This is a genomic window from Pseudomonas sp. GD03842 (assembly GCF_029841165.1).
Classification (GTDB): domain Bacteria; phylum Pseudomonadota; class Gammaproteobacteria; order Pseudomonadales; family Pseudomonadaceae; genus Aquipseudomonas.
The window spans coordinates 57,672-102,344 of record NZ_JAOCEA010000019.1 but is presented as its reverse complement, the minus strand read 5'-3'; the positions used below and the strand labels follow the sequence as shown (position 1 = coordinate 102,344).

Sequence of the window (44,673 nt, the reverse complement as noted above, 5' to 3'; positions counted from 1 at the left end):
GGTGAATCGGCGTCACCTCAGCCAATGGATCAGCTCTCGATGTCGGGACCGTTCAACCCTACCATGGGCGCCGCTGAGATCGCGGGCAGATCCGTCTGCCCAGGTACTAGGCGGCCTCAACCCTGCAACGCCTAACCCGGCAATCGCACCGTTTTCTTCGCACTGGTAAACAATCCCCACGTCGACATGAACAGCGCCGCAACCATCGGCCCGATCACAAACCCGTTCAACCCAAACACCGCCATCCCGCCCAGCGTCGAAATCAAAATCAGGTAATCGGGCATCCGCGTGTCCTTGCCCACCAGAATCGGCCGCAGGACATTATCCACCAGCCCGATCACGAACACCCCGAACAACCCCAGCACCACCCCCTGCCAGATCATTCCGCTGACCAGAAAGTACACCGCCACCGGCGCCCAGACGATGCCCGCCCCCACAGCGGGGAGCAGCGACAAAAACGCCATCGCCACCGCCCACAGCAGTGCGCTGGGAATGTCCAGCACCCAAAAAATCACACCACCCAGAGCCCCCTGCGTCACGGCCACGACCACATTGCCTTTCACCGTCGCCCGGACGACACGGGTGAACTTCAGTTGCAGACGACGCTTTTGGGGCTCGGCCAGTGGGATCGCCGTGCGAATCCGGCGCACCAGTTCCGGCCCGTCGCGCAGGAAGAAAAACAGCAAGTACAGCATGATGAAAAAACTCACCACGAAATCGAATGTGCCCTGCCCGAAGCTGAACGCCTGCGTGGCCAGGTATTGGCTGCCTTGCATCGCGGTTTTGGAAATCTTGTCCTGCAAGCTGTTGAAATCCCCCATCCCCAGGCGATCGAGCCAGTGTTGGAGAGAAATGGGCAGAACCGCCTTGAACTCGGCCAGGTATTTGGGAATGTCCAGTTGGCCACTTTCGACACTCTTGTACAGCGCAGCACCCTCCTGGACCATCAGCAGGCTGATGATGATCACCGGCAGGATTGCGATCAGCAGGCACACCGTTAATGTGCACAGCGAAACCACATTGCGCTTCCAGCCAAAGCGCGCCAGGAACCGCCGCTGCAGCGGGGCGAAGATAATGCCCAGGATCACCGCCCAGAACACGGCACCGTAGAACGGTAGGAGGATCCAGATGAACGCCAGGGTGACCAGCACCAAGAGCAGCATCAGGGTTTTGTTTTGAAGCGCGGTTTCGTTCATCTTTCTTCCATGTCGTCGAGGGCTGCTGAGCGCGGCCTGAACGTTAGTCCGCCAATCGCTGCAGGAGTGCCCACGGTGATAGGTCGACGAGGAAGCGGTGGATGGGCAGGCCTTGCGACGCGCCCATCCGAACCTAGATGCGGAACTGCCGCACCAGTTGACCAAGACGTTGATTGAGCTCGGTCAGGTTGCGCGAGGTCGTGGCGCTGTGTCGGGTCTCGTCGGCGACGCTTTCTACGGCGACGGCGATCTGATGAACGCTGCGATTGATTTCCTCGGCGACGGCGGTCTGCTCCTCTGCCGCACTGGCGATCTGTGCGTTCATCGAATTGATGGTGCCGATCAACTGGCCGATGGTGTCCAGCGAAACCCCCGCCTCGTTCGCCCGCGCCGAGGTGCCGTCACCGGCCTCGCTGGAGCGGCGCATCGCTTCTACCGCCCCCTGCGTACCTTGTTGCAACCGATCGATCATGCCCTGGATTTCCTGGGTGCTTTGCTGTGTGCGGCTGGCCAGCGCACGCACTTCATCGGCCACCACCGCGAAGCCCCGCCCGGCCTCACCGGCCCGCGCGGCTTCGATTGCGGCGTTGAGCGCCAACAGGTTGGTCTGCTCGGCAATCGAACGAATCACCCCGAGTACGCCGACGATGGAGGTCACGTCATTTTGCAGGCTGTCCAACGAGGTGCCGCTGTGGCGGATATCGTTCACCAGCGCATGGATCTGCTGAATGCTGCCATTGACCACCCGCTTGGCGGCCTGGCCCTCTTCGTCGGTCTGTTGCGCGGCCACCGACGCCCCTTGCGCACTTTTCGCCACTTCCTGCGCCGCCGCTGACATCTGGTTGATTGCCGTGGCGACCTGATCGGTTTCGTGTCGCTGACGCTCCATGGCCTGTTCGGAACGTTGCGCCTGGTCCGTCACCTCGCCCACCAGCATCGTCAGTTGTGAAGTCATGTCGGCAATCTGCCGGACCAGGCCGTGGATCTTGTCGACGAAGCGGTTGAACGAATTCGCCAGGTCGCCCAGTTCGTCTTGCGAGGTCACCGTCAGACGACGGGTCAGATCGCCCTCTCCCGCAGCGATGTCATCCAGATTGCCTTTCATCAAGCGCAACGGACGCAGAATGCTACTGGCCATCCACACCCCGATCAGGGCGATGATGATCAGTAACAAAGCCGCGATGCCGATGATACTGATCAGCATGTCCTTCATTCGCTCGGCGACGACCTGGCGCACTTCGGCGACCTTGGCGTCGATATTGTCCAGATTCACTGACGAGCCCACCGCCATGTCCCATTTGGCCAGGTATTCGGAGTAGCCCAATTTCGGCACCAGTTCGTTGGAGCCGGGCAACGGCGAGGAATATTCGAGGTAATGGGTACCTGCTTTCGCGACCTCCACCAACCCGGCGTTGACGTAAACGCCGTTGGGGTCGCGAGCGTCCTTGAAGCTTTTGCCGATGCCGTCCGGGCTGTCGCCCTTGAACAGCCGCACCGCTTGAGAGTCGTAGCCGAAAAAATAGCCGTCTTTGGCGTATTTGACTTGCGAGAGCATCTTGATGACTTGCGCGCGGGCCTGCAGGTCCCCCGGCGCCGAGGCGTCATACAGCGGCTTGATCGTACCCATGGCGACCGCAACGTAGCTTTGCAGCGTGGACCGGGCTTCGGCGAGCAAGTGCTGACGGGTTTCATCGACCTCTCGATCGGCCTGCTGACGCAGCATGACCACCGTGCTGACGCTGATGATCAGCGCGAACAGCAACACCGGAAGCACCGCCAGGGACAACACTTTGGCTTTCAGATTGAGCCGCATACGTATCGGGACCTTTTATTATTGTGTGCACTGCCACGAGGGGCGCCTTACCTGCTTAACGGCCCAGCGCGCGAAAAGTTGAGACGGCGACGGCGATCATTCTTGAAGGGTCGGGACATGCGAACCGGCATCGACCGTCGGGACGGCACTGAACAGGCTGGGCAGTCGTACCGGTACATCCAGTGGCCGGGTTCGCGTTGCGCTATACCCTGCTTTCGGCCGCTGGACCAAGGAAGGTCAGTGAACGCTTTGCCTGTCGGGCAGCTCGATGCGTACCTGCAATCCTCCCAATGGACTGTCCAACAAGTGGATATGGCCGCCCCAGGACTCGACGATGTCCTTGACGATGCCCAGTCCAAGACCATGGCCCGTCACCTGCTCATCCAGCCGGTGACCGCGTCCGACCACGTCTTCACGCTGAACCGGAGGAATCCCGGGGCCATCGTCGTCGATCAGCAGGCGATAGCCCTCGGGCGTTTCCGTGATCGACAGGCGCACCGTGCTGTCGGCCCATTTGCAGGCGTTGTCCAACAGGTTGCCGAGCAGTTCGAGCATGTCTTCGCGATCCCACGGGAGTATGAGCTCCGGTGCAACATCGTTGCTCAACGCCAAGTGTTCGCCATGGATCATCTGCAAGGTGGAAAACAACCCTGGCAACTCCGCGTCGCAGTCGAATCGCACGCCAGGCAACGCGTCCCCCGACAACCGGGCCCGGTTCAGCTCACGTTCGAGGCGTTGCTGAATCTGCCGCAACTGATCCTGCAGCGTGGCCTGGATCTGCGGGTGCTGGGCCAACTTTTGCCCCTGAGCCAGGCTCATCAGCACGGCCAAAGGCGTTTTCAGCGCATGGCCAAGGTTGCCCAGTGCATTGCGCGAGCGCTTGAGGCTGTCTTCGGTGTGCGCCAGCAGGTGGTTGATCTGCGCCACCAAAGGCTCGAGCTCCAGGGGGACAGCCTCATCCAAGTGCGTGCGCTGGCCCTGTTGCAACTGCTGGATCTGATCCCGTGCCCGGTCCAACGGCCGTAGCGCACGCCGCACGGTGATCCGTTGCAGAATCAGAATCAACATCAGCCCCCCCAGCCCCAAGGCAAGACCGATGCGCTGCACCAGCGCAAAGCTGGATTTGACCGGAGTGTAATCCTGAGCGACGGTGATGGAAATCGGCTGGCCAAATTTGCGGTATTCGGTGTGCAGCAGCAACAGCGATTGGCTGGCCTTGGCCAATTTCACGTCGGCGTTGAGGCCGGGCGCGTCCGGTTGCGGCAATTCAAGATCCCATAACGAGCGCGAGCGCCAGTGACCGCCGTCGAAGTCGATCCGGAAGTAGTGGCCCGAATAGGGTCGTTGGTAGCCGGGCGATAGACGATGCTCGTCCAGTTGCAGCCCCGACGGCCCACGCACGATGGCAACGAGCAACATCTCGGCGTCGTTGCGCAGCCCGGATTCCAGGTACCGTTGCAATCCGACTTCGAACAGCCACAGGCTGATCTGTGCCAAGGCCAGGCCGATGATCAGCAGGACGCTGATCAGGCCGAGGCTCAGCCGTCGTTGGATCGACCTCACCCCCCGCCCCCGCCAAACCGGTAACCCTGACCACGACGGGTCTCGACGACCGCCCGCCCCAGCTTGCGCCGCAGGTGATTGACGTGCACTTCAATCACGTTGGAATCGCGCTCGTTTTCGCCGTCATACAAATGGTCGGCCAGGTGGCCTTTGGAAAGAATCTGTTCGGGGTGCAGCATGAAATAGCGCAGCAGGCGAAACTCAGCGGCGGTGAGCTGAATCTCTTCGCCCTCCCGGGTAACGCATTGCCGACCTTCGTCCAGATGCAGCCCGGCGGCTTCGAGCTTCGGCTGGTTGGCCAACCCTCGCGCGCGACGCAGCAGCGCCTGAATCCGCAATTGCAGTTCTTCTGGATGAAAAGGCTTGGTGAGGTAATCGTCGGCGCCGGCCTTGAGGCCCTCGATTCGCTCGGCCCACGAGCCGCGCGCGGTCAGCACCAGCACAGGGGTCGACAAACCATCCGCTCGCCATTTCTGCAGGACTTCAAGACCCGGGATGCCGGGCAGCCCGAGGTCCAGCACAATGATGTCGTAAGGCTCGCTCGCCCCCTGATGGATAGCATCACGGCCATCAGTAAGCCAGTCGACGGCGTACCCCTGGCTCAAGGCGCCGACCAGTTCGTCCGCCAGGGGTACGTTGTCTTCAACCAGTAACAGGCGCATGGGGCATTTTCCTAATCGTCTTCCTTGTCTTCGAGCAGGCGACTGTCGCGTGCGTCGAACTTCAGTTCGCGGACCACATGGTCGTGGGTCAGCAATTCGATCTCGTAGACCAACACATCGTGTTTTTCTTCCAGCTCGGCTTCCAGCAACTTCGAACCGGGGTAACGCCCCAGCGCCTGCTCGATGAATTGCTCCAGCGGGAGGATCACCCCCTGCTGGCGCAATTTGAGCGCTTCGTCCTGATCAAGGTCCCGCGCTGCACTGACCGTGCAGAGCAGCGCGGTGGCAACCGCCAGCAGACCATGGACGAAGCGAACGCCGAAACGTTCAGGCCTGGTCATCAGGTGTCCTGATGATCTTTGAGCACTTGGCCGCTGACGGCATCCAGCTCGACGTCCCACTCGACGCCTTTGCCGTCGCGCAATTCGACCTGATAGACGTATTTGCCATATTCCTGTTCCAGCTCGGTTTCGGTGATGGTGGCGTTCGGGTGCTTGGCCAGCGCCGCCGCGTTGAGTTTTTCGAAGGATTGAATAGTACCTGCATCGCGCAGGCGCAGCGCCTCATCCGGGCCCAGATCGCGAGCCTGAACATAGCCGGCGGTGGCGAAGAGGGCAGAAGCGGCAAAGAAGGCAGTGAATGTGTTCATGGCAAGTCTCCGTTTCGTTCATTGGGTTGACGGGACTTACGATAAACAACCGAACTTAATTCAAACTGAATTCTCTGGCTAGGTGCCATCATCACGGACGACCGCCCGCCGTCTGCGTCACGGGTATACTTTGCCACCGTTCAATTCCGGAGCCTCCATGACCGCGATTCACATCAAACGCCCCGCACTGACCCTGAAAGCCGGTCGGCGCGCGCTGACGCGCATTCGTGAGCGCGGACTGGCCCCGGAGGACGTGGGCACGCTCCCGGGTGCGGCGGGTGGCCCCAAAGCCCTCGGGATTCAGGGGCTCGACCTGGCCCTTTTCGGCGACTGGCTGCCGCGCGCCCCACGCGAACGGGCGTTGATCGGGGCCTCGATCGGCTCTTGGCGATTTGCCAGTGCCTGCCTGCCCGATCCCGTCGCAGGGCTGGAGCGGCTGGGCCACTTGTACAACGAGCAGTGCTTCGCCAAAGGCGTGACCATGGCCGAAGTCAGCCAGAGCTGCACCCAGATGCTCGATGACCTGTTGCAAGGCCGCGATGCCAGCGTCCTGAGCCACCCGCTTTACCGCCTTAACATCATGGTCGTCAAAAGCCATGGCCTGCTGGCGCGGGATCATCGTGGCGGGCTGGGGATCGGGCTCGGGTCGGTGATTGCCGATAACCTGCTGGGACGGGCGCGTCTGTCGCGACATTTCGAGCGCGTGATTCTACATGACGCGCGGCAACTTCCGCCGCTGTCGGCCCTCACGGACTTTCCTTCTCGCTGCCTGCCGCTGGACACCGCCAACCTGCGCCAGGCGCTGCTGGCTTCCGGGTCGATCCCCATGGTGATGCAGGGCGTCATGGACATCCCCGGCGCCGGCCCCGGCACCTTTCGCGACGGCGGTCTGCTGGACTATCACTTGGACCTGCCCTACAGCGGCAGCGATATCGTTCTGTATCCCCATTTCACCGACAAAGTCATTCCCGGCTGGTTCGACAAGACCCTGCCCTGGCGGCGCGGCGATCAGGGCCGCTTGCAGGATGTCCTGCTGCTGGCGCCTTCGCGGGAATATCTCGCGGCGCTGCCGTTCGGGAAGCTGCCGGACCGCAGCGATTTCAAACGCTTCATGGGCCAGGACAAAGCGCGCCAGCACTATTGGCGAACGGCGATGGAGCAGAGCCGAAAGCTGGGTGACGAGTTTCTGGAGCTAGCGGACAGCGGGCGCCTGGCAAGCCGCCTCGAACCGCTGGTGTGACCATTCGTTCAACCAAGCGGTCAGGTTCTGGCCGCCCCACGGCCAGGCAATGCTGATAAACTCGCGACCTGCATTTCTTCGCCTCGGCGATCGCCACCTTTCAAGGCCCTGACTACTGTGGAAATCTTCAAAGAATTTACCTTCGAATCGGCCCACCGCCTGCCCCACGTTCCCGAGGGCCACAAGTGTGGCCGCCTGCACGGCCACTCGTTCCGCGTGGCGATCTACCTGCAGGGCGAGCCCGATCCGCACACCGGCTGGATCCGTGACTTTTCCGAGATCAAGACGATCTTCAAGCCGCTTTACGAGCGTCTCGATCACAACTACCTGAACGACATTCCCGGTCTGGAGAACCCGACCAGCGAGGTGCTGGTCAAGTGGATCTGGAAGGAATTGAAACCGCTTCTGCCGGAGCTGTCGGCCATTCGCATCCACGAGACGTGCACCAGCGGCTGCGTCTATCGCGGCGAGTGATCGAGTGAGGCGGCGTTCCACGAAAACCACCTGCCCAGGTGGTTTTTTTTGTCGCTCGGATGAGCGATTCCCTCGCCACTGGCCAGGCCCATGCTGTTGCAAAGCGCAACGATCAAAGCAACGTGCCAACGTGAAACTGTGCCGATCAATGCGTTAGCGGCTGTATTGCAATAAAAGATCACGAGTGCGTATAGGCTTGGCGTTCCCTTTACCGACCGCTCCAAGGATCCCCGCATGACCGACGCCACCCGCGCGCCGTTGCGCCCACTGCGCGACTCCTCCCCTTCGGCCATCGTGGCGGGCTTCATCGCGATGATGACGGGCGTCACCAGCTCGCTGGTGCTGATATTCCAGGCGGGCCAGGCCGCCGGCCTGACGTCGGGGCAGATTTCCTCCTGGATCTGGGCGCTGTTCATGGGGATGGCGGTGTGCAACATCGGTCTGTCATTGCGCTATCGCTCACCGATCACCGTGGCCTGGTCAACACCTGGCGCAGCGTTGCTGATCACCAGCCTTGGGCATGTGGCCTATCCAGAGGCGATCGGCGCCTTCATGACCAGTGCGGCATTGGTGCTCATCTGTGGGATCACCGGCAGCTTCGAAAAGCTCATCAGTCGCTTGCCGACCTCCCTCGCCGCAGCCTTGCTGGCCGGGATCCTGTTCAAGATCGGCAGCGAGATTTTCGTCGCTGCGCAACACCGCACCGGCCTGGTGCTGAGCATGTTTTTCACGTACCTGATCGTCAAGCGCTACTCGCCTCGCTACGCGGTGCTGATGGCATTGCTGGTGGGGGTTGCCCTGTCGGCGATGCTCGGCATGCTGAATTTCAGCGGTTTCACCCTGGAGGTGGCGATTCCCGAATGGACCACCCCTGCGTTTTCGCTGGGCGCGACCATCAGCATTGGCATCCCGCTGTTCGTCGTGGCGATGACCTCACAAAACATGCCGGGTATCGCCGTGCTGCGGGCCGACGACTACCAGACCCCCGCGTCACCGCTGATTTCCGCTACCGGTCTGATCTCGTTGATCACTGCGCCTTTCGGCGGCCACGGCATCACGCTGGCAGCGATTAGCGCCGCCATTTGCACCGGCCCTCACGCCCACGAAGACCGCAACAAGCGTTACACGGCGGCCATTTGGTGCGGGATTTTCTACGCCATCGCGGGGGTCTTCGGCGCGACGCTGGCGGCCTTGTTTGCGGCCTTTCCCAAGGAGCTGGTGCTCTCCATTGCGGCCCTGGCCCTGTTCGGCTCGATCATGAACGGGCTGACAGTGGCCATGAATGAGCCGAAGGAGCGTGAAGCGGCGCTGATCACTTTCATGGTCACCTCGTCGGGGCTGACGCTGTTTTCCATCGGCTCGGCTTTTTGGGGCATCGTGGCGGGCGTGCTGACGCTGATGATCCTGAACCCGCGCAAATGAAAACGGCCCCGCTTCGAGGGGCCGTTTCGCATCGTAAACATCGCCGACGGCAGAGCGTTACGACGAGCCAACGCTGGCACGCGAGGCGCCGGGGGGGCTCAAAGCCTGAAATGCCCCACCATGCCTTTCAGTTCCATGCCCAGCGACGCCAATTCGATGCTCGAGGCAGCGTTGCCCTGCATCGCCAGCGCCGACTGATCGGCGCTGGCGCGGATGCTGGTGACGCTGCGGTTGATCTCTTCAGCCACCGAGCTTTGCTCTTCGGCCGCGGCAGCGATCTGCTGGTTCATCTGCTGGATCAACGACACCGCCGCCGCAATGCTGCCCAACGCGCTCTCCGTCTGCAGGGCATCGCTGACGGCCAGTTTGACCAGCTCACCGCTGCTCTGGATCTGAGCCACCGAGGTCTGGGCACTGGTTCGCAGACGAGTGACCAGCCGCTCGATTTCCTCGGTCGACTGCTGAGTGCGCTTGGCCAGCGCCCGAACTTCGTCGGCCACCACCGCAAAGCCCCTGCCCTGCTCGCCTGCCCGGGCCGCTTCGATGGCCGCATTCAGCGCCAACAGATTGGTCTGCTCAGCCACGCTTTTGATGACGCTCAGTACCTTGCCGATGTCCTGAATTTCGGCGCTGAGGCTTTCGATACTGTCGCTGGCCGAGTTCGCCGAGCTGGCCAGTTGCTCGATGCGCTGCATGCTCTGGCGGACCACCGCCTGGCCGCTGTCCACCTTGTTATCGGCCGTTTGCGCGGCAAGCGCGGCTTCCTCCGCATTACGCGCCACATCGTGCACGGTGGCGGTCATTTGGTTCATGGCCGTGGCGACCTGCTCGGTTTCTTCTTTCTGGGTACTGACTTCCAGATTGGTCTGCTCGGTCACCGCCGACAGTGAATGGGCGGACGTTGCCAATTGCTCGATCCCCGCCTGCAGGCCGCTGACGATACCGCTCAGGCCGGCGCCCATCTGCTGCATGGCCTGCATCAATTGACCGATTTCATCCTTGCGCGTGACTTGCACGGTGCCGCTCAGATCCCCCGCCGCGATGCGTTGGGCTGTGGCGATCACCGAGCGCAGCGGTGCGACGATGATCCGGGTAATGAGAAACGACGCCACGAGCCCCACAAGCAACGCCAGAATCGACGAGCCGATGATCTTCAGCGAGTTGGCGTGCAGTTCGCCCAGCATCGACTGGTCTTCGGCGTCATAAGCCTGGTTGACCTGTTGCACCACCGTTTTTGCGTTGCTGGCCAATTGCTGGGAGACCTTGGCCTCATCCGCCAGCAGACCGGTGTATTCATTGAGCTTGTCGCTGAAGTTGCCGATGTGACCGATGACTTCCGTCAGCACCGTCAGGTAGCCCGCGTCCTTGATCACATCCTTGAGTTGATTGGCCATGTCCTGAGCCTGCACCGCTTGCTCGATCTTGCCCGTCTTGGCCTCTTCGCCAGTGCCGGTCTTGCGGCTCTTGTCCAGTCGCACTCGCGCTTCGTCCAGTGCCTGCATCATCAGCTTGGAAATCTGGCCGATCTGGCCGGACTGCTCGATGAACTCCGAGCCCTGCTGGCCCTGGGAGTCCTTGAGGGTGTAAGCACCGTCATCGGCGAGCCCCGCCTGCAGCACGTCGAGGTTATTGGCCACGCTGGAGACCGACCAACTGGCCATCTCCAGCGCCAGGTCCTTGCTCTGGCTGATGCTGACGAACTCGTCGAAGGATTTGCGATAGGCCGCCAATGCCTGCTGAACCTCGCCCATCACCTGCTGGTTCACCGCCGAACTGGCTTTGAGTTGCTCGGCCTGCGCGTTCAGAGCATCGAGCCCCGCATGCAGTGCCTCGACCACCTTCGGATCGCTGTGCAACGCGTAATCCTGCTCCATCAGGCGAACGCGGTTGAGGCCGGTATTGAGTGCCGTCATCTGCTTGAGGCTGTCGAAATGCACGCTGATCGAACGCAGCGACCAGACGCCAATCGCGGCGACCAGTGCGGTCAGCAGTAAAACGAGGAGAAACCCGATACCCAGTTTTTTTGCCATACCCAGGTTGGCAAAACGCGATTGCACGGCCGACATCATTCGATCATCCCCAATCACAGCGTAAAAGGCGCACACAGCGAAGCCGCATTCAACACGGCCATTCAATTTTCGTGCAGAGTCGCAATGGGTAAGCGGCAAAACAAGCGCTTGACGTCAGTTTAATGGCAAATAGCTACGTCAGCGTCGCTTCCAGAATGGTTATCGGCCGTCCCAGGCGTTTCAACAGGATTGCGGATGCGATAACGGGTTGCCATTAAGCAGAAAACTACGTGAGGGCCCGGTCCTGGCGCCGCAAAACCGGGCACTTTGGTGACAACTGTGCGCCAGTAACGCGCTTTCAGTCAGGCCCGTCAGCGCGCTGCCGGGGAGACGGTCAGCGTACCCGCATCCGCATCGAGGGTGGCCTGGCTGCCCAGGGCAACGGCAAGATTGCGGTCACCGTGGCCAATGGAAAGCCCGCCGAGCAACGGAATACCCAGCGAACCCAGCCGCTCCATCAGCACCTCTGGCGGCCGGATCGGATTGTTGCCGTGGCCGGGCTCACTGAACTGCCCGACGGCGATGCCGGCCACGCGCTTCAGCAGGCCGCAATTGCCCAAATGGGTCAGCAGCCGATCCACCCGATAGGCCAGCTCGCCCACGTCCTCGATCAGCAGGATCGCGCCTTCCAGATCCGGCATGAAGGGTGTACCGACACAGGTGCTGAGGATGCTCAGGTTGCCGCCCAGCAGGGTCCCCCGGGCGACACCGCAGGTGCGGACGCTGTAGGTAGGCTCGTCACGACTGGCCTCCACCACCATTGGCGCGGTACTCATCAGCACGTGGCGCAGGGTGCTGGCGAACAGGCCGCCGCGTTCCAATTGCGCGGCCACCGGGCCGTGCACCGTGACCAGCCCGGTGTGCTGCCACAGTGCCGCATGCAGGGCAGTGATGTCGGAAAAACCCACCACCAGCTTGGGGTCCTGTCGCACGGCGTCGTAGTCCAGATGGTCGAGAATGCGCTGCACGCCATAGCCGCCCCGGTTGCACAACACGGCGCGAATTTCAGGATCCGCCAGCGCATCGTTCAGGTCGGCTGCTCGGCTGGCATCACTGCCGGCCAGGTAGTGGTCGGCGTCCAGCGCATGGGGATAAACCCTGGGCCGCAGCCCCCACGCGCTCAATTCCTGTACGGCCGCCAGAACCCTTGCCTCGGCGACAGGCCCGGCGGGCGACACCAAGGCCACGGCATCGCCTGCGCGCAGGACGGAAGGGTTCAGGACAGGACGGGCAACAGACATCTCGACAACTCGACAGGCATTGGACTGAACCGGCAATTTAGAGCACTCCCTGCATTGAATCCAGTGATGAAAGCCTGGATGGCAATCCGTTGGGCGTCGGGCACCGCGCGCGCCATTCAACTCATTCTGTCGTTCGGGCCAGGCCCGCGACTGACCTGAAACCGAGTGACGCTTTTGCGTAACCAGCCCATGAAGCCCCTTGCATCCACCACCTCAGGCTGGGTTTCCAGCAGTGCGGCTCGCGCTTTGCTGCGGAATTTCGCCAGCCCCGCCAGCGCGCCCAACAATTCGTTGTGGGCTTGCAGCCACGGGTCGAGGTCGGCTTTGTCTATCCGGTAGATCATGCAATCCGTAAAGGCGCAGAACCGACCGACCGTGGGACTGGCGTCGACGAAGCCGGTTTCACCGAACAGCTCGCCAGGCCCCATGCGCCCGACTTCCATCCACCCTTCCGGGCGCTGGATGGACACTGACATTACGCCGGATTCGATGATGTAGAGCGCATCGGGAATCACGCCTTCGGCCAGCACGACGTCCTTGGCCGCATAGGAGCCCAGGTGCATGTGCTGCTCAAGTTGAGCACGGTCGTCATCCCCCAGCATGCGCAGCGCGCCCACGGTGTTGAGCACCGCCGACTGCCGCGTGGCCGGGCGTGTCTGGTCCGCTCGGGTTTCAGTGGCCGCCAGTTGTCGATGGATGAGGTCATAGAGCTGGTTGCGCACCGCCGTGCGTCGGTCCCGGGATTTCACATAGCCGGTGACCTCATACTCGACGCTGCGCAAGCCGGACCTGACCACGACCGCGGACGCCTTGGGCTGAGCCAGCAGTTCCCGACAGCCGAGAATCGCCTTGTCGAGGGAGTCCAGCACCAGGCTGGGACGCAAGCGTGTCGGCAGCTCGATGTTCAGGCTGATGGCATGGAAGTGGTCAGGACGACTGAAATTGACGATGCGTGTCTTGGCCGCCATGGCATTGGGGATCACCGCCATGCTGCCTTCGGACGTCAGCAAGTGCGTAGACCGCCAGTCGATCTCGATCACTTTGCCTTCGATGTCGTCAACGCGGATCCAGTCGTCGACGCGAAACGGCTTGGTGGCATTGAGCACGATGCCGGAAAACACATCGCCCAGGGTGCTCTGCACGGCCAGACCGAGAATGATCGCCACCGCGCCCGAGGTCGCCAGCAGACCCTTGACGGGCAGATCCAGCACATAGCCCGCGGCTGCCACCCCTGCAACCAGGAAGATGATCGCGCCCATCACGTCTTGCAGCAAATGCCCTTTGCCGCCGATGCGCGGCTCCATGACCACCACGATCAGCACCGTCAGGGCACGCGCGCCGAACAGCCACCAGGCAATGGTCAGGAGGGTCGCCAACACGTGCCGGGGCACCGACCAATCGGCGGGGACCGGATACAGCGGGCTCAAGCCACCGTCGAGCAGCGCCATGCTGAAGAGCACGAACAGCACCAGACGGCACGCCAGCTTGCGTCGCAGATAACGGGGGTGCAGCCACTGCCAAAGCAGCAGATCGATGACCAGTAACACGGCTGCGCTGATGAGCGGGTAGGCGAACCACAGGTGATCCATCGACGGTCTCTGGCGGTCAGTAACCCTTGCAGCGTAGCTGAATCCCCAGACCGCAACTGCGGCCGGAACCCTACTGACGGCCCGGCTACCGAGCCGCGATCAAAATGCGGTCACGCCCCCGTCCACCGCCAACGAATGCCCAGTGGTGAAGGCGGCCCCATCGCTGCACAGATACAACACCGCACTGGCGATTTCCTCAACCTTACCGATGCGTCCTACCGGGTGCAGGGTAGCGGCGAACTCGGCCTTGCGCGGATCGGCCTCATGGGCGCGACGGAACATGTCGGTGTCGATCACCGCCGGGCATACCGCGTTGACCCGAATATGCTTTTTCGCATATTCGATGGCAGCCGACTTGGTCAGCCCGATGACGGCGTGCTTGGACGCGGCATAAATGCTCATCTTGGGTGCGGCCGAAAGGCCAGCGATCGACGCGGTGTTGACGATAGCGCCTCCACCCTGTGCCAGCATGACGGGCAACTGGTACTTCATGCACAGCCACACGCCTTTGACATTGACGCCCATGATCGCATCGAATTCGGCTTCGCTGCCTTCGGCCAGGCGCCCCTTCTCGATCTCAATGCCTGCGTTGTTGAAGGCGTAATCCACTCGCCCGAACGCTTCGACGGTTTGGGTCATCATTTGCCGGACGTCGGCTTCCTTCGTCACATCGGAACGCAGGAACAGCGCTTGGCCGCCAGCCTGACGAATCCGCTGGGCGGTGGCTTCACCGCCATCGACGTCCAGATCGACCACGACCACTTTCAATCCTTCCTCGGCGAAGGCCAGCGCGGTGGCCTGGCCAATGCCGGCGGCGGCGCCGGTCACCAGGGCGACTTGCCCGGAAAACGTCATGCTCATGGGTTCAGCCTCTTGTCATGGGTGGGGGCCAGTCTAGCGACGAGCCCGGTGTCTGCATCAGCACTATCAAAGCCCCGGTTGCAGCCCCATGCGTGGCGGTGATGGCGGGGTCCATACGCGGGGCATGCGCATCAATCCGATGGATCGGCGCGCATTCGCTCGACGGGCTTTGCTTGCCGCAAACGCAGACCAAGGCTATGACTGACCTTTCCCTCTCACGCAGGAGACCGCCGATGAGCACCCTGAACAACCGCCAGTTCCTCCTGGCCCGCCGCCCGACAGGGGCTGCCAGCCGCGACGATTTCACGTTTCAGACCGTCCCCTTGGCCGAAATCGCCCCCGGTCAGGTGCAGGTGAAGAACGAGTACCTGTCGCTGGACCCGGCCATGCGCGGCTGGATGAACGAGGGCAAGTCGTACATCGCTCCAGTGGGCTTGGGTGAAGTCATGCGGGCGCTGGGGGTGGGACGGATCATCGAGTCGCAGCACCCGTCTTTCGCGGTAGGCGACTACGTGCAAGGGGTGCTGGGCGTACAGGATTATTTCGTCGGCGATCCCAAAGGGTTGCACAAGGTCGATCCCACGCTGCTGCCCCTGCCCGTTTACCTGGCGGCGCTGGGCATGACCGGAATGTCGGCCTACTTCGCGTTGTTGGAAGTCGGTCAACCGAAGCCAGGCGACACCGTGGTGATTTCCGGGGCGGCCGGTGCGGTGGGCAGCGTCGCCGGGCAGATCGCCAAGATCAAGGGCTGCCGGGTGATCGGCATCGCGGGCGGTCAGGAAAAATGCAAGACGCTGGTGGAAGCGTTCGGTTTCGACGGCGCCATCGATTACAAAAACGAGGATCTACATGCCGCCCTGAAACGCGAATGTCCAAAGGGCGTGGACCTGTTCTTCGACAACGTCGGGGGTGACGTGCTCGACGCAGTGTTGACACGCCTGGCCTTCAAGGCGCGCGTGGTGATCTGTGGCGCGATCAGCCAATACAACAACAAAGAAGCGGTCAAAGGCCCGGCCAATTACTTGTCGTTGCTGGTCAACCGGGCGCGCATGGAAGGGTTTGTCGTGATGGACCATGCCGAGCATTTCGGCAAGGCAGGGAGGGAGATGGCGGGCTGGCTCGCCCAAGGCAAGCTCAAGAGCAAGGAGCACGTGGTCGAGGGCCTGGAAACCTTCCCGGAAACCTTGCAGATGCTGTTCAACGGAGAAAACCACGGCAAGCTGGTGCTGAAGGTCTGATTGTGTCTTGCCGGGGGGGGGGGGCAGCGGCCAAGCGCCGCCGCTGGCCCCCGTGGCGGGTATCGAAGCCGCCACGGGGGCCAGGCAAGGGTCAACAGCAACCGAGGAGGCCGTCGCAGCAGTTGTGAAATTTTCGTAAAAAAATAGAGGCTTAATGATAACAATTTGCAATACGTTTCTGTATTCTACTCCGCCACACCACAGTGCCGCAGGGAAGCGTCTGGCAGCTGGATCGAGACTCGTACAGGAACTTCCTCCATGGCTATTCGCTTCCCCTCCCGCCCTACTCTGCTGGCGCTGTGCTGCTCGGTCAGCGTCAGCACCTGGTCAGCCGAGCCACTCGAGCTCGGCGCCACAGACGTCAGTGCCGATGCTTTCAAACAACCGCAGAGTGCCCTGCCCGAAGCGTTTGCGGGTGGACAGGTCGCGCGCGGCGGACAGATGGGGTTGCTGGGCAACCAGGACACTATGGATGTCCCCTTCACCCTGACCAGTTACACCGCCAAGTTGATCGAGGACCAAGGCGCGGAGAACGTCGGCGACGTGCTGCTCAACGACCCTTCCGTGCGCATGTCCGGGGGCTTCGGCAACCAGTCGCAAGCCTTTGTGATTCGCGGGCTGCCACTCAACGGCGATGACATCTCGTTCAACGGGCTCTACGGCGTGCTACCCCGCCAGATCATCTCGGTGGATTCGGTCGAACGCGTCGAGGTGTTCAAGGGCCCCAACGCTTTCCTCAATGGTGCCAGCCCCACGGGTACCGGCCTAGGCGGCAACGTCAACCTGCAACCCAAGCGCGCCGAAGACGTTCCGACGCGCCGCTACACCCAGGACATCAGCACCGACGGCCGCGTTGGCGAGCACCTTGACCTGGGCCAGCGCTTCGGTGAAGACAACCGCTTTGGCGCACGCCTGAACCTCAGCCAGCGCGAGGGCGAGACCGCCATCGACGACATGGACCAACGCTCGAAGCTGTTCATCGCCGGGCTCGACTACCGGGGTGACCGTTTCAGGCTTTCGACCGATTTCGGCTACCAGAAAGAGCGCATCAACCATTTGCGCAACAACGTACGGCTCGGTGCCGGGCTGACGCGCATCCCTCACGCGCCCGATGCCGATCACAATTACGGGCAGGACTGGAGCCACCAGGAAACCGAAGACACCTTCGGCATGTTCCGCGCCGAATACGACTTGAGCGACAGCTGGACGGCCTACCTGGCTGGCGGCGGCAAGCACACCCGGGAAACCGGCGCCTATGGCACGCCCACCCTGACCAATGCCGCGAATGGCAACGGCACCATCAGCTCATCCGACACCATCCACAACGAAGACAACGGCACGTTCATGACCGGCCTCAACGGCAAGTTTCAGACCGGCCCCATCAGCCATCAGGTGGCGTTGGGCGCCGCGAGCATCTGGACCCGGCAAGAGAACGGCTACGTCTTCTACAACAGTGTGCCGACCAATATCTACAACACCCCGTCGATCCCGCGGCCAAGCACCGTGACATTGGTGGGCGGCGATCTGGGCGACCCCGACCTGGCTGGCAAAACCCGCAACCGCAGCATCGCCCTGTCGGACACTGTCGGTCTGTTCGACGATTCGCTCCTGCTGACCTATGGCGTGCGCCGCCAGCAACTGCGGGTGGAGAACTACAACGTCAACTCCGGGGCGCGGACCTCCCTGTACGACGACGGCATCACCACGCCGGTGTATGGCATCGTCTACAAACCCACCGAGACCCTGTCGCTGTATGCCAACCGCATTGAAGGGCTTGCCCAGGGGCCGACCGCCAGCGGCAATGTCCTGAACATCGGACAGACGTTCCCACCAGGCCGGACCAAGCAGTACGAGGCAGGGCTGAAGCTGGACATGGGCACCTTCGGTGCCAACCTCGCGGCCTTCAGGATCGAAAAACCCACCGAAGGCTTCGTCGATTCGGCGACCAACCTGTATCTGCGCGAAGGCAAGCAGGTCAACCGCGGTATCGAGTTCAGTGTCTTCGGTGAACCGCTGGACGGCCTTCGCCTGTTGGCGGGCGCCACGCGCATGGAGTCGAAACTGGAGGACACCGCGGGCGGTGCCAACGACGGCAACCATGCCGTGGGCGTACCGACCTTCCTGATGAATGCCAGCGTCGACTGGGAAGTGCCGGGGCTACAGGGTGTCGCGCTCAATGCACGCTTCCTGCGCACCGGCGGCCAATATGCCAACCCCACCAACACCCTCAGCCTGCCGACCTGGAACCGCTTCGACGCAGGCGCCCGGTATGGCTTCAAGGTGGCGCAGAAGGACGTGACGTTGCGGGTGAATGTGGAGAACATCGCCAACAAGGATTACTGGGCTTCAGCCAACGGCGGCTACCTGAGCCAGGGCGACCCTCGCCTGGTGAAGTTCTCCGGAACCATCGATTTCTGATTCGCCTTCAGCCCACCCGTCGGTGGAAGGCGTGAGCGGCCTGCAACGGCCCCTCACGCCCGACAGGCCTGCCAGGACGGCAGCCGTTTTCAACCGTTGCCGTGCAGCTTGCTCATCAGTTGCGCTTCAGCCTGGGTCAGGCCGCAGGATTGGGTCAGCTCGTCGACGCTGGCGCCCATGCTGACCAGCCGTGCCGCTTGGGCGAAGGACAAGGTCGAGGGGTCACGCTGTTCCAGGGCAGTGATCTTGTCTGGCAGCGGCGCGACGATAGCCTGCAGTTCGTGCAGGTCCTCGCCCATTTTTACCGTACCGCTCTGGTAGTTTTCCAGGCGCCGAGCCAGTTCACGAATGCGCTGGTCGCGCAGCGAGTCGGCTTCGACCTGCTGCGTGGCCAGGGTGCGCTGGCGTTTGCTGTGGGCGATGAACAGCGCGATGGTCACCACCCACAGGACCGCCAGAAAAAGAACAGCCACCTCAAGAATCAATCAGATGTTCTCCAGCTCGGACCACTCTTCCTCGGACATCATCTTGTCCAGCTCGACGAGGATCAGCAGTTCGCCGTTTTTGTTGCACACGCCCTGGATGAATTTGGCGGATTCGTCGTTGCCCACGTTTGGCGCGGTTTCGACTTCCGACTGGCGCAGATAAACCACTTCCGCGACGCTGTCCACCAGGATCCCGACCACTTGCTTGTCGGCCTCGATGATCACGATACGCGTGTTGTCGCTGACTTCAACCGGCGGCAGACCAAAGCGCTGGCGGGTGTCGATCACTGTCACCACGTTGCCGCGCAGGTTGATGATGCCCAGGACGTAGCTCGGGGCTCCCGGCACTGGCGCGATCTCGGTGTAGCGCAGCACTTCCTGAACCTGCATCACGTTGATGCCATACGTTTCGTTGTCCAGGCGGAAGGTGACCCATTGCAGGATCGGATCTTCGGAACCCTGTGCTGACGACTTCTTCATACCCCTAACCCCTTGCGTGTTGTGCTTGCTCTGCGGACGACGCGCTTACGCCGTCCTGTGTTTATTAGATGATGCGTGTTGATTCAGCTATTTGCGCGGTTGCATTTGCTTGACCGCGCCGCTGGCGATCAGCTCTGCGAGTTCGGACACGTCCAGCAGCGCACACATGTGCTCGATGACCGTCCCGGCGAGCCACGGACGCTGGCCGCGCTGGGTCCGCCATTTGATTTCATCCGGCTCCAGGCGCAGGGAACGGCTGACCTGATGCACCGCCAGCCCCCACTCGTAGCCCTGCACCGAAATCACGTATTGCAGGCCCTGCCGGAAATCGTCGCGATAGCGGTCCGGCATGATCCAGCGCGCGGTGTCCAACACTTTCAGGTTGCCCGCCTGGCTGGGCAGGATGCCCAGAAACCAGTCCGGCTGGCCGAACAGCGGTGTCAGTTCCTGGCCTGCCAGCGGGTAAATCGACCCCAGGCACACCAAAGGCACGGCCAGCGTCAGCCCTGCCACGTCGAACAACAGGCATTCGAAAGGCTCGGCGGCCCAGGCTGGGCGCTCGTCCGAGTTCGGCGGTGGCGTCGGGGTGCGCTGCGACGGCAGATGCACCTCGACGACCGGCTCGATCAGGGTGGATACCTGCCCCGGAACGACCCGCTCGGCAGCGACCGGTTCGACAATCACCGGCGCAACCACTGGCGGTGCGATCACCGGCGGCAAGATGACCGGCTTTTCCAGCACCGGGGCCACGGCCGGCTCGGCGACCGGCCTCGGCGCAACGGGCCGCACGTCACGAGGCATCGCCCGATGCGGCTCGGGGGTGAAAGCCAGCGAAACCGGTGCTGGCAGAACGACCGGCACTGCTGCCGCCACCGCTTCGGCGACCGCCGAGCGCATGCGCGCGTCATGGGCCTGCTCTTCGAGCACGGCCGCTTGAAACTCATCCAGCTCGGTGGCCGCTTCCAGCTCTTCGGTAGCGTCCTGCAGCAGCGCGTCCAGATAGTTCTGCAGCGCCGTTTGTGGCCGTGATGCAATGTCCAGAGGGCGGTTGTTCATACAGGAGCCCGAAATAAAGTGATGCGATGACCGCCTGCCTCAGGTATCGGCCGGATAACGGGCCGACTTGAGTACGCCGACACGCGGCGCACGAATAAACGATCGACGGCCATGTCAGGCCACCTGCCCGACGAGCTGTTCAGTGAGCAGGTGCTTGAGCAAGGCGCGGTACGCCAGCACCCCGCGGCTCTTGCCGTCGAATTGCGACGGGGTCACCCCGGCGCGGCTGGCGTCACGCAGCCGCGTGTCGACCGGAACGTACGCCTTCCAGACATGCTCGGGAAAGCTGTCGCGCAACAGCTTCAGGGTGCCCATCGAGGCCTGGGTACGGCGATCGAACAGAGTCGGCACGATGGTGTAAGGCAAGGGCACTTTGCGTGAACGATTGATCATCGTCAGGGTGTTGACCATGCGTTCCAGCCCCTTGACCGCCAAGAACTCGGTCTGCACCGGAATCGCCAGCTGCTGGCTGGCGGCCAGCGCGTTGACCATCAACACGCCCAGAAGCGGCGGACTGTCGATGATCGCGTAATCGAAATCCTGCCACAGTTGCGCGAGGCTTTTGGCGATCACCAGGCCCAGACCGCTCTGGCCCGGCGTCTGGCGCTCCAGCGTCGCCAGTGCGGTGCTCGACGGTAGCAGGGATATGCGCTGATCGCTGGTCGGAAGCAGCAGTTGACCGGGCAAACCCTCGGGCACCACGCCCTTGTGCAGGAACAGGTCGAAACAGCTGTGCTCCAGGGCGTCCGGGTCGTGTCCGAAATAACTGGTCATCGAGCCGTGAGGGTCCAGATCGACGACGACCACGCGCTTGCCCGCCTCGGCCAGCAACCCGGCTAAAGCGATCGAGGTGGTGGTCTTGCCGACCCCACCTTTCTGATTGGCGACTGCCCAGACTCTCATGTATTCGTTTCCAACCGATCAGCCCACGGACATGATCGGAACCGTTATGGGGCAGATGACGAAGATTTGACGCCTTGCGGCGGTTTGGCTGGAGCCGGTGCAGTTTGTGTGCCAGCCCGACGCAAAGCCGCATCGGGTTTCGCATTGGCTGCGGTGCCGGAACCGGTCAGGCTGCGGCGCACGTCCAGGTTACGGGAAATCACCAGCACCACCCTTCGGTTGCGAGCCCGGCCATCCGCCGTGGCATTGGAGGTCAGGGGCTGGAACTGACCATACCCCACCGACGCCATGCGCGCGGGATTGATCCCATCCATGGCCAGCATGCGTACGATGCTCGAAGCACGGGCCGATGACAGTTCCCAGTTGCTGGGGTACTGCGCCGAGCTGATGGGCTGATCGTCGGTGAAGCCTTCGACGTGAATCGGGTTGTCGAACGGTTTGATGATCTTCGCCACTTTGTCGATCAGATCGAACGCCTGGTTACTGGGCATCGCATCGCCACTGCCGAACAACAGGCTGGAGTTCAACTCGATTTCGATCCACAGCTCGTTGCCGCGCACCGTCATTTGGTTGGAGGCGATGAGGTCGCCAAAAGCGGCATTGACGTCGTCGGCAATGGATTTGAGCGGGTCGTCGGCGCCCTGCCCCAACGCCGCATCGGTCTGTTCGCTGTCCTGGACCAGTGGGTCGGCAGGGCGCACGGTCTGGGGTTTCTGCTCACCGATGGGAATCGGCCGAACGCTACGCTCGGCCTCATTGAAGACACCCACCAGCGCCTCGGAGAGGACCTTGTACTTGCCTTCGTTGAGCGACGAAATGGAATACATCACCACGAAGAACGCGAACAGCAAGGTGATGAAATCCGCGTAGGACACCAGCCAGCGTTCGTGGTTTTCGTGCTCTTCGTGGTGACGACGTCGACGGGCCATCAGTCCATCACTCCATGAAGCCTTGCAGCTTCAGCTCGATCGAGCGCGGGTTTTCACCCTCGGCAATCGACAACAGCCCTTCCAGCAGCATCTCGCGATAGCGAGATTGGCGCAGGGCCACGGCTTTGAGTTTGTTGGCCACTGGCAACAGGATCAGGTTTGCCGATGCCACGCCATAGATCGTGGCGACGAAGGCCACTGCGATGCCGCTGCCCAACTGGTTGGGATCGGCCAGGTTGCCCATGACGTGAATCAGGCCCATGACCGCACCGATGATGCCGATGGTCGGGGCATAGCCGCCCATGCTTTCGAACACTTTGGCGGCCTGGATGTCGCGGCTTTCCTGGGTCAGGAAATCCACTTCCAGAATGCTGCGGATGGCCTCCGGCTCGACACCGTCGACCAGTAATTGGAGGCCCTTGCGCGAATACGCGTCGGGTTCGGAGTCGGCCACCGTTTCAAGCCCCAGCAGGCCCTCCTTGCGGGCGGTCAGGCTCCAGGACACCACGCGGTCGATCCCACCGGCCAGGTCGACCCGCGGCGGAAAGAGAATCCAGATGAAGATCTGGATCGCCCGCTTGAACGCACTCATCGGCGTTTGCAGCAGGCAGGCGGCGATGGTGCCGCCTATCACGATCAGCGCGGCCGGCCCGTTGATCAGCGCGCCCAGATGGCCGCCTTCGAGGAAGTTGCCGCCAATGATGGCGACGAACGCAAGAATGATCCCGATGAGCGTCAAGACATCCATTACAGGCACGCCTCGACCAAATGACGCCCGATGTCGTCCAGGCTGTAAACCGCATCAGCCAGGTTGGCTTTGACGATGGCCATCGGCATGCCGTAGATCACACAGCTGGCTTCGTCCTGCGCCCACACGTGGCTGCCGCCCTGTTTGAGCATGCGAGCCCCCTCACGTCCGTCGGCTCCCATGCCGGTCAGCACCACCGCCAACACCTTGTCGGCATAGGCCTTGGCCGCCGAGCCAAAGGTGATGTCCACACAGGGCTTGTAATTCAGGCGCTCATCACCGGGAAGGATTTTCACCGCACCACGGCCGTCGACCATCATCTGCTTGCCCCCCGGAGCCAGCAGCGCCAGGCCTGGGCGCAGAATATCGCCATCTTCGGCCTCCTTGACGCTGATGCGGCACAGCTTGTCCAGACGCTCGGCGAACGCCTTGGTGAACGCCGCGGGCATGTGTTGAATCAACACGATGGGGGCCGGGAAGTTGGCCGGCAGTTGAGTCAGCACCCGCTGCAGCGCCACGGGGCCACCCGTGGAGGTGCCGATGGCGACCAGCTTGTAGGCCTTACGCTTGGGCGCGGCAGACGGAGCGACGTGGGGCGCGGGCGCAGCGGCTGCACGCGCCGGTGCAGGCGCAGGGCGTGCAGGGCTCGGCGCCGGGGCAGAACTGCGCGGCGAGCTGGCAGCCGGTGCCGCGGATGGTGCGACCGGTGCGCTGCCAAAGCTGCTGAAACGGCGGTTGCTGCGGGAAATGGTGTGCACCTTTTCGCACAGCATCTGCTTGACCTTTTCCGGGTTGCGCGAGATGTCTTCGAAGTTTTTGGGCAGGTAATCGACGGCACCGGCGTCCAGGGCATCCAGGGTGACCCGGGCGCCTTCGTGGGTCAGCGAAGAGAACATCAGAACCGGTGTCGGACAGCGCTGCATGATGTGGCGGACCGCGGTAATGCCATCCATCATCGGCATTTCGTAGTCCATGGTGATCACGTCAGGCTTGAGGGCCAGCGCCTGTTCGATCGCTTCTTTGCCGTTGGTGGCGGTACCGACCACTTGAATCGTTGTGTCAGAGGAAAGAATTTCCGAGACGCGCCGGCGAAAGAACCCGGAATCGTCTACCACCAGAACCTTGACTGCCATAAACACTCCATTCGGAAAACCGGCCAGAACGGCTCGCCGCTTTCCATTAATCACTCGACAAGTTCACGCCTCGAGGTGCGTGGAACTTACGCGGGAGTGAGCTCGGCTTCACCGCCACCCTGGGTCGGTGACGAGCAGCGCTTGGGTGAGCGCACATTCCCACAACGGGCAAAACCAGCGTCAGTAACCCCGCCCCCCTGTTCACGAGCAAGCTCAGGAACAGGGAGGATGGAGCCTCCGTCAGATACGCCGTGCAGCGTAGCGCTTGAGCATGCTCGGTACGTCAAGGATCAGTGCAATGCGCCCGTCCCCCGTGATAGTGGCGCCCGACATGCCAGGCGTGCCTTGCAGCATCTTGCCCAGCGGTTTGATGACCACTTCTTCCTGACCCACCAACTGATCGACGACGAAGCCGATGCGCTGCGTGCCGACCGACAGGATCACGACGTGCCCTTCGCGCTGCTCTTCATGGGCGGCGTCGCTGACCAGCCACCGTTTGAGGTAGAACAGGGGCAGCGCCTTGTCGCGTACGATCACCACTTCCTGACCGTCGACCACGTTGGTGGTGGACAGGTCCAGGTGGAAGATTTCGTTGACGTTGACCAGCGGGAAGGCAAACGCCTGGTTGCCCAGCATGACCATCAGCGTCGGCATGATCGCCAGCGTCAGCGGCACCTTGATGACGATCTTCGAGCCTTGGCCCTTGGTGGAGTAGATGTTGATCGTGCCGTTGAGCTGGGCAATCTTGGTCTTCACCACGTCCATGCCCACACCTCGGCCGGACACGTCGGAGATCTCGGTCTTGGTCGAGAAGCCCGGCGCGAAGATCAGGTTGTAGCAATCGGTATCGCTCAGGCGGTCCGCCGCATCCTTGTCCATGACGCCCCGCTTGACCGCGATCGCACGCAGCACGGCGGGGTCCATGCCCTTGCCATCGTCGGAGATCGACAAGAGGATGTGGTCGCCCTCCTGTTCCGCCGACAGCACCACTCGACCGCCGCGTGCCTTGCCGGCGGCCTCGCGCTCTTCCGGCGATTCGATACCGTGGTCCACCGCGTTACGCACCAAGTGGACCAGCGGATCGGCCAGCGCCTCGACCAGGTTTTTGTCGAGATCGGTTTCTTCGCCGACCAGCTCAAGGTTGATTTCTTTCTTCAACTGACGCGCCAGATCGCGAACCAACCGCGGGAAGCGCCCGAAAACCTTCTTGATCGGCTGCATGCGGGTCTTCATGACCGCGGTCTGCAAGTCGGCAGTCACCACGTCCAAGTTGGACACGGCCTTTGACATGGCTTCGTCGCCGCTGTTGAGACCCAGGCGGACCAAGCGGTTACGCACCAGTACCAGTTCGCCGACCATGTTCATGATTTCGTCCAGCCGTGCCGTATCGACACGCACGGTGGTTTCCGCTTCGGTCGGCGCCTTGTCGGCTGCGGGGGCAGCCGCTCGGGCTGGCGCAGCAGCGGCCGGAGCCGCCGCTTTGGCAGGCGCAGGCGCTGCCTTGGCCGGTGCGGCAGCCGGTTTCGCCGCTTCGGCTTTGGGCGGCTCCGCTTTAGGAGGCTCGGCTTTCACCGGCTCGGCTTTTTTGGCGGGCGCGGCGACGGAAGCACTGGCGGCCACGTCTGGCGAGAAGGTGCCTTTGCCGTGCAACTGATCGAGCAAGGCTTCGAATTCGTGATCGGTGATTTCGTCCGAGGGGGCTGCGCTCCCCTCTGTCGCGGCAGGTGCAGCGGTCACCGCAGCTCCCGCAGCATCCGGCGAGAACGCACCCTTGCCATGCAACTGGTCCAGCAGGGCTTCGAATTCGTCGTCGGTGATTTCGTCGCTGGCGGGTTCGCTCGCGACCGCGGATGCCGCGGGGGGAACGACAGCATCGACCGCGAACTGACCCTTGCCGTGCAACTGGTCGAGCAACGATTCGAATTCGGCGTCGGTGATTTCATCACTGGCCGCTGCGTCGCTCGGCGCGGAGGCCGCCGCCGGTGCGGGCGCCTGAACGCCAGCGGCTTCGGCTTTGACGGCATTCAGCGAGTCCAGCAACTGCTCGAACTCTTGATCGGTGATGTCGTCCGAGGCGGCTGGGGCCTCTTCTTCCACGACCGGCTCGGGCTCCGGCTCAGGCGCTGCGGCGACCTCGTCAGCCGAGGCAGGCTCCGCCAGGCGGGAAAGCGCGGCAAGCAGTTCAGGGGTGGCCGGGGTGATGTCGGAACGCTCGCGCACTTGGCCGAACATACTGTTGACGGTGTCCAGGGCTTCGAGCACGACATCCATGAGTTCCGAATCGACCCGACGCTCACCTTTGCGCAGGATGTCGAACACGTTCTCGGCGATGTGACAGCATTCAACCAGCTCGTTGAGCTGGAGGAAGCCGGCGCCCCCTTTTACAGTGTGAAAACCGCGAAAAATTGCATTGAGCAGGTCCGCATCGTCGGGTCGGCTTTCCAGCTCGACCAGTTGTTCGGACAACTGCTCCAGAATCTCGCCGGCCTCTACCAGAAAATCCTGAAGGATTTCTTCATCGGCGCCGAAGCTCATTGGTGGGTGCTCCTAAAATTAACCGTCAAACCGATCCAGAGGCTTCATCGTCGGTCAACGCGCGTGGCTTTCGTCGAAACCTTCGCGCGCCACACCCACAACCACTTTCACATAGAACCTGAGTGCTCGAACATCAGAACCCGAGGCTGGATAGCAGATCGTCTACATCATCCTGGCCGGATACGACGTCTTCACGTTTATCGGCATGAATCTGCGGACCTTCACCCTTGGAATGAAGTTTTTCCTGTTCTTTTTGCTGGCGGAACGCTTCCTGGTCGTGCTGGATGCCAGCGAAGCGATCGACCTGGCTGGCCATGAGCACCAGCTTGAGCAAGTTGCTCTCCACTTCGGTGACCAACTTGGTCACGCGTTTGATGACCTGACCGGTCAGGTCCTGGAAATCCTGCGCCAACAAAATGTCGTTCAGATGCGTTGCGACGTCATGGGTTTCCTTCTCGCTGCGCACCAGGAAACCTTCGACGCGGCGGGCCAGATCCCTGAACTCCTCGGCGCCGATCTCACGACGCATGAAGCGTCCCCAATCCTCGCTCAGCGTTTTGGCATCGGCGCTCAGGCCATTCATCAGGGGCGTGCTCTGCTCCACCAGATCCATGGTTTTATTGGCCGCGTTCTCCGTCAGCCTGACAACGTACGACAGGCGTTCGGTGGCGTCCGTGATCTGGGACACCTCTTCGGCTTGCGGCATGTGCGGGTCAATCTGGAAATTGACGATCGCACTGTGCAGCTCACGGGTCAGCTTGCCCACTTCCTGATACAGGCCCCGATCACGGGTCTGGTTAAGCTCATGGATAAGTTGCACGGCTTCGCCGAACTGGCCTTTTTCAAGGCTGGTCACCAGCTCTTGTGCATGTTTCTTCAGGGTCGACTCGAAGTCACCCATTGATGAATCTTTAGGATCCATAGCGCCCTCGCAGCGAACATCAGCTATTGACGCGCTCGAATATCTTGTCGATTTTTTCTTTGAGCACCTGGGCCGTGAACGGCTTGACGACATAGCCGTTCACGCCGGCCTGCGCGGCCTCGATGATCTGTTCGCGCTTGGCTTCGGCGGTCACCATCAGCACAGGCAGGTGACGCAGACGCTCGTCGGCACGCACCTGACGCAGCAGCTCGATACCGGTCATGCCCGGCATGTTCCAGTCCGTCACCAGAAAATCGAAAGCCCCGCTCTGCAGCATGGGCAATGCGGTGGTACCGTCATCTGCTTCGGCCGTGTTGGTGAACCCAAGGTCACGCAACAGGTTTTTTATGATCCGCCGCATCGTTGAGAAGTCATCAACGATGAGGATTTTCATGTTCTTGTCCAATTCGACCTCCAAGCAGTCTTTAACGCACCCAGCTCCCGGGTGCGCGTTCAATCAATACCGGTACGACAAACCACCGGCGACACGACAACGAGAGGGCTTTGGAATCGAAAGGTACGAGCGCAGCGGATAAGAGTCCCGAAGACCTGATCCGACCGGCTCCTGCCTTGTCTCTTTTGCTTCCCACATCACATCTTGCACAGCCGGTCTTACAAGCAACACACAACGCCCTCGAACAGGCGTTGCGTCAATCCATCAGCGTGCCCGCCATTCACCCAGCCGCCCGCGCAGACGCGCGGCGCACTGGCTGTGCAACTGGCTGACACGGGATTCGCTGACCCCCAGGACCTCACCGATTTCCTTGAGGTTCAGCTCTTCATCGTAATACAGCGCCAGCACCAGCCGTTCACGCTCGGGCAGGTTGGCAATGGCATCGGCCAGCGCGCTCTGGAAACGCTCGTCTTCCAGATCCCGCGAGGGCTCCAGCGACTGGCTCGCGCCATCCTCATGCAGCCCCTCATGTTCGCCGTCCTGCAACAGATCGTCAAAGCTGAACAGGCGACTGCCCAAGGTATCGTTCAAAATCCCGTAATAATCATCGAGACTCAATTGAAGTTCGGCAGCAACCTCATGATCTTTAGCGTCGCGGCCGGTTTTCGCTTCAATCGCGCGGATCGCATCACTGACCATGCGCGTGTTGCGGTGAACCGAACGCGGCGCCCAGTCCCCTTTGCGGACTTCGTCCAGCATGGCCCCGCGGATACGAATACCCGCGTAGGTCTCGAAGCTGGCCCCTTTCGAGGAGTCGTATTTGGTCGAGACTTCGAGCAACCCGATCATGCCCGCCTGAATCAGGTCCTCGACCTGGACGCTCGCTGGCAACCGCGCCAGCAGGTGGTAGGCGATGCGCTTGACCAGAGGGGCATAGCGCTCGATCAGCTCGTATTGGGAGTCCTTGGATGATTTGCTGTACATGCGATAGCCACTTGCGGTCATGACACAGGCCCTGCACTGGTCTGATGAACCAGGCGCTCAACGAAAAATTCAAGGTGACCCCGCGGGTTCGCCGGCAGCGGCCAGGTATCGACCTTCTGCGCGATGGCCTTGAACGCCAGCGCACATTTGGAACGCGGGAAGGCTTCGTACACCGCGCGCTGCTTCTGCACCGCCTTGCGCACGCACTCGTCGTACGGCACCGCACCCACGTATTGCAGGGCGACGTCCAGGAAGCGATCGGTGACCTTGGTCAACTTGGCGAACAGGTTGCGCCCTTCCTGCGGGCTCTGTGCCATGTTGGCCAGGACACGGAAGCGGTTCATGCCGTAGTCACGGTTAAGCAATTTGATCAGCGCGTAGGCGTCGGTGATCGAGGTCGGTTCGTCGCACACCACCAGCAGCACTTCCTGTGCCGCGCGTACGAAACTCACCACCGACTCGCCGATCCCGGCGGCGGTGTCGATCACCAGCACGTCCAGGTTGTCACCGATTTCGCTGAAGGCCTGGATCAGGCCGGCATGCTGCGCCGGGCTCAACTGCACCATCGTCTGAGTGCCGGAGGCTGCGGGCACGATGCGCACGCCCCCCGGCCCCTGCAGCAGGACATCGCGCAGTTCGCAGCGCCCTTCGATGACGTCGGCCAGGGTACGTTTGGGGGTCAGACCCAGCAAGACGTCGACATTGGCCAGACCCAGATCGGCGTCCAGCAACATGACGCGACGTCCCAGCTCGGCCAGGGCCAGCGAGAGGTTCACTGACACATTGGTCTTGCCTACGCCACCTTTGCCACCGGTCACCGCGATAACCTGAACGGGATGCATGCTGCCCATAGTTAATTCTTTACCTTGTCTTGCTTAGACCCAAGCCACATTTCGGGCTGCACGTCCACTGAGTGAACAATGCCTGGCAGACCATCGATGCAGGTATTTTCCAATGTCATTTTCCTTAACCTAGCCCGCGCGCTTGCCGGTGCTGTGATAAAGATCCGCAAACATATCCGCCATCGCTTCCTCGCTAGGCTCCTCCTGCATCTGCACGCTGACGGCACGGCTTACCAACTGGTGTCGACGCGGCAAATGCAGATCATCGGGGATCCGTGGGCCATCGGTCAGATAGGCCACGGGCAATTCGTGTGTCACCGCCAGGCTCAGCACTTCGCCCAGGCTGGCGCTCTCGTCCAGCTTGGTCAGGATGCACCCGGCCAGGCCGCAACGCTTGTAACTGTGATAGGCCGCCGTCAGCACTTGCTTCTGGCTGGTCGTCGCCAGCACCAGGTAATTGCGTGCCCTGATGCCACGCCCGGCCAGGCTCTCCAATTGCAGGCGCAGTGCCGGGTCGCTGGCTTGCAGGCCGGCGGTGTCAATCAGCACCACGCGCTTGCGCAGCAGCGGTTCCAGTGCCTGAGCCAGCGATTGCCCCGGGTCGACGTGGGTCACCGGCACATTGAGGATGCGGCCCAGCGTCTTGAGCTGTTCCTGAGCCCCGATGCGGAAGCTGTCCATGCTCACCAGCGCGATATTTTGCGCGCCGTATTTCAACACATAACGGGCGGCGAGTTTGGCTAAAGTGGTGGTCTTGCCCATTCCGGCCGGACCGACCATGGCAATCACCCCACCCTCTTCCAGCGGCTCGACATCCGGCGTGACGATCATCCGCGCCAGGTGCGCCAACAGCATGCGCCAGGCGTGGGGTTGATCGTCGAGGTCCGGCACCATGTTCAGCAGGTCCCGGGACAGCGGACCGGACAGCCCTACCCGTTGCAGACGGCGCCACAGATTGGCCTGCTGCGGACGGCTGCCCTGCAACTGGTTCCAGGCCAGCGAGCCAAGCTGCACTTCCAGCAACTCGCGCAGCCCGTTCAATTCGGAACGCATCGACTCGTAGGCCCGCTGGCTGATGCCTGGCTCGGCGGCGGACTGACGCTCGGTGCGCTCGGCTCGATCCGCCGCGATGGCGGCGTGGATGGAGGGGCGGAACGGTTCGTCCAGGGTCGGTTCGATCTGTTTGCTGTCGTCCATGGCAAGCCCGGTGAACAACTGCCGGTTGGCCACGGCGTCCAGGTCGCTGCGGCTGGTCAATTCGGCCTGGGCGGTGACGATGCGCGACTGAGTCTTGCGCAGTTCGTCCTCGAGCTCGACGTTGGGCACGCGCGGCGCCAGCGCCGACAGTTTGTAGTCCAGCGCGGCTGTCAGTTCCACACCGCCGGCGATCCGCCGGTTGCCGATGATGGCGGCTTCAGCGCCCAGCTCATCGCGAACCAGTTTCATGGCTTGTCGCATATCGGCGGCGAAAAAACGCTTAACTTGCATGACTCACTACCTCAGCCGTTAGGCCCGACAGTCGCTACGATGGTAACTTGCTTGTTGTCAGGAATTTCCTGATAAGCCAACACATGCATGTTCGGTACGGCCAGGCGTCCAAAGCGGGACAACATGGCGCGAACCGGACCTGCGACCAACAAAATAACCGGCTGACCCTGCATCTCCTGACGCTGCGCTGCTTCGATCAACGAGCGCTGAAGCTTCTCAGCCATGCTCGGTTCGAGCAGAACGCCTTCTTCCTGACCCTGTCCAGCCTTCTGCAGACTATTGAGCAATATCTGTTCCAACCTTGGCTCAAGCGTGATAACAGGCAGCTCCGGCTCAATGCCGACAATGCTTTGGACGATGGCGCGGGACAATCCGACCCGTACAGCGGCCACCAATGCGGCGGTATCTTGACTCCGGGCCGCATTGTTGGCGATGGCCTCGGCGATACTGCGAATGTCGCGTACCGGCACCTGTTCGGCCAACAGCGCTTGCAACACCTTGAGCAGGGCCGACAATGACAGCACGCCTGGCACCAGCTCTTCAGCCAGTTTGGGCGAACTCTTGGCCAGCAACGTCATCAGTTGCTGGACTTCCTCATGGCCGATCAGCTCATGAGAGTGTTTGTAGAGAATCTGGTTCAAGTGCGTTGCCACTACGGTACTGGCATCGACCACGGTGTACCCGAGCGATTGAGCCTGGGCACGTTGGCTGATTTCGATCCAGACCGCTTCCAGACCGAACGCCGGGTCTTTGGCAGTGATGCCGTTGAGGCTGCCAAAGACTTGGCCGGGGTTGATCGCCAGTTCACGGTCGGGGTAGATCTCGGCTTCGGCGAGGGTCACGCCCATCAACGTCAAACGGTAGGCGCTGGGCGCCAGGTCCAGGTTGTCGCGGATGTGCACGGTGGGCATGAGGAAGCCCAATTCCTGCGAGAGCTTCTTGCGCACGCCTTTGATCCGCGCCAGCAGTTGACCACCCTGGTTGCGATCCACCAATGGAATCAGTCGGTAGCCCACTTCCAGACCGATCATGTCGATCGGGGTGACGTCGTCCCAGCCCAGTTCCTTGGATTCCTGCGCGCGGGTCGGCGATGGGAGCAAGTCCTGTTGACGCTTGAGCTCTTGAATCGCTGCCAGCTTCGTCTGGTTCTGTTTCTTCCACAGCAGATAGGCGCCGCCAGCTGCCAACAGACCGAGGCTGATGAAAGAGAAGTGCGGCATGCCCGGCACCAGGCCCATGATCACCATGATGGCCGCCGACACCGCCAGCGCTTTGTGCGAGGTGAACATCTGGCGACTGACCAGCTTGCCCATCTCCTCGGAGCCGGATGCCCGAGTGACCATGATGGCTGCCGCGGTGGAGAGCAACAGCGAAGGCAACTGCGCCACCAAACCGTCACCGATGGTCAGCAGGGCGTAGACCTTGCCGGCGTCGGCAAAGGTCATGTTGTGTTGCAGGATCCCCACCAGCATGCCGCCGATGAGGTTGATGAACAGGATCAGGAGGCCAGCGATGGCGTCACCGCGTACGAACTTGCTGGCACCGTCCATGGAACCGTAGAACTCAGCTTCCTGCGCCACTTCCAGACGACGGCGCTTGGCTTCGGGCTGGTCGATCAGGCCCGCGTTGAGGTCCGCGTCGATCGCCATCTGCTTGCCGGGCATCGCATCGAGGGTGAAACGCGCGCTCACCTCGGAAATACGGCCGGCACCTTTGGTCACCACCACGAAGTTGATGATCATCAGGATCGCGAACACCACGATACCGACCACATAGTTACCGCCGATCACCACTTCACCGAACGCCTGGATCACTTTACCCGCAGCGGCGTGGCCATCCTGGCCGTGCAGCATGACCACCCGCGTGGACGCGACGTTCAATGCCAGACGCAGCAGCGTTGCCACCAGCAGAATGGTCGGGAATACCGAGAAATCCAATGGCCGCAAGGCGTACACGCAGACCAGCAGCACGACGATGGACAGCGCGATGTTGAAGGTGAAAAACACGTCCAGCAGGAACGGTGGCATCGGCAACATCATCATTGCCAGCATGACCAGCAACAGCAACGGCACGCCCAACTGGCCGCGACCCAGGCCGACCAGCCCGGAGCGGGCGTTAGTGATTAATTGAGAGCGATCCACCGATTCTGTACCTGCGCGTTAAATCAAACTTTTGACGCCAGAGGCGCTGTAACGCAGGTATTGCAAAAACCTGTCCAACTTGTGGACAGACTTAAAAATATCAGAGTGCCATCACTGAAGAACGTGTCGTGGTCGACATCATTTGGCTTTTGATTCTTAGTGGGATGCCCTGGCGGGCCTCGTCGCGGGCAAGCGCGCTCCTACCTCTGTTGAAACGTGTTGCATTCAGACAGACCGAGTGCGGAACCTTTTTTGTCCATCAGGCCATGGCACGTTGCAAAAACTGTGGGATGCCCTGGGGGGGCCTCGTCGCGGCAAGCGCGCTCCTACATTTTTTGCAATGCGTCATGGCCTGATGAACCGCGTCGGTCGCCTTGGTGCTTGACTCCGATTTTGCGTCGATCAAAAAAAGGCTACGCACTCGGTCTATCAGCATGCGGCACGGTGCAACAGATGTAGGAGCGCGCTTGCCCGCGACGAGGCCCGCCAGGGCATCCATGTCGCGATTCCCGCCTACGAATCCCGCTGCAAATCCGGCGGAATCGGCAGGTTGTCTTTCAGCGGATCCGGCCGCTTGCCCCTCCCGGCACGGTACTGACGGATCTGATAGACATACGCCAGCACCTGCGCCACCGCCAGATAGAGCCCCGCGGGAATCTCGCTCTCCAGTTCGGTGCTGTAGTAAATCGATCGCGCCAACGCCGGCGATTCCAGCAACTGAATCTCGTGTTGCGTGGCGATTTCCCGAATCTTCAGGGCTACGAAGTCCGTACCCTTGGCCAGCAACACCGGCGCCCCACCTTTGTCCGGGTCGTACTTGAGCGCGACGGCATAGTGAGTCGGGTTGGTGATGACCACATCGGCCTGGGGGACCGCCGACATCATTCGCCGCTGAGACATTTCACGCTGCAACTGGCGGATACGTTGTTTGACTTCCGGGCGCCCCTCGTTGTCCTTGTGCTCGTCGCGCACCTCCTGCTTGGTCATCAGCAGTTTCTTGTGCGCTTCCCACAGCTGCACCGGCACGTCCACGGCGGCAATGATCAACAGCCCAAAGGCCATCCACAAGGTGCTCCAGCCCACCAACTGCAGGCTGTGAGCCATCGCCATTTCCATCGGTTCGTGGGCGATAGCGACCAGATCCTTCTGGTCCTTGACCAGCACCACGACCGCCACAATCAGGACGATGACGAACTTGGCAAGGGACTTGAGCAGTTCGATCAGTGATTTGGGCGACACCATGCGCTTGAGACCGGCCAACGGATTGAGCCGGCTGAACTTGGGGGCCAGCGAGCCTGCGGCGAACAACCAGCCCCCCAATGAGATCGGGCCGATCAGTGCGGCGATGGTCAGCGCCACCAGCAGCGGTGTGGCCGACAACAATGCGGCCTTGCCCGACGCCATGAGCATCAGCCCCATGCTGCGCTCATCGAGCAACGCCTCGCGGGAGATGATGAAATTGTCGCGCATCAACTGCATCATCATCTCGGCCATGGAACCGCCGAACGCCAGCAGACCGGCGGCGCCGACGATCATCACCACGACCGTATTCAGCTCCTTGGAACGGGCAATCTCACCCTTCTCCCGAGCCTCGCGCTTGCGCTTGTCCGTGGGGTCTTCTGTCTTGTCCTGACCGCTCTCGCTTTCAGCCATGTCAGCGCGCCTTGACCATGTCCTTGAGCAACTGCAAGGCGTCGACCGCCAGCGATTGATACTGATTGAGAATGTCGCCGAGGGTGATCCACAGGATTCCCATGCCCAGCACCAGGGTCAGTGGAAACCCGATGGAAAAAATATTCAACTGGGGTGCCGCTCGGGTCATGACGCCCATGGCGATGTTGACCACCAGCAACGCGGTGATGGCCGGCAGCACCAGGATCAGCGCAGCCCCAAGCACCCAGCCGAGGCGCAGCACCAATTCCCAGAAATTCGCCGTGACCAGCCCCTGCCCCACCGGCAAGGTGGTGAAGCTTTCGATCAGCACTTCGAACACCACCAAATGACCGTTCATCGCTAGAAATAGCAGGGTGACGAGCATGGTGAAGAACTGCCCGATGACCGCCACCGTCACGCCGTTCACCGGGTCGACCATCGAGGCGAAGCCCATCCCCATCTGGATGGCGATGATTTGCCCGGCGACGACGAACGCCTGAAAAAACAGTTGCAGCGACAGCCCCAACGCCACCCCGATGATGATCTGCTCGGCGATCAGCAACAGCGCGCTGATATCCAGTGCGTGCACTTCGGGCATGGGCGGCAGGCTTGGCGCGACCACCACCGTGATCGCAAGCGCCAGGTACAGTCGCACCCGGGTGGAGACCAGGGACGTGCCGAACACGGGCATGGTCATCAGGACAGCGGCGATGCGAAACAGCGGCAGCATGAAAGCGGCCACCCAGGTGCTGATCTGCGTGTCGGTCAGCGCCAGAACAGGTTCCATTGCCGACTCAGCCGATGACTTGGGGAATGCTGGTGTACAGCGTGACGATGTAATCCATGAAGGTGCGCACCAGCCACGGACCGACGGCAATCAGGGTGACCAGCATCACCAGCAGGCGCGGCAGGAAGCTGAGGGTTTGCTCGTTGATCTGGGTGGCCGCCTGGAACATCGAGACCAGCAGGCCGACGATCAGGCTGGGTACCACGAGGATCGCCACCATAGTAGTGGTCAGCCACAAGGCTTCGCGAAACAGATCTACAGCGACTTCCGGGGTCATGCCGTGCACTCCACGTCAAACAGGTTCATACACCACCGAAGCTACCGGCCAGCGTACCAATGATCAGCGCCCAGCCGTCCACCAGCACGAACAGCATGATTTTGAACGGCAGGGAAATGATCAGCGGCGACAGCATCATCATCCCCATGGCCATCAATACGCTGGCGACGACCAGGTCGATGATCAGAAACGGAATGAAGATCATGAAGCCAATCTGGAAAGCGGTCTTCAGCTCCGAGGTCACGAAGGCCGGCACGATGATCGTCAACGGCGCAGCGTCCGGCGTCGGGATGTCGGTGCGCTTGGACAAGCGCATGAAGAGTTCCAGGTCACTGGAGCGGGTCTGCGCCAACATGAAGTCCTTGATAGGCACCTCGGCCTTGGCCACCGCGTCCTGAGCCGTCAGCTTTTCAGCCAGATACGGCTGCAGGGCATCGGTGTTCACCCGGTCGAACACAGGAGCCATGATGAACAGCGTCAGAAACAGCGCCATGCCCGTGAGAATCTGGTTCGATGGGGTCTGCTGCAACCCCAGCGCCTGACGCAGGATCGAGAACACGATGATGATCCGGGTGAAGCTGGTCATGAGCATGACGAACGCTGGAATGAAGCTCAGCGCCGTCATGATCAACAGGATTTGCAGGCTGACCGAATATTCCTGCTGACCATTGGCGCCGGTGCCCAGGGTGATCGCCGGAATCGACAGCGGGTCGGCGGCGATCGCCAAAGGCGCTGCCAGCAGCAACAGCAGCGTCAACACAATGCGCATCAGTTCTTATCCTTTTGACCCGGTTTGCCCAAGGCGTCCATCAGCCGCCTGGCGAACTCCGGCGTGGCGTGCTGCGTCTCGGGCACCTGCACCGGCTCGTTCATGACATGCAAGGCGGTGATGCTGCCGGGCGAAACCCCCAGCAGCACCTGCTCATTGCCGACCTGGACCAGTACCAGGCGATCGCGCGGCCCCAATGCCCGCGAGCCCACCAGTTCGATGACCTGATTGCCCGCCGGGCCTGCCGCTTGAACTCGCCGCAACAGCCAGGCGAGACCGAAGATCAGCGCTACCACCAGCCCGAGACCCAACACGAGCTGCAGCAACTGGCCGCCGATGCCACTGCTAAGGGCACTGACCGGCGGGACCACCGTCGGGGAGGTATTCGGTGCGGCAGTGGCAGCGGTCGACGAGCCGGCATCCGCAGCCATCACCGCCCATGACGTCAGCCACACCGAGGCGGCGAGCGAGCTCCTGAGCCACTTCATCGAGAACGCGCCCACTTAGCGCAGCTTCTTGATGCGTTCGCTCGGGCTGATCACGTCGGTCAGGCGGATGCCGAACTTCTCGTTCACCACCACCACCTCACCGTGAGCGATCAGCGTGCCGTTGACCAGTACGTCCAACGGTTCGCCGGCCAGGCGGTCCAGCTCGATCACCGAACCCTGGTTCAGTTGCAGCAGATTGCGAATGTTGATGTCGGTGCTGCCCACCTCCATGGAGATGGACACCGGGATATCGAGAATCACGTCCAGGTTCGGGCCATCCAGCGACACCGGACCGGTCTGCTTGGGCATGCTGCCGAACTCTTCCATCGCCAAACGATTGGCCGAAGACTGGGCGTGGCCCGCGTCAGCCGCGAGCAGCGCGTCGATGTCGGCTTGGTTGCCCTCTCCCGCCTCGCCCAGGGCCGCAGCCCACTCGTCGGCCAGTGCCTGGTCGTCTGTGGAGTTCATTTCGTTTTCATCAGCCATGGTTGTCCTCGGCGAGCAATATTCGTTGACACAGCAATTCGTTTACACAGCACATTCTGAAGCGGACGGCGAATGATCAGCGACGTTCCACCGGCTCGACCACCTGCAGCGCCAGGTTGCCTTTGTGCGAGCCGAGCTTGACCTTGAACGAGGGCACGCCATTGGCCCGCATGACCAGGTGCTCGTTGAGCTCCACCGGGATCACGTCACCTGGCTGCATGTGCAGGATGTCGCGCAGCTTGAGCTGACGGCGGGCGACGGTGGCACTGAGTGGCACCTGCACATCCAGCACGTCCTGCTTGAGGGCATTCACCCAGCGCTCGTCCTGGTCGTCCAGATCGGACTGGAAACCGGCATCGAGCATTTCCCGCACCGGCTCGATCATCGAGTACGGCATCGTCACATGCAGGTCGCCGCCGCCACCGTCCAGTTCGATATGGAACGTCGATACCACGATCGCTTCGCTCGGGCCGACGATGTTGGCCATGGCCGGGTTCACTTCCGAGTTGATGTACTCGAAATTGACTTCCATGATCGCCTGCCAGGCTTCCTTGAGGTCGATGAACGCCTGGTCCAACACAATCCGCACCACGCGCAGCTCGGTGGGCGTGAATTCGCGGCCTTCGATCTTCGCGTGGCGGCCGTCGCCGCCAAAGAAGTTGTCCACCAGCTTGAACACCAGCTTGGCGTCGAGGATGAACAGCGCCGTGCCACGCAGGGGCTTGATCTTGACCAGGTTCAGGCTGGTGGGCACGTACAGCGAGTGCACGTACTCGCCGAACTTCATCACCTGCACGCCGCCCACCGCCACGTCCGCCGAACGGCGCAACAGGTTGAACATGCTGATACGGGTGTAACGGGCGAAACGCTCGTTGATCATTTCCAGGGTCGGCATTCGTCCACGGACGATGCGGTCCTGGCTGGTCAGGTCATAACTTTTGACGCTGCCCGGTTCGATAACGCTTTCGGTCTGTACCAGACCATCGTCCACGCCATGCAGCAGCGCGTCGATTTCATCCTGGGACAGCAGGTCTTGCACGGCCATGTCGTGGTCCTACTGCAGTACATAGTTAGTGAAAAGAACCTGTTCGATGACGCTTTTGTTCAGCTCTTTCTGGCCGACTTCCTGCACCACCGCCGCCGCCTTCTGGCGCAGCATTTCCATGCCCACAGGGGTGGCGATGGTGTCGAACGGCTGACCGGAAAACATCATGACCAGGTTGTTGCGAATGACCGGCATGTGCACCTTCAGCGCTTCCAGATCGGCATGGTCGCGGGCCAGCAGGGTAATGCTGACCTGCATGTAGCGCTGACGTCCATTGACGTTGTAATTGACCACGAACGGAGGCGTCAGCGGCTCGAAAATCGCCTCTTTCTTGACGTTCGCTGCTTCAGCGGCCACAGCGGGGTCCGGCTTGCTTTCGGCCTTGTGCATGATGAACCAGGTCGCCCCGACCGACAGCCCGATCGCCAGCAAAAGACCGACCACCATCAGAATAATGATCTTCAGCTTGCCTTTCTTCGCCGGGTCTTTAACTGCTGCGTCGTCGCTCTTCGCCATGCCAATAATCCGTCACTATCCAAAGGGTTCGGTGTTGCGTGACAGAGGGAGAGCAAGGTGTGTGCCAGATAAGGCCGCTACGAGCGACAAGCGCTAAGTAAAAGCAAAGCGGCGAGGCCGAGAGACAACTTGGTCTCAGACACTCGCCGCTTTTGATTCTGGCCGAAGGCCTTCGGGGCGTGGCTTGTGGTGATCGATCAGGCGTAGTAATCGACCGCGCTGGAGCCCACGACGGTCAGGGGGGCGCTGGCCGCTGCAGCCGCGGCGTCGATCGGTGCACCGTCGGCGATCAGATCACCGGCACTGTCGGCGCCGCGCGTGCCACTGCCACGCTGGGCATCACCGCCCGACTGTTGCTGCGCCTGCTGCTGCATGTTGCGCGACTGGTCGGAGACGTTGACATCGACCTGCCCCATCCCTTGCTGGGCGAAAGAATCACGCAACCGGGCCATCTGGCTTTCGAGCGCATCCCGGACACCGACATGGGCGCTCATGAAGGTCACCTGAGTCTGCTGGTCTGCCGCCATATTGACACGGATGTCCAGGCGGCCGAGCTCGGCCGGCTCAAGCTGAATGTCGGCCTGCTTCAGACTCTGGCTGGAGAGGTACATCACACGGTTGACCACACCTTCGGTCCAACCGCTCTGGTTCATCGCCAAGGGCTGGTTGAGCAATGGCGAAGACGGTGCTGCCCCCGGCTTGGCCTGGGCCGCCTGCGACAGCGCCGCCAGACGATCGGCGAAGTTATCGACGCGCGTATCGGCGCTGGCGCCCTTTACGTCCTTCAGGCCATCAGCCAACAGGCCACTGAACGCCTTGTCGCCACCACTGTCGGTGGCGTTCTTGTCGACAGGTTGGTCACCCAACGCCGCCAAGTTACCGGCCAGCATTTGCGCCGGATCGCCACTGGCGTCCTGCTTGCCGCCGGCTTTGTTGGCGTCCGTCAGGTGGCCAGCGCTTTGCGCCGTCTGTTGAGTCTTGTTCTCCAGCGCGACTTGAACCGCGGTCAGGCCTTCCAGTGGATCGGCCGAAGGGTCGAAGGCTTCATCGGCGGCGTCCGAGGCAGTCGGGGCGGTAGGCGCCTGCACCACGGGTGGCGGAATCACGGGCAAGTTATTGGCCAGCAACGCAGGATCGACCACGGGTTGCGGGTCCACCACCGGCTGAACGGGCTCGGTGACCGGTGCAGTGACGGCCAGGGTCGGGTCCGGCAGTGGATCGGTGGACGCATCAGCCACGGTCGCGTCTTCGGTAGCCGGGGCGGTACTGGCCCTGTCATCGGTGTCGTCATTGCCTTGCTTGGCACTGCTGTCGGCCTTGCTGTTGACCGCTTTGGCAGGCAAGCCATTGCCGTTACCGGCAACGGTCTTGTCGGAAGCGGCAGACGAATGGCTGGCGCTGCCCTTGTTGTCCACTGCCGAACTCTTGGCGCCGACCGGCTTGGCAGGGCTGTCATCGACACTGGATGGCTTGGGAGCAGCCTGCTTGGCGAATACGTTCGAAAAGCTGGAGGCGTTGTCTTTGACGGGGTCTGGCGCCTTTGCCGACGTGGCGGCGCTGGCTTTCTGGGCTTTGGCAGCGGTCAGAGCCGTCAATAAAGGGTTGTTGGCAAGGGCCATGTTGATCTCCGCAAGAGCACGATTGCACGAAGACCTAGCAATTGACGGGCCACATTTGCAACGCACCGCCTTGCAGAGTGACGCCTCCGATTCAGCGACGAACCCGCACCGACTGCAATTCAGCGTCGAACAAACCCCGAACGACGGAGTACTCGATTTCTATCGCGTTGAGCAACTGCCGGATCTGCCCGTCGGACGCCACGATCGGGCTCCTGGACACGTCCTCCAGTTGGTGGCACAGCTGTGCCAGATCGACCGCGCCCATGTTGCTGCAACTGCCCTTGAAACTGTGGGCCATCATGCCGACCTGTTCCATCTGGGCAGCCGAAGAGGCTGAAAAACCAGGACCGAGGATCAACCGGTTCAGATCCCCGACGCGCTGCTCGGAGTCCTTGATGAACACGTCCAACAGCGCCGGGTATTCCCCTTCCATGACGTCGCGCAACGTGCCGAGCACGCCCAGATCCACATGACTTTCCAAGACTTGTTCGCTCCTTGATCAAGAATCGCGGGATTATGCCAGACCCTCCCAAGCGAACTCCACAGACGCGGTCCGACCATCCGTCGACCACTGACAGCGGTCACTGAGCTGCCTGACCAGGCTCAGCCCCCGTCCCGAGAGCTGATTGACCGCGGGCGGCAAGGCCAATACGTGCTCGGCATCAAAACCATTCCCGCTGTCGTGTACCTGCACGATCAGGCGCCCACCCTGAGCTACCGGGATGATCTGGAAGTTGAAGCGGATGAAGCCGTCTTTCAGATTGCCCAACCGCTCGCCCCGCTGCTGGTAATACAGGGCAAAACCCGCTGCGTCCTGTTTGAGCGACGAATCCAGACCCAACACGCCGTGCTCCAGCGCATTGCTGTACAGCTCGGCCATCACCGTGTACAGCTCGCCGCTCTGCTGCCGCAGGCCGTGCACTTCCTGCAGCAACTGCAGCAGGTAGGGCAAGGGGTTGAACCGTTTGAGGGTCGAGGCGCGGAATTCAAAACTGGCGGACCAGTCCAGCGGGCTCGAATCCCCACTGTCGCTGTAAATGACCGAGGGAGGGCCCAATGCCTCGGGCTCGGTGAAGCCCACTTCGACCATGCTCACGTCATCACGGGCTTGGCCACGAAAACGTGCCAGCGCCCATTGCACTTCTTCCATCAGCAACGCCGGGTTGCGATTGGAGACGAAGACGTTCTGCAGGCGCCGCGCGCCGAACATTTCGCCGCTGTCGTCGGTGCTGTCCACGACCCCGTCGGACAGCAGAAACACACGGTCCCCCTCGGCAAAGGGGTAAACCTGCGTGTTGTCATCGAAACTGCCGGCACTCAACACCCCCAACGGCAGGTGCGATGACACCAGCGGCGTATGCGGACGGCCATCGGCGTGAAGCAAATAACCGTCCGGCAACCCTCCATTCCAGACCTCGACGTGCTGCTGTTTGAAATTCACGCAAATCAACGCGGCGCAGCAGAACATGTCCACCGGCAGAATGCGTTTGAGCTTGGCGTTCATTTCCCGCAGGGTTTCCGGCAGCCCGTAACCTTTGGCGGTCATGCCGTAGAAGACTTCCGCCAAGGGCATGGCGCCGACGGCAGCCGGCAGCCCATGGCCGGTGAAATCGCCCAGCAACAGGTGCATGTTGCCGGAGGGCGCCCAGGCCGCCAGCAACAGATCGCCGTTGAACAGCGCATAAGGTGATTGCAGGTAGCGAATGTTCGGAGCGCTCAGGCACCCGGAATGGGCGATCTGGTCGAATACCGCTTTGGCGACCCGCTGTTCGTTGAGCAGGTATTTGTGGTGCCGGGCAATCAGGTCACGCTGCTGGAGCACGGTTTCCTGGAGCAGCCGCAGGCGGTTCATCGCATTGATCTTTGCCGCCAGCACCACTTGGTTATAGGGCTTGGCGACGAAATCATCGCCCCCGGCATCCAGGCAGCGGGCGAGCGCCTCGCCCTCGGTCAGCGACGTCAGAAAGATGATGGGCACCAGTGCCTCGCCGGCCAGCTCCTTGATACGGCGTGCGGCTTCAAAGCCGTCCATGACGGGCATCAAGGCGTCCAGCAGGATCAATTGGGGGCTATTGCGCTCGAAAACCGCTACGGCTTCTGCACCGTCGCACGCCGTCAGGACTTCATGGCCCTGACGACTGATAATGGCCGACAGCAGCATTCGATCACTGGCATTGTCATCGGCGATGAGGATCTTCAATCGCTCAGGCGGCGCAGTGTCCACCATCAGCCGATATGGAAAAGCTTGGCGAAATTGGAGATGGCGAGAATCTTGACCACGTCCGCGCTGCAGTTTTCAAGACGCACGTCAGCGCGATCACCGCCAGCGTGGTCACGCAGCAACAGCAGCATGCCCAGTGCCGAACTGTCGAGGTAGTTGGTTTCTTTCAGATCGATCACGTAGCGCTTGGCCTGGGTTTCTTTTTCGTAGGCTCCGCGAAAATCCTGGTGAGTGGAAAAGTCGAAACGTCCCTTGATCTTGATGGTCAGTTGCTGCCCGTCGGGGGCACGCTCGGAGGTTACTGACATAGGCAAATCCCTTAAGTAAAACAGCGCCGGACGGGTGAAGTTTTAGCACCGGTTCAGCGGCGCGGCAAATGGAAAGATGGTGATCGAGCGGACAGGCTGGGTGGTGGGCGCGGCAGACCTGCGGCCAGCCGCTGATTTAATGGAACCACTGCGCTGCGGCGTGGCTCAAAGCGATATCACAAGAAGGAGAGCGCCACCATGCCCTGGTACGCCTGGTTAATTCTGGTCATTGCAATCGGCTCGATCGTCGGCGGTTTGCTGATGCTCAAGGACTCAGCGAAGAAACTGCCCCTGACTGAAGAACAACTTCGACGCGTCCACGAACGCAACGCCGAGATGGATGCCAAGGAAGCGCGCGATCGCTGATCCTTTCTGCGGGCGACCAGCTCGGTCGCCCGCCTCCCTTGATTCCTTCTATTCCCGGCTCTCCCCTTCATCCAGTGCAACCGCGTGATGGTTGGCTTGCGGCGTCACCGCAATGCGAAAGGGCTGGAAAATCTTGAACATCTGCCCGTTCTCCCGCAGTTGGCGCAAGAGATCGCCGAACTTCTCACCGGAAATCGGTGCATTGGGGCGCAGCAGGGCAAAATGGCGGTAAACCTGATCCACCCGATCCGAGACCAGAAACTGCGGCGCATCCTGCGGGTTGGCGGCGATGAACGTGCTCAGGTACGAGCGGGTAACCAGGGCGATGTCAGCCCGGTCCCGCAGCACCATCGCCAGATTACTGTCGTGGGAATAGGTCAGCGTTGCGTTGTACTGCTCGGCCAGAAACTTGGGATCGGCATTGAAGCCGGCGAACGCGTAGTGATAACCACTGAACAGCGCCAGGCGCTTGCCTTTCAAATCATCGAAATAGCCTTGGGTACGTCCCGCGATACGGTGAGCGACGAAGATCTCCGCATCTTCCAGGCCCATGTCCACATCTTCGTGAGGAATGTCTCTCCACCCCCAGCCCGGGTTCTCGAAAATGGCCATATCGAAACGCTGCTGCTGGAAGTCGCGAAAGCGACGAGGAATCGATGTCGG

General features: G+C 61.6%; 43 protein-coding genes (1 of these 43 cut by a window edge). 6 read left to right on the top strand and 37 right to left on the bottom strand.

Annotated elements, in window-relative coordinates; translation table 11 throughout:
• Positions 1–131: 131 nt before the first annotated feature.
• The 6 genes from N5D61_RS23090 to N5D61_RS23065 form a co-directional block, all read right to left on the bottom strand.
• Complete coding sequence (locus N5D61_RS23090) at positions 132–1,196, bottom strand: AI-2E family transporter (protein WP_112198786.1); 1,065 nt, start codon at positions 1,194–1,196, stop codon at positions 132–134.
• A gap of 133 nt (positions 1,197–1,329) precedes the next feature.
• Positions 1,330–3,009, bottom strand: coding sequence for a methyl-accepting chemotaxis protein (locus N5D61_RS23085; protein ID WP_279894322.1), 1,680 nt, complete (start codon positions 3,007–3,009; stop codon positions 1,330–1,332).
• Between the two features lie 237 nt (positions 3,010–3,246).
• On the bottom strand, positions 3,247–4,572 hold the full coding sequence (locus N5D61_RS23080; RefSeq protein WP_279894321.1) for an ATP-binding protein: 1,326 nt from the start codon (positions 4,570–4,572) through the stop codon (positions 3,247–3,249).
• Positions 4,569–5,234 (bottom strand): response regulator transcription factor, encoded by a 666-nt coding sequence (locus N5D61_RS23075; RefSeq protein WP_279894320.1) that lies wholly within the window; start codon positions 5,232–5,234, stop codon positions 4,569–4,571. The genes N5D61_RS23080 and N5D61_RS23075 overlap by 4 nt, the downstream gene beginning before the upstream one ends.
• A gap of 11 nt (positions 5,235–5,245) precedes the next feature.
• Positions 5,246–5,575: a PepSY domain-containing protein gene (locus tag N5D61_RS23070; RefSeq protein ID WP_279894319.1), complete on the bottom strand. Its 330-nt coding sequence runs from the start codon at positions 5,573–5,575 to the stop codon at positions 5,246–5,248.
• Positions 5,575–5,883: a PepSY domain-containing protein gene (locus tag N5D61_RS23065; RefSeq protein WP_279894318.1), complete on the bottom strand. Its 309-nt coding sequence runs from the start codon at positions 5,881–5,883 to the stop codon at positions 5,575–5,577. The genes N5D61_RS23070 and N5D61_RS23065 overlap by 1 nt, the downstream gene beginning before the upstream one ends.
• A gap of 157 nt (positions 5,884–6,040) precedes the next feature.
• Here N5D61_RS23065 and N5D61_RS23060 point away from each other — a divergent pair, with 157 nt between their 5' ends.
• The 3 genes from N5D61_RS23060 to N5D61_RS23050 all read left to right on the top strand — a co-directional run bounded on the left by N5D61_RS23060 (position 6,041) and on the right by N5D61_RS23050 (position 9,019).
• Positions 6,041–7,123 (top strand): patatin-like phospholipase family protein, encoded by a 1,083-nt coding sequence (locus N5D61_RS23060; protein WP_279894317.1) that lies wholly within the window; start codon positions 6,041–6,043, stop codon positions 7,121–7,123.
• A 117-nt stretch (positions 7,124–7,240) separates the two neighbouring features.
• Positions 7,241–7,597 carry a 6-carboxytetrahydropterin synthase QueD gene (gene queD / locus N5D61_RS23055; protein WP_108240163.1) on the top strand — a complete coding sequence of 119 codons (357 nt, stop codon included), beginning with the start codon at positions 7,241–7,243 and terminating at the stop codon, positions 7,595–7,597.
• A 234-nt stretch (positions 7,598–7,831) separates the two neighbouring features.
• Positions 7,832–9,019, top strand: a complete 1,188-nt coding sequence (locus tag N5D61_RS23050; protein ID WP_108240162.1) for a benzoate/H(+) symporter BenE family transporter — start codon at positions 7,832–7,834, stop codon at positions 9,017–9,019.
• Positions 9,020–9,117: 98 nt separating this feature from the next.
• Here N5D61_RS23050 and N5D61_RS23045 read toward each other — a convergent pair whose 3' ends face one another.
• The 4 genes from N5D61_RS23045 to N5D61_RS23030 all read right to left on the bottom strand — a co-directional run bounded on the left by N5D61_RS23045 (position 9,118) and on the right by N5D61_RS23030 (position 14,779).
• Positions 9,118–11,088, bottom strand: coding sequence for a methyl-accepting chemotaxis protein (locus tag N5D61_RS23045; protein ID WP_279894316.1), 1,971 nt, complete (start codon positions 11,086–11,088; stop codon positions 9,118–9,120).
• A gap of 311 nt (positions 11,089–11,399) precedes the next feature.
• Entirely contained in the window at positions 11,400–12,329 is a 930-nt protein-coding gene (locus N5D61_RS23040) for an LD-carboxypeptidase (protein ID WP_279894315.1), read from the bottom strand.
• Between the two features lie 116 nt (positions 12,330–12,445).
• Entirely contained in the window at positions 12,446–13,918 is a 1,473-nt protein-coding gene (locus tag N5D61_RS23035) for a mechanosensitive ion channel family protein (protein ID WP_279894314.1), read from the bottom strand.
• A gap of 99 nt (positions 13,919–14,017) precedes the next feature.
• The gene (locus tag N5D61_RS23030) at positions 14,018–14,779 is read right to left on the bottom strand and encodes an SDR family oxidoreductase (protein ID WP_279894313.1); all 762 of its coding nucleotides are present in this window, start codon (positions 14,777–14,779) and stop codon (positions 14,018–14,020) included.
• Positions 14,780–15,012: 233 nt separating this feature from the next.
• Here N5D61_RS23030 and N5D61_RS23025 point away from each other — a divergent pair, with 233 nt between their 5' ends.
• Both N5D61_RS23025 and N5D61_RS23020 read left to right on the top strand, forming a co-directional pair.
• Positions 15,013–16,017: an NADP-dependent oxidoreductase gene (locus tag N5D61_RS23025; RefSeq protein WP_279894312.1), complete on the top strand. Its 1,005-nt coding sequence runs from the start codon at positions 15,013–15,015 to the stop codon at positions 16,015–16,017.
• A gap of 258 nt (positions 16,018–16,275) precedes the next feature.
• Positions 16,276–18,435 carry a TonB-dependent siderophore receptor gene (locus N5D61_RS23020; RefSeq protein WP_279894311.1) on the top strand — a complete coding sequence of 720 codons (2,160 nt, stop codon included), beginning with the start codon at positions 16,276–16,278 and terminating at the stop codon, positions 18,433–18,435.
• Between the two features lie 89 nt (positions 18,436–18,524).
• On the opposite strand, the gene N5D61_RS23015 is transcribed toward N5D61_RS23020, so the two are convergent.
• The 26 genes from N5D61_RS23015 to N5D61_RS22890 all read right to left on the bottom strand — a co-directional run bounded on the left by N5D61_RS23015 (position 18,525) and on the right by N5D61_RS22890 (position 43,644).
• Entirely contained in the window at positions 18,525–18,920 is a 396-nt protein-coding gene (locus N5D61_RS23015; RefSeq protein ID WP_108240154.1) for a DUF2802 domain-containing protein, read from the bottom strand.
• Positions 18,921–19,400, bottom strand: coding sequence for a chemotaxis protein CheW (locus N5D61_RS23010; protein ID WP_062385949.1), 480 nt, complete (start codon positions 19,398–19,400; stop codon positions 18,921–18,923).
• Positions 19,401–19,487: 87 nt separating this feature from the next.
• A complete protein-coding gene (locus N5D61_RS23005) occupies positions 19,488–20,456 on the bottom strand; it encodes a CheW domain-containing protein (protein ID WP_279894309.1) in 969 nt (322 codons plus the stop codon).
• Between the two features lie 114 nt (positions 20,457–20,570).
• Positions 20,571–21,359 carry a ParA family protein gene (locus tag N5D61_RS23000; RefSeq protein WP_108240152.1) on the bottom strand — a complete coding sequence of 263 codons (789 nt, stop codon included), beginning with the start codon at positions 21,357–21,359 and terminating at the stop codon, positions 20,571–20,573.
• A 44-nt stretch (positions 21,360–21,403) separates the two neighbouring features.
• Entirely contained in the window at positions 21,404–22,288 is an 885-nt protein-coding gene (motD, locus tag N5D61_RS22995; RefSeq protein ID WP_279894308.1) for a flagellar motor protein MotD, read from the bottom strand.
• A 7-nt stretch (positions 22,289–22,295) separates the two neighbouring features.
• Positions 22,296–23,036 carry a flagellar motor protein gene (locus N5D61_RS22990; RefSeq protein ID WP_108240150.1) on the bottom strand — a complete coding sequence of 247 codons (741 nt, stop codon included), beginning with the start codon at positions 23,034–23,036 and terminating at the stop codon, positions 22,296–22,298.
• Positions 23,036–24,169: a chemotaxis response regulator protein-glutamate methylesterase gene (locus N5D61_RS22985; protein ID WP_108240149.1), complete on the bottom strand. Its 1,134-nt coding sequence runs from the start codon at positions 24,167–24,169 to the stop codon at positions 23,036–23,038. Before N5D61_RS22985 ends, N5D61_RS22990 begins: the two co-directional genes overlap by 1 nt.
• 240 nt (positions 24,170–24,409) lie before the next feature.
• Entirely contained in the window at positions 24,410–26,704 is a 2,295-nt protein-coding gene (locus N5D61_RS22980) for a chemotaxis protein CheA (RefSeq protein ID WP_279894307.1), read from the bottom strand.
• A gap of 133 nt (positions 26,705–26,837) precedes the next feature.
• The gene (locus N5D61_RS22975) at positions 26,838–27,626 is read right to left on the bottom strand and encodes a protein phosphatase CheZ (RefSeq protein WP_108240147.1); all 789 of its coding nucleotides are present in this window, start codon (positions 27,624–27,626) and stop codon (positions 26,838–26,840) included.
• Positions 27,627–27,645: 19 nt separating this feature from the next.
• On the bottom strand, positions 27,646–28,020 hold the full coding sequence (locus N5D61_RS22970) for a chemotaxis response regulator CheY (protein ID WP_177411131.1): 375 nt from the start codon (positions 28,018–28,020) through the stop codon (positions 27,646–27,648).
• 264 nt (positions 28,021–28,284) lie between these two features.
• Positions 28,285–29,025: an RNA polymerase sigma factor FliA gene (gene fliA / locus N5D61_RS22965; protein WP_108240146.1), complete on the bottom strand. Its 741-nt coding sequence runs from the start codon at positions 29,023–29,025 to the stop codon at positions 28,285–28,287.
• A complete protein-coding gene (fleN, locus tag N5D61_RS22960) occupies positions 29,022–29,855 on the bottom strand; it encodes a flagellar synthesis regulator FleN (protein WP_108240145.1) in 834 nt (277 codons plus the stop codon). The genes fliA and fleN overlap by 4 nt, the downstream gene beginning before the upstream one ends.
• Before the next feature lie 120 nt (positions 29,856–29,975).
• On the bottom strand, positions 29,976–31,334 hold the full coding sequence (gene flhF, locus N5D61_RS22955; RefSeq protein ID WP_108240144.1) for a flagellar biosynthesis protein FlhF: 1,359 nt from the start codon (positions 31,332–31,334) through the stop codon (positions 29,976–29,978).
• 11 nt (positions 31,335–31,345) lie between these two features.
• Positions 31,346–33,475 (bottom strand): flagellar biosynthesis protein FlhA, encoded by a 2,130-nt coding sequence (gene flhA / locus N5D61_RS22950; RefSeq protein WP_108240143.1) that lies wholly within the window; start codon positions 33,473–33,475, stop codon positions 31,346–31,348.
• A 513-nt stretch (positions 33,476–33,988) separates the two neighbouring features.
• On the bottom strand, positions 33,989–35,128 hold the full coding sequence (gene flhB / locus N5D61_RS22945) for a flagellar biosynthesis protein FlhB (protein ID WP_279894306.1): 1,140 nt from the start codon (positions 35,126–35,128) through the stop codon (positions 33,989–33,991).
• A 1-nt stretch (position 35,129) separates the two neighbouring features.
• Complete coding sequence (fliR, locus tag N5D61_RS22940) at positions 35,130–35,915, bottom strand: flagellar biosynthetic protein FliR (protein ID WP_279894305.1); 786 nt, start codon at positions 35,913–35,915, stop codon at positions 35,130–35,132.
• Positions 35,916–35,922: 7 nt separating this feature from the next.
• Positions 35,923–36,192, bottom strand: coding sequence for a flagellar biosynthesis protein FliQ (gene fliQ, locus N5D61_RS22935; RefSeq protein ID WP_108240140.1), 270 nt, complete (start codon positions 36,190–36,192; stop codon positions 35,923–35,925).
• Between the two features lie 25 nt (positions 36,193–36,217).
• On the bottom strand, positions 36,218–36,961 hold the full coding sequence (fliP, locus tag N5D61_RS22930; RefSeq protein ID WP_108240139.1) for a flagellar type III secretion system pore protein FliP: 744 nt from the start codon (positions 36,959–36,961) through the stop codon (positions 36,218–36,220).
• Complete coding sequence (fliO, locus tag N5D61_RS22925) at positions 36,961–37,449, bottom strand: flagellar biosynthetic protein FliO (protein WP_177411130.1); 489 nt, start codon at positions 37,447–37,449, stop codon at positions 36,961–36,963. Before fliO ends, fliP begins: the two co-directional genes overlap by 1 nt.
• A gap of 15 nt (positions 37,450–37,464) precedes the next feature.
• Positions 37,465–37,935, bottom strand: coding sequence for a flagellar motor switch protein FliN (fliN, locus tag N5D61_RS22920; protein WP_108240138.1), 471 nt, complete (start codon positions 37,933–37,935; stop codon positions 37,465–37,467).
• 76 nt (positions 37,936–38,011) lie between these two features.
• Positions 38,012–38,980, bottom strand: coding sequence for a flagellar motor switch protein FliM (gene fliM, locus N5D61_RS22915; RefSeq protein ID WP_108240137.1), 969 nt, complete (start codon positions 38,978–38,980; stop codon positions 38,012–38,014).
• 9 nt (positions 38,981–38,989) lie between these two features.
• On the bottom strand, positions 38,990–39,496 hold the full coding sequence (gene fliL / locus N5D61_RS22910) for a flagellar basal body-associated protein FliL (protein ID WP_108240136.1): 507 nt from the start codon (positions 39,494–39,496) through the stop codon (positions 38,990–38,992).
• Between the two features lie 197 nt (positions 39,497–39,693).
• Positions 39,694–41,115: a flagellar hook-length control protein FliK gene (locus N5D61_RS22905; protein ID WP_279894304.1), complete on the bottom strand. Its 1,422-nt coding sequence runs from the start codon at positions 41,113–41,115 to the stop codon at positions 39,694–39,696.
• A gap of 91 nt (positions 41,116–41,206) precedes the next feature.
• Complete coding sequence (locus N5D61_RS22900; protein ID WP_108240134.1) at positions 41,207–41,596, bottom strand: Hpt domain-containing protein; 390 nt, start codon at positions 41,594–41,596, stop codon at positions 41,207–41,209.
• A 33-nt stretch (positions 41,597–41,629) separates the two neighbouring features.
• Positions 41,630–43,342 carry a fused response regulator/phosphatase gene (locus N5D61_RS22895; RefSeq protein WP_108240133.1) on the bottom strand — a complete coding sequence of 571 codons (1,713 nt, stop codon included), beginning with the start codon at positions 43,340–43,342 and terminating at the stop codon, positions 41,630–41,632.
• On the bottom strand, positions 43,342–43,644 hold the full coding sequence (locus N5D61_RS22890) for an STAS domain-containing protein (protein WP_108240132.1): 303 nt from the start codon (positions 43,642–43,644) through the stop codon (positions 43,342–43,344). Before N5D61_RS22890 ends, N5D61_RS22895 begins: the two co-directional genes overlap by 1 nt.
• A 198-nt stretch (positions 43,645–43,842) precedes the next feature.
• Between N5D61_RS22890 and N5D61_RS22885 the strand changes: the two genes are divergently transcribed.
• Positions 43,843–44,010 (top strand): DUF2897 family protein, encoded by a 168-nt coding sequence (locus N5D61_RS22885; protein ID WP_108240131.1) that lies wholly within the window; start codon positions 43,843–43,845, stop codon positions 44,008–44,010.
• A gap of 48 nt (positions 44,011–44,058) precedes the next feature.
• Here the strand turns inward: N5D61_RS22885 and N5D61_RS22880 are convergent, their stop codons facing one another.
• Positions 44,059–44,673, bottom strand: the 3' portion of a protein-coding gene (locus N5D61_RS22880; protein ID WP_108240130.1) for an amino acid ABC transporter substrate-binding protein. It continues 216 nt past the right edge of the window; 615 of the gene's 831 nt are visible here — the last part of the coding sequence; the start codon falls outside the window, past its right edge — the gene reads right to left on this strand; its stop codon occupies positions 44,059–44,061.

What these genes read in the sequence shown, in the direction of transcription:
- fliM (WP_108240137.1), bottom strand. Translation starts at nt 38,980, where the DNA reads ATGGCCGTGCAAGACCTGCTGTCCCAGGATGAAATCGACGCGCTGCTG.
- N5D61_RS22970 (WP_177411131.1), bottom strand. Translation starts at nt 28,020, where the DNA reads ATGAAAATCCTCATCGTTGATGACTTCTCAACGATGCGGCGGATCATA.
- N5D61_RS23045 (WP_279894316.1), bottom strand. Translation starts at nt 11,088, where the DNA reads ATGATGTCGGCCGTGCAATCGCGTTTTGCCAACCTGGGTATGGCAAAA.
- N5D61_RS23070 (WP_279894319.1), bottom strand. Translation starts at nt 5,575, where the DNA reads ATGACCAGGCCTGAACGTTTCGGCGTTCGCTTCGTCCATGGTCTGCTG.
- N5D61_RS23060 (WP_279894317.1), top strand. Translation starts at nt 6,041, where the DNA reads ATGACCGCGATTCACATCAAACGCCCCGCACTGACCCTGAAAGCCGGT.
- N5D61_RS23000 (WP_108240152.1), bottom strand. Translation starts at nt 21,359, where the DNA reads ATGAGAGTCTGGGCAGTCGCCAATCAGAAAGGTGGGGTCGGCAAGACC.
- N5D61_RS22895 (WP_108240133.1), bottom strand. Translation starts at nt 43,342, where the DNA reads ATGGTGGACACTGCGCCGCCTGAGCGATTGAAGATCCTCATCGCCGAT.
- fliQ (WP_108240140.1), bottom strand. Translation starts at nt 36,192, where the DNA reads ATGACCCCGGAAGTCGCTGTAGATCTGTTTCGCGAAGCCTTGTGGCTG.
- fliA (WP_108240146.1), bottom strand. Translation starts at nt 29,025, where the DNA reads ATGACCGCAAGTGGCTATCGCATGTACAGCAAATCATCCAAGGACTCC.
- N5D61_RS22890 (WP_108240132.1), bottom strand. Translation starts at nt 43,644, where the DNA reads ATGTCAGTAACCTCCGAGCGTGCCCCCGACGGGCAGCAACTGACCATC.
- N5D61_RS22980 (WP_279894307.1), bottom strand. Translation starts at nt 26,704, where the DNA reads ATGAGCTTCGGCGCCGATGAAGAAATCCTTCAGGATTTTCTGGTAGAG.
- fliO (WP_177411130.1), bottom strand. Translation starts at nt 37,449, where the DNA reads ATGAAGTGGCTCAGGAGCTCGCTCGCCGCCTCGGTGTGGCTGACGTCA.
- N5D61_RS23090 (WP_112198786.1), bottom strand. Translation starts at nt 1,196, where the DNA reads ATGAACGAAACCGCGCTTCAAAACAAAACCCTGATGCTGCTCTTGGTG.
- N5D61_RS22985 (WP_108240149.1), bottom strand. Translation starts at nt 24,169, where the DNA reads ATGGCAGTCAAGGTTCTGGTGGTAGACGATTCCGGGTTCTTTCGCCGG.
- N5D61_RS22975 (WP_108240147.1), bottom strand. Translation starts at nt 27,626, where the DNA reads ATGGATCCTAAAGATTCATCAATGGGTGACTTCGAGTCGACCCTGAAG.
- N5D61_RS23040 (WP_279894315.1), bottom strand. Translation starts at nt 12,329, where the DNA reads ATGTCTGTTGCCCGTCCTGTCCTGAACCCTTCCGTCCTGCGCGCAGGC.
- fliP (WP_108240139.1), bottom strand. Translation starts at nt 36,961, where the DNA reads ATGCGCATTGTGTTGACGCTGCTGTTGCTGCTGGCAGCGCCTTTGGCG.
- N5D61_RS22905 (WP_279894304.1), bottom strand. Translation starts at nt 41,115, where the DNA reads ATGGCCCTTGCCAACAACCCTTTATTGACGGCTCTGACCGCTGCCAAA.
- N5D61_RS22990 (WP_108240150.1), bottom strand. Translation starts at nt 23,036, where the DNA reads ATGGATGTCTTGACGCTCATCGGGATCATTCTTGCGTTCGTCGCCATC.
- N5D61_RS23005 (WP_279894309.1), bottom strand. Translation starts at nt 20,456, where the DNA reads ATGAACAACCGCCCTCTGGACATTGCATCACGGCCACAAACGGCGCTG.
- N5D61_RS23085 (WP_279894322.1), bottom strand. Translation starts at nt 3,009, where the DNA reads ATGCGGCTCAATCTGAAAGCCAAAGTGTTGTCCCTGGCGGTGCTTCCG.
- motD (WP_279894308.1), bottom strand. Translation starts at nt 22,288, where the DNA reads ATGGCCCGTCGACGTCGTCACCACGAAGAGCACGAAAACCACGAACGC.
- N5D61_RS23010 (WP_062385949.1), bottom strand. Translation starts at nt 19,400, where the DNA reads ATGAAGAAGTCGTCAGCACAGGGTTCCGAAGATCCGATCCTGCAATGG.
- N5D61_RS23020 (WP_279894311.1), top strand. Translation starts at nt 16,276, where the DNA reads ATGGCTATTCGCTTCCCCTCCCGCCCTACTCTGCTGGCGCTGTGCTGC.
- flhB (WP_279894306.1), bottom strand. Translation starts at nt 35,128, where the DNA reads ATGGCTGAAAGCGAGAGCGGTCAGGACAAGACAGAAGACCCCACGGAC.
- fliR (WP_279894305.1), bottom strand. Translation starts at nt 35,915, where the DNA reads ATGGAACCTGTTCTGGCGCTGACCGACACGCAGATCAGCACCTGGGTG.
- N5D61_RS23025 (WP_279894312.1), top strand. Translation starts at nt 15,013, where the DNA reads ATGAGCACCCTGAACAACCGCCAGTTCCTCCTGGCCCGCCGCCCGACA.
- fliN (WP_108240138.1), bottom strand. Translation starts at nt 37,935, where the DNA reads ATGGCTGATGAAAACGAAATGAACTCCACAGACGACCAGGCACTGGCC.
- N5D61_RS23030 (WP_279894313.1), bottom strand. Translation starts at nt 14,779, where the DNA reads ATGAGCATGACGTTTTCCGGGCAAGTCGCCCTGGTGACCGGCGCCGCC.
- fliL (WP_108240136.1), bottom strand. Translation starts at nt 39,496, where the DNA reads ATGGCGAAGAGCGACGACGCAGCAGTTAAAGACCCGGCGAAGAAAGGC.
- N5D61_RS23065 (WP_279894318.1), bottom strand. Translation starts at nt 5,883, where the DNA reads ATGAACACATTCACTGCCTTCTTTGCCGCTTCTGCCCTCTTCGCCACC.
- N5D61_RS22885 (WP_108240131.1), top strand. Translation starts at nt 43,843, where the DNA reads ATGCCCTGGTACGCCTGGTTAATTCTGGTCATTGCAATCGGCTCGATC.
- N5D61_RS23035 (WP_279894314.1), bottom strand. Translation starts at nt 13,918, where the DNA reads ATGGATCACCTGTGGTTCGCCTACCCGCTCATCAGCGCAGCCGTGTTA.
- N5D61_RS23050 (WP_108240162.1), top strand. Translation starts at nt 7,832, where the DNA reads ATGACCGACGCCACCCGCGCGCCGTTGCGCCCACTGCGCGACTCCTCC.
- N5D61_RS23075 (WP_279894320.1), bottom strand. Translation starts at nt 5,234, where the DNA reads ATGCGCCTGTTACTGGTTGAAGACAACGTACCCCTGGCGGACGAACTG.
- flhF (WP_108240144.1), bottom strand. Translation starts at nt 31,334, where the DNA reads ATGCAAGTTAAGCGTTTTTTCGCCGCCGATATGCGACAAGCCATGAAA.
- fleN (WP_108240145.1), bottom strand. Translation starts at nt 29,855, where the DNA reads ATGGGCAGCATGCATCCCGTTCAGGTTATCGCGGTGACCGGTGGCAAA.